Annotated in this window: 49 protein-coding genes, 1 tRNA gene and 1 pseudogene (1 of these 51 running past the window's edge); 14 read left to right on the top strand and 37 right to left on the bottom strand. The window is 62.9% G+C overall.

Going from position 1 to position 57,671, the window contains the following annotated elements; translation table 11 throughout:
• The 3 genes from QWY79_RS05965 to QWY79_RS05975 form a co-directional block, all read right to left on the bottom strand.
• Positions 1 to 1,702 (bottom strand): retention module-containing protein (locus QWY79_RS05965; RefSeq protein WP_290270867.1); only part of this gene is annotated, 1,702 nt, incomplete at its 3' end.
• Positions 1,703 to 2,499: 797 nt separating this feature from the next.
• Positions 2,500 to 3,360, bottom strand: a complete 861-nt coding sequence (locus QWY79_RS05970; RefSeq protein WP_290270868.1) for a glycine betaine ABC transporter substrate-binding protein — start codon at positions 3,358 to 3,360, stop codon at positions 2,500 to 2,502.
• A 163-nt stretch (positions 3,361 to 3,523) separates the two neighbouring features.
• Positions 3,524 to 5,158 (bottom strand): LTA synthase family protein, encoded by a 1,635-nt coding sequence (locus QWY79_RS05975; RefSeq protein WP_290270870.1) that lies wholly within the window; start codon positions 5,156 to 5,158, stop codon positions 3,524 to 3,526.
• An 80-nt stretch (positions 5,159 to 5,238) separates the two neighbouring features.
• On the opposite strand from QWY79_RS05975, the gene QWY79_RS05980 reads away from it, so the two are divergent.
• Entirely contained in the window at positions 5,239 to 6,039 is an 801-nt protein-coding gene (locus QWY79_RS05980) for a creatininase family protein (RefSeq protein ID WP_290270872.1), read from the top strand.
• Here QWY79_RS05980 and ribA read toward each other — a convergent pair.
• Positions 6,021 to 7,103, bottom strand: coding sequence for a GTP cyclohydrolase II RibA (ribA, locus tag QWY79_RS05985; protein ID WP_290270874.1), 1,083 nt, complete (start codon positions 7,101 to 7,103; stop codon positions 6,021 to 6,023). The genes QWY79_RS05980 and ribA overlap by 19 nt on opposite strands.
• A 103-nt stretch (positions 7,104 to 7,206) precedes the next feature.
• On the opposite strand from ribA, the gene QWY79_RS15800 reads away from it, so the two are divergent.
• Positions 7,207 to 8,061, top strand: a complete 855-nt coding sequence (locus tag QWY79_RS15800; RefSeq protein WP_353960363.1) for a RibD family protein — start codon at positions 7,207 to 7,209, stop codon at positions 8,059 to 8,061.
• An 81-nt stretch (positions 8,062 to 8,142) separates the two neighbouring features.
• Here the strand turns inward: QWY79_RS15800 and QWY79_RS15805 are convergent.
• From QWY79_RS15805 to QWY79_RS06010, 5 genes and pseudogenes are all read right to left on the bottom strand, one after another.
• Positions 8,143 to 9,054: pseudogene (locus QWY79_RS15805) on the bottom strand (lysylphosphatidylglycerol synthase transmembrane domain-containing protein); the annotation flags it as partial.
• On the bottom strand, positions 9,047 to 9,946 hold the full coding sequence (locus QWY79_RS05995) for a class I SAM-dependent methyltransferase (RefSeq protein WP_290270878.1): 900 nt from the start codon (positions 9,944 to 9,946) through the stop codon (positions 9,047 to 9,049). The pseudogene QWY79_RS15805 and the gene QWY79_RS05995, both read right to left, overlap by 8 nt.
• Complete coding sequence (locus QWY79_RS06000; RefSeq protein WP_290270880.1) at positions 9,939 to 11,033, bottom strand: glycosyltransferase family 4 protein; 1,095 nt, start codon at positions 11,031 to 11,033, stop codon at positions 9,939 to 9,941. Before QWY79_RS06000 ends, QWY79_RS05995 begins: the two co-directional genes overlap by 8 nt.
• A complete protein-coding gene (locus QWY79_RS06005) occupies positions 11,030 to 11,440 on the bottom strand; it encodes a 6-pyruvoyl trahydropterin synthase family protein (protein WP_290270881.1) in 411 nt (136 codons plus the stop codon). The genes QWY79_RS06000 and QWY79_RS06005 overlap by 4 nt, the downstream gene beginning before the upstream one ends.
• A complete protein-coding gene (locus tag QWY79_RS06010; protein WP_290270884.1) occupies positions 11,428 to 12,450 on the bottom strand; it encodes a zinc-dependent alcohol dehydrogenase in 1,023 nt (340 codons plus the stop codon). Before QWY79_RS06010 ends, QWY79_RS06005 begins: the two co-directional genes overlap by 13 nt.
• Positions 12,451 to 12,721: 271 nt before the next feature.
• Between QWY79_RS06010 and QWY79_RS06015 the strand changes: the two genes are divergently transcribed.
• Positions 12,722 to 13,447 (top strand): CDP-alcohol phosphatidyltransferase family protein, encoded by a 726-nt coding sequence (locus QWY79_RS06015; RefSeq protein ID WP_290270886.1) that lies wholly within the window; start codon positions 12,722 to 12,724, stop codon positions 13,445 to 13,447.
• A 41-nt stretch (positions 13,448 to 13,488) separates the two neighbouring features.
• Positions 13,489 to 14,127 (top strand): YceI family protein, encoded by a 639-nt coding sequence (locus tag QWY79_RS06020; RefSeq protein WP_290270888.1) that lies wholly within the window; start codon positions 13,489 to 13,491, stop codon positions 14,125 to 14,127.
• An 81-nt stretch (positions 14,128 to 14,208) separates the two neighbouring features.
• Here QWY79_RS06020 and gabT read toward each other — a convergent pair whose 3' ends face one another.
• Together gabT and QWY79_RS06030 are read right to left on the bottom strand one after the other, a co-directional pair.
• Complete coding sequence (gene gabT / locus QWY79_RS06025; protein ID WP_290270890.1) at positions 14,209 to 15,480, bottom strand: 4-aminobutyrate--2-oxoglutarate transaminase; 1,272 nt, start codon at positions 15,478 to 15,480, stop codon at positions 14,209 to 14,211.
• A gap of 106 nt (positions 15,481 to 15,586) precedes the next feature.
• Complete coding sequence (locus tag QWY79_RS06030) at positions 15,587 to 17,059, bottom strand: NAD-dependent succinate-semialdehyde dehydrogenase (protein ID WP_435389771.1); 1,473 nt, start codon at positions 17,057 to 17,059, stop codon at positions 15,587 to 15,589.
• 603 nt (positions 17,060 to 17,662) lie between these two features.
• Between QWY79_RS06030 and QWY79_RS06035 the strand changes: the two genes are divergently transcribed.
• The 3 genes from QWY79_RS06035 to QWY79_RS06045 all read left to right on the top strand — a co-directional run bounded on the left by QWY79_RS06035 (position 17,663) and on the right by QWY79_RS06045 (position 22,455).
• Positions 17,663 to 19,114, top strand: a complete 1,452-nt coding sequence (locus QWY79_RS06035; protein ID WP_290270895.1) for an aminotransferase-like domain-containing protein — start codon at positions 17,663 to 17,665, stop codon at positions 19,112 to 19,114.
• A gap of 66 nt (positions 19,115 to 19,180) precedes the next feature.
• Complete coding sequence (locus QWY79_RS06040) at positions 19,181 to 20,638, top strand: mannose-1-phosphate guanylyltransferase/mannose-6-phosphate isomerase (protein ID WP_290270896.1); 1,458 nt, start codon at positions 19,181 to 19,183, stop codon at positions 20,636 to 20,638.
• Positions 20,639 to 20,766: 128 nt separating this feature from the next.
• A complete protein-coding gene (locus tag QWY79_RS06045) occupies positions 20,767 to 22,455 on the top strand; it encodes a mechanosensitive ion channel family protein (protein ID WP_290270899.1) in 1,689 nt (562 codons plus the stop codon).
• Positions 22,456 to 22,536: 81 nt separating this feature from the next.
• On the opposite strand, the gene QWY79_RS06050 is transcribed toward QWY79_RS06045, so the two are convergent.
• Positions 22,537 to 23,490, bottom strand: a complete 954-nt coding sequence (locus QWY79_RS06050; RefSeq protein WP_290270902.1) for a pirin family protein — start codon at positions 23,488 to 23,490, stop codon at positions 22,537 to 22,539.
• 62 nt (positions 23,491 to 23,552) lie between these two features.
• Complete coding sequence (locus QWY79_RS06055; protein WP_290270904.1) at positions 23,553 to 24,599, bottom strand: pirin family protein; 1,047 nt, start codon at positions 24,597 to 24,599, stop codon at positions 23,553 to 23,555.
• 119 nt (positions 24,600 to 24,718) lie between these two features.
• Here QWY79_RS06055 and QWY79_RS06060 point away from each other — a divergent pair, with 119 nt between their 5' ends.
• Complete coding sequence (locus QWY79_RS06060) at positions 24,719 to 25,642, top strand: LysR substrate-binding domain-containing protein (RefSeq protein WP_290270906.1); 924 nt, start codon at positions 24,719 to 24,721, stop codon at positions 25,640 to 25,642.
• A gap of 270 nt (positions 25,643 to 25,912) precedes the next feature.
• Here the strand turns inward: QWY79_RS06060 and QWY79_RS06065 are convergent, their stop codons facing one another.
• From QWY79_RS06065 to QWY79_RS06075, 3 genes are all read right to left on the bottom strand, one after another.
• Positions 25,913 to 27,142 carry a type II toxin-antitoxin system HipA family toxin gene (locus tag QWY79_RS06065; protein WP_290270907.1) on the bottom strand — a complete coding sequence of 410 codons (1,230 nt, stop codon included), beginning with the start codon at positions 27,140 to 27,142 and terminating at the stop codon, positions 25,913 to 25,915.
• The gene (locus tag QWY79_RS06070) at positions 27,135 to 27,719 is read right to left on the bottom strand and encodes a helix-turn-helix domain-containing protein (protein WP_290270910.1); all 585 of its coding nucleotides are present in this window, start codon (positions 27,717 to 27,719) and stop codon (positions 27,135 to 27,137) included. The genes QWY79_RS06065 and QWY79_RS06070 overlap by 8 nt, the downstream gene beginning before the upstream one ends.
• A gap of 218 nt (positions 27,720 to 27,937) precedes the next feature.
• A tRNA-Arg gene (locus QWY79_RS06075) sits at positions 27,938 to 28,014 on the bottom strand.
• A 693-nt stretch (positions 28,015 to 28,707) separates the two neighbouring features.
• On the opposite strand from QWY79_RS06075, the gene QWY79_RS06080 reads away from it, so the two are divergent.
• Together QWY79_RS06080 and QWY79_RS06085 are read left to right on the top strand one after the other, a co-directional pair.
• Complete coding sequence (locus QWY79_RS06080; RefSeq protein WP_290270912.1) at positions 28,708 to 29,859, top strand: baeRF3 domain-containing protein; 1,152 nt, start codon at positions 28,708 to 28,710, stop codon at positions 29,857 to 29,859.
• A gap of 201 nt (positions 29,860 to 30,060) precedes the next feature.
• On the top strand, positions 30,061 to 30,498 hold the full coding sequence (locus QWY79_RS06085) for a c-type cytochrome (protein ID WP_290270913.1): 438 nt from the start codon (positions 30,061 to 30,063) through the stop codon (positions 30,496 to 30,498).
• Between the two features lie 31 nt (positions 30,499 to 30,529).
• On the opposite strand, the gene rep is transcribed toward QWY79_RS06085, so the two are convergent.
• Genes rep through pyrE form a run of 3 tightly spaced genes read right to left on the bottom strand, consistent with a single transcriptional unit; the run spans position 30,530 to position 33,806 of the window.
• Positions 30,530 to 32,587 (bottom strand): DNA helicase Rep, encoded by a 2,058-nt coding sequence (rep, locus tag QWY79_RS06090; protein WP_290270915.1) that lies wholly within the window; start codon positions 32,585 to 32,587, stop codon positions 30,530 to 30,532.
• Positions 32,587 to 33,069, bottom strand: coding sequence for a tRNA (uridine(34)/cytosine(34)/5-carboxymethylaminomethyluridine(34)-2'-O)-methyltransferase TrmL (gene trmL / locus QWY79_RS06095; RefSeq protein WP_290270917.1), 483 nt, complete (start codon positions 33,067 to 33,069; stop codon positions 32,587 to 32,589). Before trmL ends, rep begins: the two co-directional genes overlap by 1 nt.
• 44 nt (positions 33,070 to 33,113) lie before the next feature.
• Entirely contained in the window at positions 33,114 to 33,806 is a 693-nt protein-coding gene (gene pyrE, locus QWY79_RS06100) for an orotate phosphoribosyltransferase (protein ID WP_290270919.1), read from the bottom strand.
• A gap of 91 nt (positions 33,807 to 33,897) precedes the next feature.
• Here pyrE and QWY79_RS06105 point away from each other — a divergent pair, with 91 nt between their 5' ends.
• Positions 33,898 to 34,665, top strand: coding sequence for an exodeoxyribonuclease III (locus QWY79_RS06105; RefSeq protein ID WP_290270921.1), 768 nt, complete (start codon positions 33,898 to 33,900; stop codon positions 34,663 to 34,665).
• A 74-nt stretch (positions 34,666 to 34,739) separates the two neighbouring features.
• On the opposite strand, the gene rph is transcribed toward QWY79_RS06105, so the two are convergent.
• Positions 34,740 to 35,477, bottom strand: coding sequence for a ribonuclease PH (gene rph / locus QWY79_RS06110; protein ID WP_290270923.1), 738 nt, complete (start codon positions 35,475 to 35,477; stop codon positions 34,740 to 34,742).
• Positions 35,478 to 35,666: 189 nt separating this feature from the next.
• On the opposite strand from rph, the gene QWY79_RS06115 reads away from it, so the two are divergent.
• The 3 genes from QWY79_RS06115 to QWY79_RS06125 all read left to right on the top strand — a co-directional run bounded on the left by QWY79_RS06115 (position 35,667) and on the right by QWY79_RS06125 (position 38,650).
• Positions 35,667 to 36,530: a YicC/YloC family endoribonuclease gene (locus QWY79_RS06115; protein WP_290270925.1), complete on the top strand. Its 864-nt coding sequence runs from the start codon at positions 35,667 to 35,669 to the stop codon at positions 36,528 to 36,530.
• Between the two features lie 119 nt (positions 36,531 to 36,649).
• Complete coding sequence (locus tag QWY79_RS06120) at positions 36,650 to 37,600, top strand: bile acid:sodium symporter family protein (protein ID WP_290270927.1); 951 nt, start codon at positions 36,650 to 36,652, stop codon at positions 37,598 to 37,600.
• A gap of 204 nt (positions 37,601 to 37,804) precedes the next feature.
• Complete coding sequence (locus QWY79_RS06125; protein WP_290270929.1) at positions 37,805 to 38,650, top strand: protein NO VEIN domain-containing protein; 846 nt, start codon at positions 37,805 to 37,807, stop codon at positions 38,648 to 38,650.
• A gap of 191 nt (positions 38,651 to 38,841) precedes the next feature.
• Here QWY79_RS06125 and QWY79_RS06130 read toward each other — a convergent pair whose 3' ends face one another.
• The 17 genes from QWY79_RS06130 to flhD form a co-directional block, all read right to left on the bottom strand.
• On the bottom strand, positions 38,842 to 39,549 hold the full coding sequence (locus QWY79_RS06130) for an RNA polymerase sigma factor FliA (protein ID WP_290271429.1): 708 nt from the start codon (positions 39,547 to 39,549) through the stop codon (positions 38,842 to 38,844).
• Between the two features lie 25 nt (positions 39,550 to 39,574).
• Positions 39,575 to 39,916 carry a flagellar protein FlhE gene (locus QWY79_RS06135; protein WP_290270931.1) on the bottom strand — a complete coding sequence of 114 codons (342 nt, stop codon included), beginning with the start codon at positions 39,914 to 39,916 and terminating at the stop codon, positions 39,575 to 39,577.
• A 54-nt stretch (positions 39,917 to 39,970) separates the two neighbouring features.
• Positions 39,971 to 42,052 (bottom strand): flagellar biosynthesis protein FlhA, encoded by a 2,082-nt coding sequence (gene flhA, locus QWY79_RS06140; protein WP_290270932.1) that lies wholly within the window; start codon positions 42,050 to 42,052, stop codon positions 39,971 to 39,973.
• On the bottom strand, positions 42,049 to 43,215 hold the full coding sequence (flhB, locus tag QWY79_RS06145; protein ID WP_290270934.1) for a flagellar biosynthesis protein FlhB: 1,167 nt from the start codon (positions 43,213 to 43,215) through the stop codon (positions 42,049 to 42,051). Before flhB ends, flhA begins: the two co-directional genes overlap by 4 nt.
• Before the next feature lie 168 nt (positions 43,216 to 43,383).
• Complete coding sequence (cheZ, locus tag QWY79_RS06150) at positions 43,384 to 44,067, bottom strand: protein phosphatase CheZ (RefSeq protein WP_290271432.1); 684 nt, start codon at positions 44,065 to 44,067, stop codon at positions 43,384 to 43,386.
• Positions 44,068 to 44,109: 42 nt separating this feature from the next.
• A complete protein-coding gene (cheY, locus tag QWY79_RS06155; RefSeq protein ID WP_290270936.1) occupies positions 44,110 to 44,499 on the bottom strand; it encodes a chemotaxis response regulator CheY in 390 nt (129 codons plus the stop codon).
• Between the two features lie 77 nt (positions 44,500 to 44,576).
• Positions 44,577 to 45,638, bottom strand: coding sequence for a protein-glutamate methylesterase/protein-glutamine glutaminase (locus tag QWY79_RS06160; protein WP_141320056.1), 1,062 nt, complete (start codon positions 45,636 to 45,638; stop codon positions 44,577 to 44,579).
• Positions 45,639 to 45,732: 94 nt separating this feature from the next.
• Complete coding sequence (locus QWY79_RS06165; RefSeq protein ID WP_141320054.1) at positions 45,733 to 46,602, bottom strand: CheR family methyltransferase; 870 nt, start codon at positions 46,600 to 46,602, stop codon at positions 45,733 to 45,735.
• A complete protein-coding gene (locus QWY79_RS06170; RefSeq protein ID WP_290270942.1) occupies positions 46,599 to 48,770 on the bottom strand; it encodes a methyl-accepting chemotaxis protein in 2,172 nt (723 codons plus the stop codon). Before QWY79_RS06170 ends, QWY79_RS06165 begins: the two co-directional genes overlap by 4 nt.
• 85 nt (positions 48,771 to 48,855) lie before the next feature.
• On the bottom strand, positions 48,856 to 50,598 hold the full coding sequence (locus tag QWY79_RS06175) for a methyl-accepting chemotaxis protein (protein ID WP_290270944.1): 1,743 nt from the start codon (positions 50,596 to 50,598) through the stop codon (positions 48,856 to 48,858).
• A 73-nt stretch (positions 50,599 to 50,671) separates the two neighbouring features.
• Entirely contained in the window at positions 50,672 to 52,285 is a 1,614-nt protein-coding gene (locus QWY79_RS06180) for a methyl-accepting chemotaxis protein (protein WP_290270946.1), read from the bottom strand.
• A 38-nt stretch (positions 52,286 to 52,323) separates the two neighbouring features.
• Positions 52,324 to 52,821: a chemotaxis protein CheW gene (gene cheW / locus QWY79_RS06185; protein ID WP_290270947.1), complete on the bottom strand. Its 498-nt coding sequence runs from the start codon at positions 52,819 to 52,821 to the stop codon at positions 52,324 to 52,326.
• Positions 52,818 to 55,034 carry a chemotaxis protein CheA gene (cheA, locus tag QWY79_RS06190; RefSeq protein WP_290270949.1) on the bottom strand — a complete coding sequence of 739 codons (2,217 nt, stop codon included), beginning with the start codon at positions 55,032 to 55,034 and terminating at the stop codon, positions 52,818 to 52,820. Before cheA ends, cheW begins: the two co-directional genes overlap by 4 nt.
• Positions 55,035 to 55,067: 33 nt before the next feature.
• A complete protein-coding gene (gene motB, locus QWY79_RS06195; protein WP_290270951.1) occupies positions 55,068 to 56,021 on the bottom strand; it encodes a flagellar motor protein MotB in 954 nt (317 codons plus the stop codon).
• Positions 56,018 to 56,890, bottom strand: a complete 873-nt coding sequence (gene motA / locus QWY79_RS06200; RefSeq protein ID WP_141320039.1) for a flagellar motor stator protein MotA — start codon at positions 56,888 to 56,890, stop codon at positions 56,018 to 56,020. The genes motB and motA overlap by 4 nt, the downstream gene beginning before the upstream one ends.
• Positions 56,891 to 57,014: 124 nt before the next feature.
• Positions 57,015 to 57,593, bottom strand: coding sequence for a flagellar transcriptional regulator FlhC (flhC, locus tag QWY79_RS06205; RefSeq protein ID WP_290270953.1), 579 nt, complete (start codon positions 57,591 to 57,593; stop codon positions 57,015 to 57,017).
• On the bottom strand, positions 57,583 to 57,671 hold the 3' portion of the coding sequence (flhD, locus tag QWY79_RS06210; RefSeq protein ID WP_290270954.1) for a flagellar transcriptional regulator FlhD. The gene runs 247 nt beyond the window's last position; the window shows 89 of its 336 coding nt (coding positions 248-336); the start codon falls outside the window, past its right edge; it ends in the stop codon at positions 57,583 to 57,585. The genes flhC and flhD overlap by 11 nt, the downstream gene beginning before the upstream one ends.

Below are 57,671 nucleotides of genomic sequence, written 5' to 3' on the forward strand. Positions count from 1 at the left end.
CCAGACCATCGCCGCCTGTCGTGATATCCAGGGTGCCGCTGACCGTCTCGCTGTCGGCGGCAGCGTCACTGCCGCCCGGCAGGCCAGCTTCATCGACGGCATAGAGGGCATCGCCGGACGCCGGATCGTCATCCAGGTCCGGGTCATTCGGGTCGATGGGCTCACTGGGTTCGCTCGGGTCCGAGGGGTCCGTCGGCACTTCCACCGTCGGCTCGGAGTCCGGTTCCATGGTAATGGTCAGGGTGGCGTCACTGGTGTCACCATCACCATCGGTAATGGTGTAGTTGACCACCACGTCACCTTCCACGCCTTCATTCGGTGTGAAGGTCACTTCACCGTCCGGGCCGAAGTCGATATCCCCCTGGCTGGTATCGGCCAGAGAGGCAGAGGTCAGGGTCGAACCGTCGGCACCCTCATCGTCATTGCCCATGACGTTGTACACCACCGCCTCATCTTCTTCGGAGGTCGTGGTGTCATCCACGGCATTGGGCTCGGTGTCCTCGATGCGGACATTCAGGCTGCTCGACGTTGTCTCGCCGGCATTGTCCTCGACATTCAGGGTGAACTGATCCTGCACCGGGCCATCGCTGTGGTCTTCGGCATCGCCGTCTTCGGTGTATTCATAGGTGATATCGCCCGTCGAGGCGTCATAGCCCGTCACGGTCAGCACACCCTCTTCGCCTGGGATGGTGACCGGATTGTTGGAGGCATCGGTGATACTGACACCGCCAATCGTGATATCGGCAACACCTGCCTCGGCAGACACGCTAGCGGTGCCTGACACGGAATCGCCGGTCGCCTCGACGACACTGAGATCCGCGTTGGCCAGGTCAGGCGCATTATCCTCGATGACGATTTCCGGGGACGCGTCATTCGAGCCGTTGACGGTCAGATTGACTTCAGCCGTGTCAGTACGACCTTCGGTGTCGGTCAACTCATAGGTGAGCGTGCCAGTGGCGGAGCCACCCTCATCCAGGGACTGGAAGGTCGTGCCCGGGTCGAAGCTGATACTGCCGTCTTCAGCAACCGAGACGGATACCTGGACTTCACTGCCGTCAGGAAGCGTAAAGGTGACATTGCGCGGCCCCGGATCGCCCACCGAGAGGGCGGAGCCATCGACGCCGGTGTCATTGGGCAGCACATTGGCGCCAGCCAGGGGGGCATCTTCACCAGTGGCGAAGGTGTCATCCGCCGCAGCGATTTCTTCCTCGGCATCCGCGGCCAGGCCACCCTGTTCAATATCGACATCGGAGCTGGAGAAGGTGCCGAATTCGAAGGAAAGGGGGCTGACACTTTCCGAAACACGCTCCAGGCGGACGAAGGAGTGACCGCCGCCACCCTCGCCGCCGCCGGAACCACCGGAGCCACCGGCAGCCGGGTCTTCCAGAAGCTGCAGGAGGTCGCCCTCGCCCTCTTCGATGGCTGACAGGATGGCTTCAGCGTCCGCATTCTCCAGGTCGGACTCAGCGAAAGGCGCAGGCGTGCTGGCTTCAGGATCGGCCCCAATTTCCACTACCTGCCCGCCACCCACGGACTCCGGGCCGGCCATGCCCGCCCATTCGAGCTGTACAGTGGCATTCGGACCGGTAACCAGGGTCTCGCCTTCCTGCAGAATATCACCCTCACTCAGCTCGCGAAGATTACCCTGGCTATCCCTAGCCCATGCTTGTCCCGAAATGGATACCACAGTTGCCGTGCTCATGAGACCACCCTTCGATGCCTGCGCCACGCGGAGCCTTGTCAGGCTCTGACTACGAAATATCAGGCGTCAGGGTTTCAGCAGAACCGGACACCTGCTCAAAATTCATTAAAAATCAATTCTTAGCTGGCAATTAATTATTTTAGGAAAAGCAGCTAGTGAGGGAATGCCTATATAATACGGCCAAAGAAACTGACTCAACCTTACCCTAGCCCTAGCACCATCTGAGCACAAAATAACAAATGTAAATTAGCTCTTCGGTAATGAAAGGGCTAGTCTTACAAGCACTATCGCGCGCCCAAAGAGTGAGAAAAATCATTCTCAACGGGTCGCGCTCCTCCATCTACGGACACCTTGCCTGATGCAGCAAGACATGGCGGCTCGAAAAAGCCGTGAGAATACCCGTTTGCCCCGGGAGGCTCAAGATGCACACTCATGATTATGTGACTAGGCGGGGAGCACAGCATTCGAGTTTTAAGACTTGCGGGCCATCTCATTCGAAGAGTGCGCCAAGTTTTGCATCACTGTGCCGAAATGGTTGAACCCGGGGAGACGCTTGAATCGTCTTGCTGCAACAAAGCAGGCTTACAAAGTCAGCTTCCGAGCTCATAGGTATGACATACAAAAAGATATGGTCAACAAATCGCTCGAGGGCACGCCAGAGGAATGGTGATCAGCAGGCCCATTTGCTAGGGCATCAGAAACCGTACTGGGGCTGATAAATGACAAAGGGGGAGGCGCCGCAGCGCTCTCCCCCTTCAATCGTCATGCGCCCTTTTCAACAGGGCCTGACGCTGGCATCACGACTCGGGCAGCCACTCCTGCACGAGATCCTGATTGTCCTCGACCCATTTCTTCGCGTTCTCGTACGGATCGGAACCTTCTTCCTGGTTCATCAGCATGACTTCGCCCATGTCTTCGGCGGTCCACTCGAAGTTGTCCAGGATGGCGTATGCGCCGGGCATCTCTTCCTCGAGCCCCTGACGAGTGATGGTGTGGATCTGTTCGGCACCACCATAGACGTTCTTGGGATCATCAAGATACTTGAGGTCCCAGCGGGCAAACATCCAGTGCGGCGTCCAGCCGGTCACGGCGATGTCTTCCTCGTTGGCGATGGCGCTCTTGAGAGCCGCGGTCATGGTCGCACCGCTGCCACTCTGCAGGTCCAGATCAAGATCGTATTCCTCAACGACCTTGTTGGTCAGGCGCATGATTCCAGCACCCGGGTCGATGCCGGTCAGCTTGCCAGCGAAGTCATCGGCATGCTCGTTGAGATCCTCAATCGAGTCGGCTTCACTGTAGGCCGGAACCACCAGACCAAGCTTGGTGCCGTCCAGGTTGACACCCGTATCGACCAATTGGTCCTTGAGCTTAGCGTAGTAGTCCTCATGCGTCGTCGGCAGCCAACCCGCCAGGAAGGCATCGGTATCGCCAGTGGCGACGGACTGCCACATGGCGGCAGCGGACAGCGACGACGTTTCAACTTCATAACCAGCTTGTTCGAGCACGGCTTGCATCACGTTTGTCGAGGCAACCGTGGAAGACCATTCGACGTAGGATAGATGAACGGTACCCTGATCCTGCGCCTGCGCTGAGCCGGCTGCCAAGGTTGCACCTGCCACCAGGGCCAGACCGGTGAGACGCATCGATTGCTTGATCATCTGAAGTGCCTTTGTTGGAACTGAAACTTCAGAATTGCAGAGAGTCGCCCTCACATGCAAATCGATAGCTGCCAACGCAGTTTGCCGGCAATGACGCCCCCGGATGCCTGAAAGGGCTGACAGCGTTGCCATCATTGGCCCGCAATAGCGCATGCCAGGGCCCTCATGGCGGCGCTTTCACGTCACACTCACCCTGCCGACGGCTCGCATCGCCAAACTGCCGCTGCAGCCAGTGCCGCCAGCAAGCCATGGCTGCCTCGGCCGCTTGTGCAGGCGGTACCAGGCCGTCCTGCAAACCATGAGCCCGGAAGGCGTCGACCAGCCGCTTGTCACGACTGAACACATGCACCGGCACGTCCGGGCTCGCCTCGGCACCGGTCACCACCGGCGCGGCGGGATGGTCGCCCATTACCATGACCAGCATATCGTCGTCGAGATAGCGTTCGACCCACTCCAGCGTTACCGTCAGCGAATAGCGTACCGAGTCGGCGTAGTGGCGACGCACCGCGTCCATGTCCTGCCACAGCTGCTCGGGGGGCGGGCCCGCCTGTGCCCAACGCTGAAAGCCACTGCCGTCACCGATATCCGACCAGTCACGCACCGGCAGAATCGGCGTCCAGGGGGCATGGCTGCTGATCAGCGCCACCTGAGCGAAGACAGGCGCCGACGGCTCATCCAACCAGTGCTTCGCCAGGGCCTCGAGCGTGAACTGATCGGGCATGGTGACCCAATGCAAGGCGGGACCGGCATAGCCCATGGCCTCGGCGTTGACCAGGGTGTCGAAGCCATAGGCCCGGCCTTCCGGCCAGGGCTGAGTAATCGCCGGCATCAGCGTCATGGTGTGGTGCCCGGTGGCGGCGAAGTCCTGCACCAGAGTGCTGGGCGAGTCTTCGAGCAACAGCCGGTAATCCAGGCCATTGTCGATGCTCAGGCCACCCAGCACGCTGGCGTGCGCCAGCCAGGACTGCCCGCCGCGCACCGGCGAGCGCAGGCGGCCCGAGACCGTCGCCACCCCCTGTGCGGCCAGCGAATCGCGCGTCCGCGTCAGCAGGGTCGGCATATCGGCCGCCCCACGCTCCAGCAGCGACATGCCATAGGACTCGATGAAGATCAGCACCACGTCCCGACCCGCCAGACCGGGCAGTGCCGTCGTCTCCGGCTGCTGGGCCTGCTGGCGTGCTCGAAAGCGCTCACGTGCCGCCAGCGTGACGGGCAGTTGTTCGGCCTGCTCGACCACCACGGATACCAGCGGCGCATCGCCCCCCAGGCGCGGCCAGTCACGCCAATGCTCCAGGCCCCAGACCAGCACGACCAGCCCCGCCAACACGCCGGACCAGCCAGCACGCCAGGCCGCGGAACGCGCCGCATTCTGCCGGCAGGCCGCGATCAGCAGTCGAAACAGCCCCCAGCTCAGCCCGGCCAGCCCCAGCACGACGGCAGCCACGAGCATCCATGCGGCCAGCTCGCCCAGGTTGGATGACAACAGCTGATACCCTGCCGACAGCAGCGCGGCATCCAGCCACACATTCAGCTCGCGCCCGAATATCGCCAACAATGCGCCCGACGCCAGGCTCATCACTACCGCCACCATCAGGAGCAGCGCGATGCTGCCCAGCAGCACGCGCCAGGGCGGCAGCCACAGCAACAGCAGGGCCAGCAGCACGGCATCCAGGGGCATCCACCACAGCCAGTCGGCGCCCCAGGCTCCCGAACTTCCGGCAGCGGTGACGGCCAACATCAAGAGGCCGCCCAGACGCGCCAGCCCCCATAGTGCCACCAGCGTCAGACACCACTTCATGCCGCCGGCACCTCGTCAAAGCCACCTTTCAACACGTACAGTCGAACCTCTCGTCCATTGCCAGGAGAACCATCACCCTCATGGCCATTCATCACTGGGAAACCCTGCATGCCCCCGATATCCCGGGCCTGATCGACGACAGCAGCGTCGCCGTCATGGTGCTGGGCGCCATCGAGCAGCATGGCGCGCATCTGCCGCTGTCGACGGACCGGGATATCGGCGAAGGGTTGCTCGCCGCCATGCTTGAGCAGACCGCCGCCGAACGCTCGGTCTTCGTTCTGCCCTCGCTGAACGTGGGCGCCAGCGAGGAACACCGGGCCTTTCCCGGCACTCTCTCGCTGCCCGCTCCCGTTGCCCAGGCCACCATCGAGGCCATCGGCGACAGCCTGGCCCGCAGCGGCATTCGACGCCTGATGCTGATCAACAGCCATGGCGGCAATCAGGCGATCATGCAGCAGGCGGCGCTGAGCCTGCGGCGGCGCCACGGCATGCTGGTGGTCAAGGCACCCTACATGAAGATCGCCCTGCCCGACGGCTGGCTGCCACCCGACGAGCTGGCTCACGGGCTGCACGGCGGCGCCCTGGAAACCGCCATGATGTACCACCTGCACCCGCAGCGGGTGAACACCGCGGCGCTCGGCCATCCGCCCTCCAGCGGTGAGCGACTGGCCAGCGAGCAGGCACGCCTGGGGCCGGAAGGCAGCGCCGCCTTCGCCTGGCTGGCCCAGGACCTGCATCCCGGCGGCGTGGTCGGCGACGCGACCCTGGCCAGTGCGGCGCTGGGCAAAAGACTCGTCGATCACTATGCCCAGGCACTGGCCGAGACGCTGGCGGACACGGCCATATTCGACATCAGCGACTTTCACGCCGAATCGTCCTGATCCAGCAGGGACTCCAGCCAATGGCCGGAGCGCCCGGCCTTGGTCGTCAGATAGGCGCGATTGTGCTCATTCACGCGCCCATAGACGGCCTGGCGTTTCGTCACTTCGATGCCGGCCTCGGTCAAGGCCGCCAGCTTGCGCGGGTTGTTGGTCAGCAATTGCACCCGCTGGATGCCGAGCTGATGCAGCATGGCCACCGCCGATGCATAGCCGCGTTCATCGTGGCCGAAGCCCAGGCAGGCATCGGCGTCCAGGGTATCCAGCCCCGCCTCCTGCAGACCGATGGCACGCAGCTTGTTGGCCATGCCGATACCCCGGCCTTCCTGGTCCAGATACAGCAACACGCCGCCGCCCAGGGCATGAATATCGCGCACCGCATTGCGCAGTTGCTCACCACAGTCACACAGCAGACTGGCGAACAGGTCGCCGGTCAGGCAAGCCGAGTGCAGGCGGATCGGCACCGGCTCGGGCCAGGCCTGCGGTTCGCCGATGACCACCGCCAGGTGCTCGCGCATGCCATCCCCCTCCCTGAACAGGATGAAGCGTGTCACCTCGGCATCCGCAAGCGGCACCCGGGCCTCGCTGACGCGCGTCAGCTCGCGCCCCAGATTGGCCAGCGCGACTTCCGCCTCGCGGGCATCCAGCGCCAGCAGGGTGCCGTCGGCCACCAGCCTCTCGACTTCACCACCGGCACGGGGCGTCGCCGCCAGGGCCACGGGCACCAGTTGGCCCCGCCGCAGCATGCCCAGCGCCACTCGCTCCGCCGGCGTCGCCGGCAACCTGGCCTCGTGGGACGGGATTTCGCCCTCGGCCAGTGCCTCGGGCAGCCCCTCGTCGCCAAGCGCCAGCGCAACCTCCTCGCTGGGCGCGTGAAACCCGGCAGCCGCCAGGCGATGCCGTGTCACCACCAGCCTGGGCGCCTGGCCACAACGCTCGAGCAGCGTCGCCAACTCGCCCGCGTGATGCCCTTCCAACGGACGCACCAGACGATCGCCCTCGGCATCGGTGATCAACACCGGCACCCCGCGACGCAGATCGAAGATGGCTCTTTCCAGTTGATACATGACGCTGTCCTCGTGTCGGTGATGCCTGCCCTGCAGTGTCTTGCGCTTGTCTCCGGCGCATGAGCGCCGCATGATGATTCGGCCAAACGCCCGGGAGCCCGCCATGTCGTCACCCGCACCGCCTCACGCCACTACCTGCTGGCAGGCCCTGCTGCAGGCACGCGATCATGACTGGTCAACGGTGCCGCTGCGCGTTGCCCTCGACCCGGGACGGCTGACGATCCAGGCCGACGGCCGCTGGCAGGCCGAGCCGTCGCTGAACAGCCCCGACGCCGAGTTGCTCGATGCCCTGTTGCCGGTGCTCTGCGCCCCGGAAGGCTGTGTCATCGGCCAGTTGGGGCAGAGCCTGGATGGCCGCATCGCCACGCCCAGCGGGCACTCGCATTACATCAATGGCCTCGAAGCGCGGGCCCATCTGCATCGGCTGCGCGCCCTGGTCGATGCCGTGGTCGTCGGTGCCGGCACCGTCGCCGCCGATGATCCGGCGCTGACGGTGCGCCATGTCGAGGGCCCCAACCCGCTGCGCGTGGTCATCGACCCCAGAGGGCGGCTCGCCGGCCACCATCGCCTGTTTACCGATGGCCAGGCGCCGACCCGGCAGTTGATCGGCACCACGCTGTCCCCGGAGGCTTGCATGGCCGGCGGCGTCCACGAACGGCATGCGGTCCTGCCCGACGTGGGCGGCAGCGGCTTGCCCGGGGCGGTCGTCGCGCACCTGCGCGAGGCCGGCTATCGCCGCATCCTCATCGAGGGCGGGAGTACTACCCTGTCGCACTTCCTCGAGGCCGGCGTCCTCGATCGCCTGCATCTGCTCGTCGCCCCCTTGCTGATCGGCTCCGGCAAGGCCGGGCTCAGCCTGACTCCCATCGAGACCCTGGAGAGTGCGCGGCGTCCGCCGTGTCGGCGTTTCTCGCTGGGCGGTGACACCCTCTTCGACCTTGACTTGGGAACCACCTGATGCCCCCTGGTGGCCCACCCCGCCAGCGCGGGGCGCCAGCAACGCCGCCAGCAACACCAGCACGCCGGGCAGGCTCGACACCAGCACCAGCAGGCCATAGGCCAGTGACACCGCCACGCCATCCGCCGCCGACAGGCCGATCAGCGGCCACACCAGGGCCGCGGCGCCCTCGCGCCAGCCCCAGCCCGCCAGGCTCAATGGCATGACCATGGCCAGCAGCAACAGCGGCGCCAGCGCCAGCAGCGTGGCCGCCGAAGTCTCGATGCCGATGGCACGCGCGGCACACAGCATCACCAGGGCGTAGCTGAACACCGTGGCCAACGAGACCAATAGATGCAGTCCCAGCCGACGCGGCATCAGCAGGCTGTGCCGCACGTCCTGCCAGCCACCCGCCAGCACGGCCGGCATCGTCCGACGTCGCACTTGGCTCACGCCCCAGGCAACCAGCGCGCCGCTCCCGATCAGCGCGAGTGGCAGCACGACCAGGCTGGCACCCTGATCGGCCATGAATCGGCCCAGCTGGTGTCGTAACGGCTGCCAGATCGGCAGCAGCGCCAGACTCAGCGCCACCAGCAAGGCCAGCGCCAGCTGTCCCGAAACCCGCTCGATGACCACCGCGCGCAGCGCCTGCTGACGGCGACGGTCGCGCCAGGCCTCGCCCGTCTGGCGAGCGTGCCGCCAGGCACGACTGACGTCCCCGGCCACGCCGCCCGGCAATACCTGATTGAGGAAGGTCGCCAGATAATATTCCTGGAAGGCTTGCCAGGGCGCCATCGACAGGCCCAGGCACCGCTGGGTGTACCACCAGCGCCAGGCCGACATGGCCACCTGCGGCACCGAGACCAGCAGCCCGGCGATGACCCAGCCGACCTGGAGCTCCGAGAAGCGCGCCGCGACCCGGCTGCCACCGACCAAGTAACAGACCAGTGCCACCGCCGACAGCGCCAGGGCCCAGCGCGCCATCAGCCAGACGTGCCGACGGCGACTAACCATGGTCGTGTCCCTCGCTATCCGGCAGGGCCAGCAGGTCACGGTGGCCGACCCGGATGATCAGCTCGCCGCGCTGCCAGCTGGCCAGCCGCGCCGCATGCCAGCGCTCGACCTCGACGACGGCATCCGGCACCTGCTCGCTTACGGCCTCCCGCCAGCCCTCGAGCAGGGCCTCGCCCAGGGCGCGATCTGCCGGGGCCTGCAGCACCCAGGGGCTATCCGCCATCTGCAGTCGATAACCGTGCGCCTGCAATGCCGATGCCATGGCCTCGGGCGCCGCACCGCCCAGAGCCGCACCGGCGCCCTTGTCGGTGGCCTGATGGGCACGATAGTGGCGACGCATCCACTGATCCTCATGCGCCCGCTGCGATGCGGCGTCGTGGTCGGGGTCCGCCGCATCCAACTGCCAATCGCCGTCCACGCTCAGGGCAATCAAGACGGCGGCCTGCCGGCGTGATACTGCCGCGGCCAGCGCCTCGACCCAGGGTTGCGATACCAGGTCGAGGAGCGCCGAGGCCGTGACCAGTTCCACGCCGTCCAGCCAGGCGTCCAGTACCTCCGGCGCCTCACACCAGCCCCGCATGTCGGCGCACCGGGTCGACACCTCGAGGCTGTCGGGGAGCGAGGGCAGCTGACGGGTGGCCTGCGCCAGCAGACCGGCATCCTGATCGAGCAGTGTCCACTGCTGGGCCAGTCCCAGCCGCGGCGCCAGATAACGCAGGTTGCTGCCGCTGCCGGCGCCCAGGTCGAGCACCGATACTGCCCGACCATGGGGCGCCGCCCGTGTTGCCAGCCAGGCCGCAACGGCGTGGTCCAGAGACCCGGCTCGCGAGCGCGCATCGACCGGCTCGCGCAGCGCCAGCCAGGCAGCGGCGAAGTGACTGCCGTCACTCATGACACTCTCCCGGCATGCACGACACGGGGCGCAAGGAACCGGCAAAGCGAGTGATGGCAGCGTCCCAGCCCATCAGCGACGCCCGGGCTCGCACCGCGGCCTGCCGCTTGGCGTCTCGCGCCTCGGCTGACCACCATTGTTCGATAGCCACGGCAAAGGCGGCACTGTCACCCGGCTCGACCCGCCAGCTCGCCGCCGCCGGCACGGTATCGCGCAGGGCACCGCCCAGGGTCGAGACCAGCGGCAGCCCGCGCGCCAGTGCCTCGGTCACGACCATGCCGTAGCCCTCGTAGAGAGATGACACCAGTATCAGATCCGCCCGGTGATATTCTTCCGCAAGCTCGGCCTCGTCGAGGCTTCCGCGCAGCGTCACGCGCTGTTCGAGCCTCAATGCCAGTATCCGCTGCCGAATGGCTTCGGCATGTTCCGGATCACGCTGCTCATCGCCCACGCACACCAGTTGCCAGTCACGATGTTGCAGGGTGGCCAGGGCATCGAGCATGAGCAGGTGGCCCTTGCGCGGCGTCAGCGTCGCCACGCACAGCAGGCGGGGCGTCACGGAGGCTGCGGCGGGCCAGGCAGTCTCTGCCGGCGCCGCCGCCTCGACACCGGGCTCGACCACCGTGATCGGCGTAGCCGCGACGCCCAACTCGACGAGGCGCCGCGCCGTGAAGGGGCTGGTGACAACGATGCGCGCAATACGGTTGAGGATGGCGGCCTCCCGCGCCAGCAGACGCCGGCTGGTCGCTGCGTCAAGGCCGGCCTCATCGCCCAGCGGATGGTGGACCAGCGCGGTGATGTCCAGGCGCTTGGTATGCGCCTGTGCCACCTCGCCCAGATTGCCCAGCGCCAGCCCATCGATGACCAGCGGCGTGGCATCCGGCAGTGCGACCAGCGCCTCGCCGAGGGACCGGCGTGCCTGGTCGTCCCCCTCGGGGAAGCGCCCCGCCAGCTCATGCACCTCGACCCGCCAGCCACGCTCACGCAATCCATCGACCAGGCGCGCATCATAACGATAGCCGCCCGTGGCCTGGCGCAGGGCGCCCGGCACCATGAAAGCCAGGGAAGGCGCCGTGGCGCGATTCACGCCGCCTCCTCGAGCGACGCCTCATAGCTGGCCCAGGCGATATGCGACTCATGCAGGGTGACCTTCATGGCGCTCAGGGCCCTGGCGCCCTCGCCCAGTCGCCCCGCGCGGATGGCCTCCGCCATGCGCTGGAAGACCGCCTGAGCCATGAATTCGGTGGTGGTATTGCGTCCCTCGAAGGCGGCATGCTCATCCAGATTGGTCAGGGTAAAGGCCTTGAGCACGTCACCGAGGGTCTCGCTGGCCAGCCCGATATCCACCACCAGGTCGTTGTCGTCGAGGGCCGGGCGATAAAAGCTGACATCCACCACATAGGTGGCACCGTGCAGCTTCTGCGCCGGCCCGAACACCTCGCTGTTGAAACTGTGGGCGATCATCATGTGATCGCGAACGGTCAGACTGAACATCCGTCGCTCCTTTGAGAGGGCTGGTCATCCTCGGCACAAGGGCCGTAACGGACGACCTGACACAGAATATCGCTGGCGGGCGATGCCACCTCGGGCATGCGCCGCGGCAGGTCCTCGAAGGCACAGTCGGGCTCCAGCAGGGCCTCGAAACGTGGGTCACCGAGCAGATCGAGGGCCAACGCAAGGCGCCGGGAACCGCCCCAGCGAACGGCACGATCGCCGCGCAGATGGCCGACCTGAGACGCCTGCAGGGTCAGGCGTCGTGAGTGGAACGCCTGACCCAGCGGTACGCTCACCTGCTCGGTGCCGTACCAGCTCATCTCGACCACCCGCGCCTCATTGCCGGCCAGCGTCAGGGCCTGGCGCAAGCCTGCGGGGCTGCCGCTGACATGGAAGACCAGATCACACTCGGCCGGGGCGTTATCGGGCTCACGAAAGGTCACCCCCAGTGCCTCGGCCAGCGACGCGCGTTGCGGATTGGTATCGACCAGGCAGACCTCGGTGCCGGGGATATCCGACGCCAGCACCGCCACCAGGGCGCCGACCACACCGGCGCCGATCACGCAGATGCGATCGCCGATCAGCGGCGCCGCATCCCACAGGGCGTTGACCGCGGTTTCCATATTGGCGCCCAGCACCGCGCGACGGGGCGAAAGCCCATCGGGCAGGGGCACCACCGCCGACTCGGGCACCACATAGCGATCCTGATGCGGGAACAGGCAGAACACATTGCGCCCCTGCAGCGCCGGGGGGCCCTCGAGGACGCAGCCGACACTGGCATAGCCGTACTTGAGCTCGGCGTTGAACTCGCCCTGCTGAAAGGGCGCACGCATGCGCTGATACTCGGACACCGGTATCCGGCCATGAAACACCTGTGACTCGGTGCCCCGGCTGATCGCACTGAAGCGGGTCTCGACCAGCACCTCACCGGCGCCCGGTGCGCTCAGCGATTCTGCGCGCAGTTCGCCACTCGGGCCCGGGACTCGCCAGAAAGCCGTCGCCTGCATCATTGGCCTGTTCCCCTTTCACCAGGGTGAGTGTACGAGATTCGCCATGCGTCACCATCTAAAACTATACAGATCATGTACAAGATAACTAGACAGGCATAGCGCATCAGGCGTTTCGTTGCCACACTGACACTATATTCATCGTCATGGCGCGGTGTCACGGTCTGTGTACAAGGAGTCTCCCCGAGCAAGGGCCCACTATCTTGTACAATCCAGAGACGAGACCGCGCACCGAGCCGGCGTACAAGATCAGTGAAAGGAGCACCAGGGCGTCATGTATCACACCGGGAAGGCGGCCCAGGGGCCGATATGGCCGGACCTGACGCTGGGGTTGGCCCTGGCGGCCGCCATCAGCCTGGGGCTCTGGCCACACCACCAGGCGCTGGAAGTGCTGGGAGCCGCGCTGTTGGCACACCTGGTGCTCAGTGCCCTCGTGCTGGCCGGCTGGCGGGGCGAGCTGCCGAACTTCGGCTGGGCCAATCGCGTCACTCTGCTACGCGGCGCCATGATCACGGCGCTGGCCGGCATGGCCCTGGCGCCGCTGTTTCGTCAGGCGAGCCTGGGCGAGACGCTGTGGCCACTGAGCCTGCTGGCCCTCATCGCCCTGCTGCTCGACGGAGTGGATGGTTGGATAGCGCGCCGTACGCGCAGTCTGACGCGCTTCGGCGCCCGCTTCGACATGGAGCTGGATGCCTTTCTGATGCTGCTGCTGTGCATCGCCCTGATCACCCATGACAAGGCCGGTGCCTGGGTGCTGGCACTCGGCGGCATGCGCTATGCTTTTCTCATGGCAGGCAAACGCTGGACCTGGCTCCAGGCCCCGTTGCCGGACAGCCTGCGTCGCAAGACCATCTGCGTGGTTCAGGTCGGCGCGCTGATTCTCAGCTGTACGCCCCTCACGCCGCCGACGCTGGCAACACCGCTGCTGGCCGTCGCCCTGATCCTGCTGAGCGGCTCCTTCCTGCGCGACATCCACTGGCTCTACCGACAGGCCAGGTAGCCGCCCCTGAACCGGCGCCACACGGCGTCCCGGGAGGTTCCATGCATCACCCACAATGGTTACACCCGCAGCGTACCCACGGCTTGCAGGGCATGCTGGCGGCCTGCTCGCTGGCCATCCTGCTGGCCATTCCCACGACCAGCGCCGCCGAGCCCCGCACCTACCGGATCGACCCCGACCACTTCGCGGTGAGCTTCAGCGTGGCACACGCCGGCTACGCCGACGTGATCGGCCAGTTCCTCGAGGCCAGCGGCGAATTTGTCTATGACGAAGCCAGCCAGCAGCTGATGTCCGGCTCGGCCACCATCCAGGCCGCCAGTGTCTTCACCAACCATGAGCGCCGCGATGAGCACGTCAGGAATAGCGACTTCCTCGACACCGAGCGTTTCCCCAGCATCGAGTTCGTTGCCGACACGCTGACGGATATCGAAGGCCAGCGCGGCAGGCTGAGCGGCGACTTGACGCTGCTCGGAGAGACTCACCCGGTCACGCTCGAGGTGACACTCAACAAGGCCGCGCGCTACCCCTTCGGTCATGAACAGCACACTCTGGGCATCTCGGCGACCACCACCCTCGGACGCAGCCAGTGGGGCATGGACTACGCCGTCGACAACGGTCTGGTCGGCGATGAAGTCGACATCCGCCTCGAGTTCGAGGCCATTCGCCAGCCGCCAGAGTGACGCAACGGGCCGCAACGACAGTGGCCACCCGAAGGTGGCCACGCACTGGAATACAGCGTAACGGCGCCATGCCGGGAGGCATCAGGCGATGGTGTGCAACGCTTGTTCGATGATATCCAGACCTTCGTTCAGCACTTCCTGCTCCACCGTCAGCGGCACCAGTATCCGGATGGTGTTGGCATAGAAGCCGCAGGACAGCAGGATGAGCCCGCGCTTCCTGGCCTCGGCACACACGGCAGCCGTGGCAGCGGGGTCGGGCCTGCCCTCGGCGTCCACCAGCTCGAAGGCCGCCATGGCGCCCAGGTGGCGGGCATGTGCGACTTGGGAGAACCGGTTCTCCCAGGCCTGGAAGCGCTCGGCCAGTGCCTCGCCCAGGGCGATGCTGCGCGCCAGGATGGCGTCTTCCTCGATCACATCGATAACGGCGAGTGCCGCCGCACAGGACAGCGGATTGCCGCTGTAGGTGCCGCCCAGCGAGCCGGCGCCCGAGCTGTCCATGACCGCGGCATTACCGACCACGGCCGACAGCGGCATGCCATTGGCCAGGCTCTTGGCCATGGTGATGATATCCGCCTCGACACCACTGTGCTCCATGGCAAACAGCTTGCCGGTGCGCGCGAAGCCGGACTGCACCTCATCGGCAATCAGCAGGATGCCGTGCTCGTCGCATAGCTCGCGCAGCGCTCGCAGGAAGCTCGGCGAGGCGATATAGAAGCCGCCCTCGCCCTGCACCGGCTCGATGACCATGGCCGCCGTCTGACTGGCCGGGATATCGGTCTTGAACAGGGTACGGATGGCGTCCAGCGATTGTTCTTCGCTGATGCCATGCAGCGGGTTCGGATAGGGCGCGCGGAAGACATTGCCCGGCATCGGGCCGAAGTCGCCTTTGTAGGGCATGACCTTGCCGGTCATCGCCAGCGTCATCATGGTACGCCCGTGGAAGGCACCATCGAAGGTGATCACGGCATGCCGCCCGGTCGCAGCCCGGGCGATCTTGACGGCATTCTCGACCGCCTCGGCGCCCGAGTTGACCAGCATCGCCTTGCGCTCGGGGCCCCGCACCGGCGTCAGCTCGCACAGCCTTTCGCTGAGCTGGACATAGGGCGCGTACGACATCACCCCCGCCGCCGTGTGCATGACCTTGTCGAGCTGCGCCTTCACTGCCTCGACGATCTTCGGGTGACGGTGCCCCAGATTCAGCACCCCGATACCACCGGCAAAGTCGATCCAGCGCTCGCCATTGGCATCCCAGATTTCGGCGTTCAACGCCGTGTCGGCAAACTGCGGGGTAGCCGTCGCGGCGCCATCGGCCACATAGCGCGTCTTGAGCGCTTCGAGCTGTTCGTTGTTCATCTTGCTCTCCGTCAGGATCATGTCGCGCGCAACCGCGACCGGTTATGAGTGCTTGAAGCACGGCCCAGGAAGCGGCGCCCCGGCCCCTGCCGCCGTGCCGGCGGGATCAAAGGCCGCCGATACAGGCGTACTTGAGTTCGGTAAATTCCTCGAGACCGTGATGGGAGCCTTCCCGGCCCAGGCCCGACTCCTTGATGCCACCGAAGGGCGCCAGCTCGGTGGAAATCAGGCCTTCATTGACGCCGACCATGCCGTACTCCAGGGCCTCCAGGGTGTGCCAGATACGCCGGTAGTCGCAGGTATAGAAATAGGCCGCCAGGCCGAAAGGCGTGTCATTGGCCATGGCGATGGCCTCGGCGTCGTCCGTGAAGCGAAAGACCGGCGCCAGCGGGCCGAAGGTTTCCTCGACGGCCACCGCCATCTCGGTGGTCACGCCACTCAATACCGTCGGCTCGAAGAAGCCGTGCCCCAGCGCATGGGGCTGGCCGCCGCACACCAGGGTCGCGCCCTTGTCCAAGGCATCCGCGACGTGACGCTGGACCTTGGCGACTGCCGCCGCATTGATCAGCGGGCCGATCTGGTGGCCCTCTTCCAGCCCATTGCCGACGGACAGCTCGGCGACCCGCGCCGCCAGGCGCTCGACAAAGGCATCGTGAATGCCGTCCTGCACCAGGAAGCGATTGGTGCACACGCAGGTCTGGCCGGCGTTGCGAAACTTGGAGGCGATGGCGCCCTCAACGGCGGCATCCAGGTCGGCATCATCGAAGACGATGAAGGGTGCGTTGCCGCCCAGCTCCATGGCGGTCTTCTTGACCGTGGACGCGCACTGAGCCATCAGGCGCTTGCCCACCGGCGTCGAGCCGGTGAAGGAAACCTTGCGCACACGCGGATCGGTGGTCAGCACCTCGCCGATGGCCGCCGGCGTCTCGGCGGTGACCACACTGATCAACCCCTCCGGCAAGCCGGCCTCCAGCGCCAGCTGGACCAGCGCCAGGGCCGTGAGTGGTGTAGCTTCCGCCGGCTTGATGACCACCGGGCAACCGGCGGCGAGGGCCGGTGCACACTTGCGCGTGATCATCGCCAGAGGGAAGTTCCAGGGCGTGATGGCCGCCACGATGCCGATCGGCTCACGCAGTACCATCAAGCGCTTGTCGGCACCGTGCGAGGGCAGGGTCTCGCCGGCCACGCGCTTGGCCTCTTCGGCGAAGAACTCGATGAAGGAAGCGCCATACGCCACCTCGCCGCGCGTCTCGGCCAGCGGCTTTCCCTGCTCCAGCGTCATCAGTTGCGCCAGGTCTTCCTGATGGGCCATGACCCGGTCGAACCAGCGCCGCAGCAGGGCGGCCCGCTGCTTGGCCGGCACACTCTTCCAGTCCTTGCCGGCCAGCTCGGCCGCGGCAATGGCATCCCGGGTATCCTCGGCACCCACCTCGGCGACCCGCGCCAGGCACTCGCCGGTAGCCGGATTGGTAACGGCGAAGGACGCGCCCGTTGCACGCCACTCCCGGCCAATGCGAGCCGGCACCAGCCGTTCGGGACCCACGAAACGCTCGAGGAAATCTGACATCTGGACATGCATACGCGACATGTGACGCTCCTGATTTGCAATCAAAGCCTTCTGGCAGCTTTTTTAGTGACAGCGGTGCCAAGACACCTGACGAGAGGTATCGGCGAGTCAACACAAGGGACTTCCCGGTGCCCGGCACCGGGAACCGGTCGGAGGACGACTTACTGTTCGGTGAACGTCAGCGCTCTGACGCGGTTCTCTTGAGGGGGAGCAGTGTTGTTCATGGGAGTCCATCCGAGATCGTCTTGAAAGTTGTCATGATCTTGCAGGCATTGGCGGAGACTCGCGTCAGACGAGATCGCCGAATGGCCGAGCCGATCGGTGACAAGCTATCAGCATCGGACTTCCGGCAGGTATGGACCATTTCTGGCCTTGACTAGACCACTGGACAGGAAAGACGGATAATCAAGCCTCTATGCCCGACAATACGGTCATGCCAGCCCGCAAGGGAAATGCTGAATAAATCGCCGAGCATAGTGAAGCGCAAGGCGCACGGAGCACAGAAAGCGAGACATAACTGATAGTTAGGCGAGCTTTCGAGCACCGCGCAACGAAGCGATTTGCATGCGCAGGCATTTAAGCAGCGATTCCCAAGGTCTCGTCCGGTGATTCGCCATGGAACAAGCCCCCCTCCCACCACTGATCGAACGCTACGCTCGTCAGCCGGAGAGCCTCGGCAAGCAGATCCGCCTGGAGCTGGCTTTGCGCGAGGTGGTGCGCCATGACTGGCCGCTGGGCGCCAGACTGCCGGGGCACCGCACCATCTGTGAGGCGCTCGGGGTGGCCAGAAACACCCTGGCCAGGGCCATGAAGTCGTTGATATCCGATGGTTATCTGCATACCGGTCATGGCCAGGGTACCTGGACGCGTCGCCCTCACCCGGACGGCCCAGCACGCGATGAGGTAGCACCGGAGCACTCGGTGACGCTATCCGCACGTGCTCAGGCCGTGCTGGACGAAAAAGGCGCCGGCCTGATCCAGAGCGGCGCCTTCGTCCCCGGCATCCCCGACATCGCCCGCTTCCCCATGCGCAAGTGGCGCCAGCTGTATACCAGCGTGACCGTGCCACAGAACGCGCTGCTACTGTCCTACTCGAGTGGCGGCTATGGCCCCCTGAAACGCGAGATTCGCGACCTGCTGCGCCGCTGGCGGCATATCGACTGTGATACCCAACAGATCATCATCACCGAGGGAACCCACCACGGCCTTGAGCTATGCACCATTGCCCTGGCCGATGCCGGGCAACGCGTGCTGATGGAATCGCCCTGCTACTGGGGCGCCCGCAACGTCTTCACCGCCATGGGCATGCTGCCCGAACGAGTCCGCTGGTACCCAGGGCATGGGCATACGCTGGAGGACTTGACCGACCACCCTATCCAACTCGCCTACTTCACCGGCACTCATCACTACCCCCTGAGCACACCGACCTGCCGGGATCACAAGCTGGCGTTATGCCAGTCAGCTCAACCTGCCTACATCATCGAGGACGACTACGAATTCAGCGGCCATGAAGATGCCCAATTGTTGTTCGACCCCACCTCGAGTCATCACCTGTTGGTCGGCTCGTTTTCCAAGCTGATGTTTCCGGGACTGAGGCTGGGCTATCTGGTGGTACCCAAGGCACTGGCGGGTGTCATGAACCGGCTGCGCAGCGAGGTTTTTCGCGAAGGACGCATGCTCGACCAGGCCGTTCTGGCGCAATTCATTGCCGATGGCGACCTGGATGCCATTTATCACCGCATGCAGCGTGATTACCTGGGACGCCAGCAGGTCGTGCACGATCAACTGGCCTCGGTCGAAGGCGTCATCGATATATCGCCGCCCTCACGGGGCATCAGTCTGTGTGTTCAGCTCGACCCGCAGTTCGACGATGAGCGCGTTGCTCGGCACCTGTTGCAGGAGCACCTCATCGTTCGCCCACTGAGCCCCTTCTGCAGCCCCCGGGACAAGCGTCGCGGGCTGGTGCTGGGGGTCGGCATGCTGGCAGGCGAGAGCCTCGCCAATGAAGTTGCACGACTCAGGCGCATCCTCGAATCCGTACTGCAGCTCAAGGACATTCGCCTGTAAGCTGTCGGGAAGCGCACCACCCAGGCCATCATCCTGGGCTGTCCATCCCTTAGCGGAGGCCACCACATGCATGTCGTCATCATCGCGGGCGGTTCCGGGTCCCGACTGTGGCCAATCTCACAAAAAGCGCACCCCAAGCCCTTCCTGCGGCTGGATGGCGCAACCTCCCTGCTGCAACAGACCTATCAACGTGGCCAGTTCGCCTGTGGTGAAGATGGCATGGAGAGTGTCACGACGGTCACGCATCGCGAGCTGTTTTTTCGTACCGAGGATGAATACCAGGCCCTGGCGCCTCAGCAACCGCTGCACTACCTGCTGGAGCCCTGCGGACGCAACACTGCCCCCGCCATCTGCGCCGCCGCGCTGGAGCTCAAGCAACGCTATGGCGAAGACGCCATGCTGCTGGTGCTGCCCGCCGATCACCGGGTCAGCGATGAGCCCGCCTTTGCCGAGGCGGTGAAGCATGCTGCCGTGGCGGCGGCCGATGATCAGTTGGTGACCTTCGGTATCACACCGACTCGCGCCGAGACCGGCTTCGGATATATCGAGATCCGTGAAGCCGTCCACCAGGCAGGATCGCCCATCCAGCCGGCACTGGGCTTCACCGAAAAGCCGGACCCGGCCACGGCCGAACACTACCTGGCCAGTGGGCGACACTTCTGGAACTCGGGTATGTTCTGCTTTACCGCCGCAACGCTACTGGCAGAGCTGGCACAGCATGCCCCTGCCCTGCTGGAACATACTCAGGCGGCCCTGGATGCTGCCCGCTACAGTGAGGGGGAAAAACACAGCGTGGCACAACTCGACCCTGAGCACTTTGCCGCACTGGCCGGCGACTCCATTGATTGCGCTCTCATGGAGCACTCTTCGAAGCTAGCGGTCGTACCCTGTGATATAGGCTGGAGCGATATCGGATCCTGGCAGGCCATGGCGGATCTCACGCCTGCCGATGCGCAAGGCAACCGTGTCCAGGGTGACGTGGAAATGGAAGACACGCAGGACTGTTACATCCATAGCCACCATGCACTGACCGCGACACTCGGCGTACAAGACCTGGTGATCGTGGATACGCCTGGCGCCCTGCTGGTGGCTCACCGGGATCGCAGCCAGGACGTCAAGCAACTTGCCGAACGCCTGGCGTCCCATGACAGCCAACACCAGTGGCACCAAGGCAAGGTACACCGACCCTGGGGCACCTACACGGTCCTCGAGGAAGGCCACCGTTTCAAGATCAAGCGCATCGAAGTCAAGCCCGGGGCCTCGCTCTCGTTGCAGATGCATCATCATCGCAGTGAGCACTGGGTAGTCGTCAGCGGCACGGCCAGAGTCACCAATGAAGACAGTGACTTCCTCCTGCGAACCAATGAGTCCACCTATATCCCTGTCGGTTACCGCCATCGCCTGGAAAACCCGGGCCTGATGCCATTGGTGGTCATCGAGGTGCAAAGTGGTGACTACCTGGGGGAAGATGATATCCATCGTTTTGATGATGGAACGGGCTCAGGCCTGCCTCGCTTCACGTGAAACATATCCGAATCGATACTGGGGGCAGACCCTCGCGAGTCGCTGGACGCGCCACCGGGCGGCTGGGATGATTCGTGGCACTAGCGGACGAATTCTCGGAACAGGCCGGTGAAACAGAGATGAAGCACATGGTTCGATGGCAGAAGTGGTTGATGCTGGTCGTGTTCCTGCTGGCCAGTACCAGCATCGCCGTGGCCCAGGACGGTGCCAGTGAACAGGGCTGGTATAGCGTCAACGCCCTCAATAGCGGGCTGGGCCAGGCTCCCGAGCTGGTCGACCGACGCACGCCGCGTGAGGCCATGCGCACCTTTCGCAACCTCACCGAGCAGGGCGAGTTCGAGGCCGCGGCGCATGTGTTGAACCTCAATGACCTGTCCCTGCCACAACAGCGCAAACGCGGAGCCCAGCTCGCCGAGCGCCTGGCGACGATCCTGCAGCGCGGCAAGTGGTTGCAGATTTCCGAACTGCCCAGCCGCCAGGATGGCAGTGTCAGTGGCAGCGCGAGTCAGGGTTCGCAGGCCCGGCCTGCCGGACGCACCATCGAGCTGGCATCCCTGGATACGCCGGACCACATGTACGACATTCGCCTGGGCCGCTACAAGGCCGGTGATGCGAGCCCGGTATGGCTGGTCACGCCGGAAAGCGTGGCGGGTATTACGGCACTCTACGAAACCTACGGCCCACGCGAGTTCGAGAAGTACATACCCGAGCGCCTGAAAGCCTCGCTGGGCTTGCTAAAGATCTGGGAGTGGATTGCTCTGCCTCTGGTACTGCTGGCGATTGCCATGATCGGCAAGGGTGTGCACGCACTGCTCGGCACCATCAAGCCGCTGATACCCTCGGGGTCGCGCAGCATCTTCGTCGAAAAGATTCGCGTGCCCATGGCGCTGATCGTGATGTCGCTCGTCACCCAGGCCATGCTCAATTACATCGTATCCTTCTCGGCGGTGGCCACGACCACCCTGAGGGTGCTGCTGTTCGCCGTGCTGGCCTGGGGCGCCGGTGCCATGGCACTGCGCCTGGTCGATACCATCATGCTCAAGATGACACGACGCATGGTGGGCGATATCGATGACACCAAATCCCAGGACGACCGCAAGCTGCTGACCACCCTGTATGCCATCCGTCGGGTGGTCATTCTGGTCTCGGTCACCGTCGTGACCATCTATGTCCTGGGTCAGGTCCGGCTCTTCGAATCACTAGGACTCTCGATCCTGGCCTCGGCCAGTGTGCTGGCCGTGCTGGTAGGTATCGCCGGCCAGGCCGTGCTCGGCAATATCCTGTCGTCCTTCCAGCTTTCCCTGGCCAAGCCCGTGCGAGTGGGCGATCTGGTGTATTTCGAAGGCCAGTGGTGTCATGTCGAGGGCATCTTCTTCACCTTCATACGCTTGAAAATCTGGAACGAGCGCCGCCTGGTGGTACCGGTCATGTACTTCGCGTCCAAGCCGTTCGAGAACATGTCAGCCAAGGAAGCCAAGGAATACCGCTGTGTGGAGCTGACGCTGCATCTGAGCGCGGATATCGAGAAGATTCGCGAGAAGTTCGTCGAGTTCGCCAAGGCGGAAGAGGATGTCATCGAGCACCACAAGTTGTTCTGCTGCATCACCGCACAAAACACCCATACCCAGGTCATATCCTGTTATTTGATGGCCTCGGATCCGATCTCAAGCTGGATGGTCGAGGCCAGCGTCAGGGAAAAACTGCTGGCCTTCGTGCGTGATGACCACCCGGAATGGTGGCCGCGAGACGTGGTCGTGCTCAGCCGGCACGATATCGCCCAGGGGCATGGGGAAGAGAGTTCGGAAGCGTCGCCATAAGGGCCAGGCGTTCACGCTTTACGTACGTCATCTACTCCTGAAATGGGGACACTGCCACTTGGCGGATTCGTCATGATACGCCTATGGGTCTTGGCGGACTTTCCAGGGAAAAGGCGGCGGCATCAGGCGTTCATCGTCATAGCCCGGGATGCTACCAAAGCGGTCACTATTGCTCTCCCAGTCACGCTGGGCCTCAGCGATTTCGGAAACACTATGCCCAACGAAGTTCCACCAGATCCACACGTCTTGCTCAAGCGGTTCGCCTCCTATCAGGATGACCCGCCCACCAGCAGGCAGCGATAGTGTGACGGACGTTCGCCCACGCCCAATATAGGCCAGCTCATCGGGAGAAAATGCCTCACCTTCAATATCGAGTGTGCCTTCCAGAGGCAGGAAGCCATATTCGAAATCCTGGCGTAAGGAAAGTGTCACCTCCTTTTGTTGTGGACTGACCATGTCGAGACCCACCAACTCCGAAAAGGCCAGTGTCGGCGCTTGATAGCCGGCAAATTCCCCCGTGAGCAGGGTAAAATCAACGCCATTTTCCTCCCAGTCAGGCAACGTCGGGTAGTGGTCAAAGCGTGGCGGGGTTTGACGGTCTTTTTCCGGTAGCGCGATCCATAGCTGCGCCGCATGAAGATCTGTCTCACCGGCGACGGACTCCTCGGTATGGCTGATGCCTCGTCCCGCGGTCATCAGGTTGACCTGACCAGGCCTTATCACCTGTTCATGTCCCAGACTGTCCCGGTGCAACACCTCCCCCTTGAGCATCCAGGTGAAGGTCTGCAAGCCGATATGGGGATGAGGCCCAACTCGCAAGCCCCCGGCATCGCCCTTGAAGACAGCAGGCCCTGCATGGTCAAGGAAACACCATGCGCCAATCAGACGTCGCTGGCGTGTGGGCAGCACCCGGCTCACAGGGATTCCCCCGACATCAGCTGTGCGGGGGGTAAGGTGTTGAATCTGGCGCTTGCCATCGATGATGGGACAATCCATCGGCGCAGCGGACTCATTTTCAGCGAATCGCGTACTCATGTAGCATTCCCCTCTATCACAGCTCAAAGAACAGGCTCGGCCGGTAGGCCGATCCCGATAAATCAGGTGGTTGCCTGTTGAGAGTAGCTCTGCATCAGATTGGAGTAAGCAGGCAGATGACTGGCCAGCAGACCACCGAAGCCTTCGATGTCGTTACGCCAGTCACGATGCAGCTCCTCCTCGTTCGCAGAATACGGCAACCGACTGGTTGCCGACACTTGCCCTAGCGGCAATGCCGCTAGGGATGCAGGGCACCGAACCGGCCCCCCCTGAAGCTCTGAGAAGGCTTGCCGAATCTCCTCTTCGCTATTCATGACAAAGGGCCCATAGCCCACTACAGGCTCGTCAATGGGCTCGCCACTCAGCAATATCAATTTGGCGTTGTTGTTGGCCTCGAGGCTCACTTCTTCGCCCTTTCGCTCGAACGCCACGACACTCTCGTCGCGCACCAGGGTTTCACCGTTAACCAGCACTGTTCCCTCTAGAACCACCAGCAGTGTGGTATGCCCTTCCGGAACATGTAATCCCGCCTCCTTCCCCATGGAGAGCCGTATATCCCACATGTTGAGCGGCGTAAAAGTATGAGCCGGCCCCTTCTCTCCCAGATAGTCACCTGCTACCACACGAACCACACCGGCCTCATTCTCCAACGGCACACTGGGAATATCGGCCTGGTGCAGCGTTTGATAAGCCGGCGACACATTCTTGAACCGAGCGGGTAGGTTGACCCAAATCTGGGCCATTTCCATCCGACCTCCCTGAGCAGTCAAGGCTTCGGAGTGAAATTCCTCGTGGACAATCCCTGCACCCGCTGTCATCCACTGAACATCGCCTTCGGCGATACGTCCGCCACCCCCGGAGGAATCTCGGTGCTCGAGTTCCCCGGCATAGACGAGCGTGACGGTTTCGAACCCGCGATGCGGATGCTGTCCCACCCCCCTGGGCTGCGATGCTGGCTCGAAGGAATAGGGGCCAGCATGGTCCAGCAGCAGAAAAGGGCTGATATGCTGGGCCCCCATGCGGTCATAACTGAGCAGGGAACGAACGGGAAACCCGTTACCGACCCAGTGGCCCTGCGGTGCGCCATATACTTCCTGAATCTTCTTCATCACCAATCTCCCGAGTATTGGAGAGGCACTTGGCCCGATGACCAGAAGGCTATTACATGCACGATTATTCAGGTAGATGGGCAATTCGGCACAGACCGTATCAAAAACAGGACAGTGGCATGCAGGATCTCAACGATCTCTATTACTACGTGCAAGTGGTTGACCATGGAGGGTTTGCGCCGGCCGGAAGAGCACTGGGCATACCAAAATCGAAGTTGAGCCGCCATATCATCCAACTGGAGGAGCGCCTGGAGACGCGCCTGATCAACCGTTCGACGCGCCGCTTCTCAGTGACCGAGATTGGCCGGGCTTACTACCAGCACTGCGTGGCGATGCTGGTCGAAGCCGAGGCAGCGGAGGAGCTCATCGAACGTAACCGCGCAGAGCCACGCGGGACCGTGCGACTCAGCTGTTCTCCCAGTGTCCTGCACTACTTGATCACTCCACTCTTGGTGCGCTTCATGGCGCAGTGCCCCAAAGTCTCGATACAGGTCGAGGCCACCAGTCGAAGGGTCGATGTGATCAAGGAAGGCTTTGATCTGGCTATACGGGTACGCTTTCCACCCCTGGAAGATAGCGACCTGAACATGAAAGTACTGGCTCATAGCCCTCAGCGTCTGGTGGCTGCGCCAAGCCTTTTCGAGCATTACCCCAGGCCACGGGCCCCGGCAGACTTGGGACAGCTCCCGAGTCTGGATTTTGCCCAGTACGACCGCCAGCATACCTGGGACTTGGTGGGGCCAGAGGAGGCAACGGCTCAGATCCCCCACCAGCCCCGGTTGGTGACGGACAGTGCTGAAACCCTGCACGAGGCAGCCCTGGAGGGCCTTGGCGTTTCCAAAATGGCGCTACTGGTCGGGCACCGGGACCTGCACAACAAGGCGCTGATTGACGTTTTGCCTGGCTGGGAACCCCGTGGCGGAGTGTTACATGCCGTTTTCCCCTCACGACGCGGTTTACTGCCGGCTGTTCGAGCGTTTCTGGACTTTCTGGGCGACAACATCGCCGAGGAGGATTTCCGGACTTTCCAGGAGAGGGACTGAAGGGCTCGCGGCAGATCGCGTAGGAGGGGAAGTCACCTCACCCGTCCTCTCACACCACCGGGCATACGGTTCCGTACCACGGCGGTTCATGAAGAACGGCTAAACCCTCTTACCGCATCAAGTACCGAGACCAGGCCCTGCTGCACGAACCACTTCCTCGGCAGGACCTGATTCATGTGTGAGGCACCGGTGTCAGCTTCGGCCGTTTGTGCCGAGTCAGCGTGTAGCCCGGATATCCCCGATGCCAGGGCCGGTCCACCGCAAGCCCCCTTATCGCGCTATCGGGAGCTTCTTGATATGAGCCTCGATGGTCTCGCGGACTTGCTTTGTCATCGGGAGATTGTGCTTTTCCGCCTGCCAGTGCTGGTGGAAAAGTGCGACAGTCTCGCGCGCCGTATCCAGAACAAGTTTTTCGGGAATGGCGGCTTTAGCTGCCAAATGCTCAAGTTCGTCATTGGTCAGCTCGGCAAAGGCGCGGGTTCGGCTGATCTTGAGCCCCATATCATCGTTGGGGATATAGGGAATGGTCGAGACGAGATCATAGGCCGGAGCGAGAGCGGCGTTTCGCCGGTCGGGATAAATGAGCGACCAGTTCTTCATGTGCATGTCGCCATTTCCGGTTAGAACGCAGAACACCAGCCGCCGGATGAATTCGGCGATATCAGCGTCATTGGTCTCGGCGGCAAGCACCTGCGCGATATTGCGCAAGGTCGCTGTTTTGTATTTTTGTTCGGCATAGACATCAAAGACCTGCGCGAAATCCTCGACATGGACGGCGCTACCGTCAGACAGCCTGTCGAAACGTTCGATAATGAAGGCCCTTTGGCCGATCTTGTCGATTCCTTCGGGCAGATTTTTAATGCTGCCGACATCGACAAGATCAATCGGCGGGACGTCTATTCCGGTAAGGCGCGCGAGCGTCATCATCGAAAACTCGTTTTCGGGAACGCCTTCGAACTCGCGCGATGGAAGCTTAACGACCCATGAGCCACCAACGCCGGAGGCCGGGATCGTCAGGCCGCCCGTCGGTGCGAGAACCGCCGAGAATTTTAGCTGCACCCCTGCAAGCGAGAACCGCAAGGCGTTCCCGCGGCGATCACCCTCGGTGTCACCGGCATCGGGACTCTCGCCGCCAACTGGCGGCCATGCCTCGCCATCAGCGGGTTTGATCGTGACCGCGCCGGGCAGGTCATGACCAAGTGCCCAAAGCAGATGAAACTCGCGCTCGGGATTTACGCCCGCATTCTCCGCAAGGTATTGGCGCAGATACCCTTCGGGCAGAAGGTTCGAGAAAAAAGGCATGACGCGCTTCTGATAGGCGCGGAACTCGGTTAGCAGCGCGCCGAATTCGTCCTTGAAGGCCAGCCCCAGGGTCGGCCTGTCAGGGTTGTCGATATAGTCTTCGTTGAAGGCGAAAATCGTCCGGTCTCCACCGACATTGGTAAGAGTGCCGATAGGCTCCCCATAGAGCAGGACATCAAGGACAGAGACATCAGCCATCTTGATCCTCCTCCAGCCGATAGGCCGGTCTTGGCGGACGCGGCGTCTCATGGGACGCTGCGCGATGGGCGAGCTGATTGCGCAAAGAGCGGATGTTTTCGGCCGCCCGATTGACAGCCTCATTGCTGCACGAGGACTCGATAGACTCGATGATGCGCCTTACCTTTTGCAGAATTTCGGGATCAATCTGGCTCTGGATTTGGGTGATCTCGCGGATGCGGCGTTGAAGATTTTCGAAGTTCGCGCCGGATGCACGGGATGCGAGCGCATCGACCATCTCGCGGATGCGGGTGATTTCTCGCTGTGATTCGGCGTTGACAGCCGGCGCGCTGGCGACGCTGCGGGTGATTGACTGGACAGCCGGAAGCGCCTTACGGGGTACGAGCATCAGCTCCATGTCCAGAGCATGGGCGATGGAGGAAAGGCTTGAGACGCGCAGGTCAACGGCATTGTTCTCGATCTTCGAGATGTGCGACTGCGGCACACTGGCTAGCGCGCTCAGTTCCCGCTGGCTGAGCCCTTTGGCTTCTCGTGCGGCCTTGAGACGCGCGGCGAGCTCTTCCGTTACATAGCTCATTTGATCTATTTTTCTGCATCATATGGTAAGTTTGATCTACTAAGTCATATCACACTATGCAGTAAAGCCCAAGAACCATTGATCTGTAATAACACATCAAAATGCGATTTTGATCTATCTAAATAGATCACCCATCACCTGTTGATGCTGGCCTTGAGGTACAAATGGCGGGGCAGTAATAGAAAAGGGCCTGCGATTGCTCGCAGGCCCTTGATGTCTGGCGCGCCCTGAAGGATTCGAACCTTCGACCTTCGCCTCCGGAGGGCGACGCTCTATCCAGCTGAGCTAAGGGCGCGTGTTTCCAAATTGTCGGAGCCTTGAAGGACTCCGCTCGCCGGCAGCGCTACGCGCTGCTGACGCTCCCCTCAGGCGAAGCCTTCGGGCCCGGCCGTCCGCCTTGCATGGCGGCCGGCGCTCCGCCGGGCAGAAGCGATGCTTCTGCTCTTCCGGCGTCGCCCAGCTGAGCTAAGAGCGCGTGTTTCCAAATTGTCGGAGCCTTGAAGGACTCCCTCGCCGGCAGCGCTACGCGCTGCTGACGCTCCCCTCAGGCGAAGCCTTCGGGTCCGGCCGTCCGCCTTGCATGGCGGCCGGCGCTCCGCCGGGCAGAAGCGATGCTTCTGCTCTTCCGGCGTCGCCCAGCTGAGCTAAGGGCGCGTGTTTCCAAATTGTCGGAGCATTGAAGGACTCCGCTCGCCGGCAGCGCTGCGCGCTGCTGACGCTCCCCTCAGGCGAAGCCTTCGGGTCTTGCCAATCCAATCATGGCAAAGCGGGCGACATCCTACCTTGCCGCTTTTCAGCTGTCCAGCCGCCGACAACGCTATGTCGGGTTAGCCGCCCACTCCTGCATCTCCATTAAGGCGGGTCTTGTGGTGCACGGTGCGTCGCCCAAATGTGCAATCGGCGCTCATTATCTTGAAAGCCACGCGGGGCGTCAGCACGTCAGGAGGTGAACACCAAAGAAACTTGCTATTCAGGGAGTCATATTTCCATGGCTACAGCAGCAGAGAAATCGAACGAGACCCAAGCCCCCATTCTCCAATGGCACGATGTCAATATGCTCTTGAAGGCCGATGAGTCGCCTTGCGTGAGCATCTACGTACCGACATCGCCCGTTTCCAACTATCGCGAAGAAAACCGCATTCTCTACAAGGACCAGGTCAAGAAGGTCGTTGAAGAGCTTGAGCAGTGGGATATAGATAAGTCTCAGCGCACCAAACTGATCGAGCAGCTGGAATCGATCGGCACCACCGACGAATTCTGGACCCATCAACAGAATGGGTTGGCAGTCTTCGTTTCTCCTCATCGCTTTCAAGCCCGGAAGATGATGACCCGTCCCGACAGCTCACTGGCTATCGTGGGTGATGCTTTCCACATTCGCCCGGCACTGCGAGAAGCTTCCAACTGGATGCAGTATCAGGTGCTGTGTATCAGCTTGCACGATGTGACTCTGTACAACGGCAACCAGGAGGAGTTGACCGAAGTCGAGCTGCACAGTGATGTCCCGCGCGGTATGGGCGAGGCCCTCGGCAAGACCGAGGCATCAGCCAACCGCAAGGATGGTGACCGTAGCGGCGACGATAGCACGGATCTGAAGCAATACTTCCAGGCTATCGACAAGGCTATCCGAGATCACCACAGCGGCCGCAAACAGCGTCCGCTTGTGCTGGCCATGGTCTCCGAACATCAAGGCCTGTTCCGTGAAGTTAGCGAACACCCGAATCTGCTGGAGACCGGTATAGAGCAAGAACCTTTTGAGGCGATTCGCCAACACAAGCTGGGTGAGCTCTCCTGGGAGGTGGCCTACAAGGCTACGCGTACCGACCTTGATCAGTTGATCGAGCAGTATCAGGAAAGGGCTTCCCACGGCGAAGGCGAGAGTGACCTCGAGCAGGTAGCCTATTCGGCCACCATTGGTCAGGTGGGGACGCTATTGGTCGACGAGAGTGTCCGTGTCGAAGGCACCGTCAAGGCCGAAGATGGCAAGGTCGACTATGACCATGCCGGCACGGAAGACGTGCTCGACTCGATCGCCAAATTCGTCATCAGCTTCGACGGTGAGGTTATCTTCGTACCAAGTGAGCTGATGCCTGCCAAGAGTGGTGTCGCGGCCATCCTGCGCTACACCATGGAGCCGATGTAGTCTTCCGCAGCAACCTACCTCCCTCTCCCGGGGTATCGCCAAGATGCCCTAGGCGAACACATCATGAGGTCAGCGTGAACTTCTTGTAGTGGCATATCGCTCCACTTGGCGCCATGCTGGTTATACTGATCAACATGGCATGGTTGGCCAACCCGATGATAAACCGCCGGGCTTGCCGACCCTTCATCAAGAGGTGCCGCAGTGAGTGCCAGCAAGTGGATCGTGGGAGGTTTGGCCTGTCTCGGCCTGACGGGCCTGACCTTCGCACAGGACGACATGAGTCACGAGGCCATCGCCAAGCGTCTGGCCCCGGAGGGCGAGTTGTGCCTGCAGGGTGAGGATTGCGGCACCCAGGCCGCATCGGCCAGCAGCGGCGGGCAGAGCGCTGGCGATAGTGCCATGGGAGGCGAGGCGGTCTACAACAACGCTTGCGTGGCCTGCCATGATGCCGGTGTGGCGGGAGCGCCGAAGATCGGCGACAGCCAGGCCTGGTCGACGCGCCTGGAGAAGGGCTCCGAGACGCTGTACAGCAACGCCATCAATGGCTTCAACGCCATGCCGGCCAGGGGCGGCAACCCCAACCTCTCGGACGCCGAGGTCGAGGCGGCCGTGGATTACCTGCTGGAGAACTCACAGTAGGCCACGCGCAGCGTGACGGGTTGCACCCTGCTCAGTCCAGCAGGGAACGCAGCCCGGCAATGGCACTCTGCCCGCGGGCCTGCTTCTTGTCCGGGTCTTCGCGGTCGGCGCGCCCCTCCCACTCCAGCGCATCCGGCGGCAGTTCGTCGAGGAAGCGGCTCGGCGTGCAGTCCATCATCTCGCCATAGGTCTTGCGTTGACGCGCCAGCGTCAGCGTCAGAGTGCGGCGTGCCCGGGTGATGCCCACATAGGCCAGGCGCCGCTCTTCTTCCACGCTTCCTGTCTCGATGGCGTTGCGGTGGGGCAGCAGTTCTTCCTCGAGCCCCATCAGATAGACATGCGGGAACTCCAGGCCCTTGGAGGCGTGCATGGTCAGTAGCTGAACCCGGTCGGAGTCGTCTTCCTCGGCCTGCTGCTCGAGGATGTCGCGCAGCACCAGCCGCGAAATGGCGGCTTCCACGTCATCGGTTTCGGTCTCGCTGCTGGGACTGTCTTCATCGGGGTCGGCCTGCATGGATTTCTCGAGCTGATCGACCAGCGTCCACACATTGGCCATGCGCCGCTCGGCGATGGTCGGCGCGCTGGCGTTCTGATACAGCCAGGCTTCGTAATCCATCTCGTGGAGCATGCCGCGGATCGCCGCGATGGCATCGCCCTTGTCCATGCGGGTACGCACGCCATCGATGAAGTGCGTGAAGCGTCCCAGGCGCTCCACGGCGCGTGCCGGTAGCTGCTCGGCCAGGCCCATTTCGTGGCAGGCGGCGAACAGCGAGGCGCTGCGCTCGGTGGCATAGTTGGCGAGTTTTTCCAGGGTGCCGGGGCCGATCTCGCGACGCGGCACATTGACGATACGCAGGAAGGCGTTGTCGTCGGCCGGATTGATCAGCAGCCGCAGGTAGGCCATGGCGTCCTTGATCTCGTTGCGCGAGAAGAAGGAGGTGCCACCGGAGAGCTTGTAGGGAATCTGGTAGTGCTGCAGCTTGAGCTCCAGCAAGCGGGCCTGGAAGTTGCCGCGATACAGCACGGCGAAGTCACGCCACTCGGCCCGCTCCTTGATGCGCCGCGTCAGAATCTCGCTGGCCACCCGCTCGGCCTCGGCTTCCTCGTGGCGGTTGACCACCACGCGGATCGACTCACCCTGGCCCATGTCGGACCACAGCGTCTTCTCGTAGACGTGGGGGTTGTTGGCGATCAGGGTATTGGCGGCGCGCAGGATGGTGCCGGTGGAACGGTAATTCTGCTCCAGCTTGATGACCTTAAGCCGCGGAAAGTCCTCACCCAGCGTCACCAGATTCTCGGGGCGTGCCCCGCGCCAGGCGTAGATCGACTGGTCATCATCGCCGACCACCGTGAAGGTCGCCCGCTCGCCCATCAGCATGCGCACCAGCTGATACTGGCTGACATTGGTGTCCTGATACTCGTCCACCAGCATGTAGTGGATCTTGCGCCGCCAGCGCGCCAACGCCTCGGGGTCATCGCGCAGCAGGGTCACCGGCAGCAGGATCAGGTCGTCGAAGTCGACCGCGTTGTAGGCCTTGAGGTGGCGCACATAGGCCTCGTAGACCCGCGCGGCGAACAGCTCGTCTTCATCGGCGGCATGCGACAGCGCCTGCCCCGGCAACACCAGGTCGTTCTTCCAGTTGGAGATCACCGACTGCACCCGGTTGATCTGGTCGGCATCGACCTGGGCGTCCTTGTTCATCAGATCGCGCAGCAGCGCCTTGGCATCCTCGGGATCGAACAGCGAGAAACCCGGCTTGTAGCCCAGCGCCTTGAGCTCGCCGCGGATGATATTCAGCCCCAGGGTGTGGAAGGTCGAAACGCGCAGCCCATGGGACTCCTTGCCCTTGAGCATCTGCCCCACCCGCTCCTTCATCTCGCGGGCCGCCTTGTTGGTGAAGGTCACCGCCGCAATGCGCCGTGCGCTCATGCCGCATTCCTGGACCAGATAGGCGATCTTGGTGGTGATCACGCTGGTCTTGCCGGAGCCGGCCCCGGCGAGCACCAGGCAGGGGCCGTCGATGGCCTTCACGGCCTCGCGCTGGCTGGGGTTGAGCTTGGCGATGCGGCTGGCGATGCTGGTACTCATCAGGGGCCTTCCGGCGGTGCCACGGCACCGGCGAAGTCGAGCTGGCGCCAGGCCTCGTAGACCAGGATGGCGCAAGCATTGGAAAGGTTCAGGCTGCGGCGCTCGGGCAGCATGGGGATGCGCAGTCGCTGCTCGGCGGGCAGGGCATCGAGCATCGCCTGAGGCAGGCCACGCGTCTCGGGACCGAAGACCAGGGCATCGCCCGGCGCATAGCTCGGCTCATGGTAGCCGGTGCGCCCCCGCGTCGAGACGGCGAACACCCGCTGCGGCTCCACCGCCGCCAGAAAGGCGTCCCAGTCAGCGTGCACCTGAACCCGTGCCCACTCGTGATAATCGAGCCCGGCACGCCGCAGGCGCTTGTCATCCAGTTCGAAGCTCAGCGGCTCGATCAGATGCAGCCGAAAGCCGGTGTTGGCGCACAGCCGGATCAGGTTGCCCGTATTGGGCGGAATCTCGGGCTGGAAAAGCACCACATCGAGCATAAAAGGCTACCTGGGGACATGAAAGCGGCGACGCGGACGCTCGCTCAACCGGCGCTCACGCCATAGCGATCGCGGTAATCCCGAATGGCCTCGGCATGGCCCTTGAGCGAGTCTCCGGCATGGACTTCGAGATACTCGAGCACCATGTCCAGATTGACGATACTGACCACCGGCATGCCATAGGTCGCCTCGACCTGCTGGATGGCGCTGCGCGGGTCGCTGTCGTCACCGCCACGCTCCTGGCGATCCAGCGCCACCACGACGCCGGCGGCCTCGGCGCCGGTCTCGGCGAACAGATCCATCACCTCGCGAACCGCGGTACCGGCGGTGATCACGTCATCGATGATCAGCACCCGGCCGGCCAGCTCGGCGCCGACGACATTGCCGCCCTCGCCATGCGCCTTGGCTTCCTTGCGATTGAACGCATAGGGCAGATCACGGTCATGATGGTCGGCCAGCGCCACCGCCGTGGTCGCCGCCAGGGGAATGCCCTTGTAGGCCGGGCCGAAGAGCACATCGATATCGATGTCACTGTCGGCAATGGCCTGGGCGTAGAAGCGACCCAGCTGGGCCAGTGCCGCCCCGGATTTGAACAGGCCAGCATTGAAGAAATACGGACTGACTCGGCCGGACTTCAGGGTGAACTCGCCGAAGCGCAGCACCCCCTGGGCGATGGCGAACTCGATGAACGCCAGCTGGTAGGGTTGCAGGGACGATGTGACTCGCTGATCCGCCACGGGGCCTCCTATCACGCTCATGGACCGATGCCATTTACCCAAACGTCGAAACGTCGGGTATCATACACGCGCGACGCAAAAGGGACCATGTATGAAAATTGCCACCATCAATGTCAACGGCATCCGCGAGGCTGTCGGCCGAGGCTTTCTCGACTGGCTGGCCAACCAGGATGCCGACGTCGTCTGCGTGCAGAACCTCAAGGCCAAGAGTTTCGAGCTAGACGACAGCATCCTCTTTCCCGAGGGTTACGAGGGCTACTTCCTCGATGCCGAAGAAGACGGCTTCTCCGGGGTGGGCCTGTATTGCCGCAAGATTCCCAAGGCCATCATGTACGGCCTGGGCTTTCCCGAGTGCGACCATGAGGCCCGCTTCCTGCAGGCCGACTACGACCGCTTCAGCATCGCCTCCTTCCTGATGCCCGACGGCAGCGACCCGGCCGCCAAGCAGAACTTCATGACCCAGTATCAGGAATACCTGGGCAAGATGGCCCGCAAGCGCCGCGAATACATCATCTGCGGCACCTGGCACATCGCCCACAAGACCATCGACCTGGAGAACTGGGCCGATAACCAGACCACGCCCGGCTTCAAGCCCGAAGAGCGCGCCTGGATGGACCAGGTATTCGGCCCCACCGGCTTCATCGACACCTTCCGCGAGATCAACCGCGATGCCGGCGAGTACACCTGGTGGCCAGCCCTCGATCAGGATCAGCCGCGCGAGCGCCAGGAAGGCTGGCGCATCGACTACCAGATCGTCGGGCCCAACTTCCGTCGCCACGTGGTGGACGCCTGGATCGACTACGACGCCACCTTCTCCGAATACGCCCCGCTGATCGTCGAATACGACCTGACGCTGTAACGGGTCCCCCGTCGCCCTCGCGCCTGGCACGCCGGCCTCAGCGCCGGCGTGTTGCGCAAAGTACGGATACTCCCTCAGCCGCGAATGCCCAGCGCCTCACGCTGATGGCCGAACAGCTCGCCGCCGGCCTTCTCGGCGAGATCGAGCATGGCGTTGAGCTCGGCGCGACTGTAGGTGCCCGATTCTGCCGTGCCCTGCACCTCGATCAGCTCGCCGTTTTCCGCCATCACCACGTTCATGTCGGTACCCGCGCGACTGTCTTCCGGGTAATCCAGGTCGACCACCGGTGTGCCCTGGTAGATGCCGACCGAGATCGAGCTGATCAGCTGATGGAGGGGGTCACCCTTGATCAGCTTCTCGCGCTGCAGGTAACGCACCGCATCCACCAGCGCCACACAGCCACCGGTGATGGCAGCCGTGCGCGTGCCGCCATCGGCCTGGATGACATCGCAGTCCACGGTAATGGTGTACTCGCCCAGCTTCTTGAGATTGATCGAGGCGCGCAGAGAGCGGCCGATCAGACGCTGGATCTCCACCGTGCGGCCACCCTGCTTGCCGCGGCTGGCCTCACGCCCGCCACGAGTGTGGGTAGCCCGTGGCAGCATGCCGTACTCGGCGGTCACCCAGCCCTGCTTCTTGCCGCGCAGCCAGCGCGGCACACCGGCCTCGACACTGGCATTGCACAGCACCCGGGTATCACCGAACTCGACCAGCACCGAGCCCTCGGCATGGCGGGTATAGTCACGGGTCAGGCGAATCTCGCGGGTCTGATCGGTCGCGCGACCACTGGGACGTCGAATATCCGAAGACATGACACCTCTCTTGCTGTTGGCTGATAAAAGTATCGCGCCATTCTACACGCTCCAGGCCCAGCGCGTGGCGCTCACCGACAATACCGGCCGGTGCCGAGGACGAGCAGGCACAGCCGCGAGGGATGATTTACACTCCGGACTTCAGCCAAGTGCTACTTTTGCCAACCGTTTCGTCGACCGGAGCCTGACATGGTCCACAGCATGACGGCCTTTTCCCGGCAGGACCTGGATGCCGACTGGGGCTACCTGCAACTGGAGCTGCGCTCGGTCAATCAGCGCTACCTCGAGCCGCACTTCCGGCTCCCCGAAGCGCTGCGCGACCTCGAGCCCGACTTCCGCGACACCCTGCGGGGCCGCCTGGCCCGCGGCAAGGTGGAATGCCAGCTACGTTTCACGCCCGCCGACGCCAACAGCCCGCTCAGCGTCAATCGCGCGCGGCTCGACGCCCTGGCCGACGCCCTGAACAACGTTCGCGCAAGCGTGCCCCAGGCCGCCATGCCCGACTCCCTGGCGCTACTCGACCACCCCGGCGTGCTGGAAGTCCCCGGCCCCGACCTGGACAACATCAAGGCCGAAGCACGCGCTCTGTTCCGGCGCGCTCTGGACGACCTGGAAGCCGGCCGCGCCCGCGAGGGCGAAAAGCTGGCCGCCCTGATCGAGCAACGCCTGGATGGCATTGGTGAGCAGGTCAGCGAGGTCCGCCGGCTGCTGCCGGAGATCCTCATCCGCCAGCGCGAACAACTGCAGGAGCGCCTGGAAAGCGCCCGCGCGGAGCTCGATCCCCAGCGCCTGGAGGCGGAAATGGTGCTCGTCGCCCAGAAGGCCGACGTCGCCGAAGAGCTCGACCGGCTGGAGACCCATGTCGCCGAAGTCCGCCGCCAGCTCAGGGCCGCAGGCCCCATCGGCCGCCGCCTCGACTTCCTGATGCAGGAACTCAACCGCGAAGCCAACACCCTGTCATCCAAGTCCGTCGTCACCGACACCACCCAATGCGCCGTCGAGCTCAAGGTGCTGATCGAGCAGATGCGAGAGCAGATCCAGAATATCGAGTGAGGGCGATGCCAGGACGTCGGCAGCGCGCTGCGATGCACAGAAGGTCGACTTTCGAGCCTCGGGACATTGCGGCATCATATGCCTGCTCACAATCACTCCTGCAAACGCCTGGAATCCCCATGTCAATCTTCGAACGCATCAACCGCCTGTTTCCCGTCTGGGCCATCCTGCTGGCGGTCATCGCGGCCCTTGTGCCAGAGTTTTTCACCGGACTGGCCGGCTATATCAAGACGCTGCTGGTGATCATCATGTTCGCCATGGGACTGACGCTCACCAAAGACGACTTCGTGCGGGTGGTGAAGTCGCCCAAGCCCATCGCCGTGGGCGTTGTCCTGCAGTTTCTGGTGATGCCGCTGGCGGCGCTGCTGGTTTCAAAACTCCTGGGGCTTTCCACCGAACTGACCATTGGCATGGTGCTGTTGGGTGCCACGGCAGGCGGCACGTCCTCCAACGTGATGACCTGGCTGGCCGGCGGCCATGTGGCACTGTCGGTGTCGATGACCATGGTATCCACCCTGATCTCGGTCATCGCCACGCCGTTGATCACGTTGTTGCTGCTGGGTCAGAGCATCGATGTCCCGGTGCTGGGCATGCTGATGAGCATCACGCAACTGGTGGTCGCCCCCATCGTGCTGGGTGTGGTGATTCATCACCTGCTGGGCTCGCATATCCAGCGTGTGGAACCGGCTCTGGCGACCCTGGCCATGGCCGCCATTGTCCTGATCATCGCCATCGTGGTGGCACTCAATGCCGGACGACTGAGTACGCTGGGGCCGATCGTCGCGCTGGCGGTCATCGCACATAATGCCATCGGTCTCGCGGCGGGGTATGGCATCGCACGTGCACTGCGCTTCGATACGCCCACATCACGCACCATCGCCTTCGAGGTCGGCCTGCAGAACTCCGGGCTGGCGGTCACCCTGGCCAACCAGTTCTTCAGCGCTGGCGCGGCATTGCCCGGGGCACTGTTCTCGGTGTGGCACAACGTGTCCGGCTCCCTGTTGGCCGGTTACTGGAAACGCCAGTCCGCGGCGACCGAAGCGTCTACGACTGCCTCCTCTCGCGGCTGACGCCTGGAGGCCGAACACTGCAATCATTGCCGGCATAGTCGCCTGCGCTCACTAGTCAGCCGAAGACGGTGGGCGCAGGTACGGAGCACCTTGGTGCTAGGCAACGATGGGGCTGGCCAACAAAACCGTCGTTGTCGATACCCTGCAATGCGCCGTCGAACTCTAGGTACTGACCCAACAGATCCAGAATATTGAGTAACTGCCATGCCCCGTGAAGATGCCTGGTCGGCCGAGGAAATCGCAGCCATCGTCGACACCTATCATCAAATGTTGGTCGCCGAGCTGGGGCAGCAACGCTATAACAAGACGGCGCTCAATCGTCAGCTCGCAGAACGTTTGCCCAAACGAAGCCGTAGCTCCATTGAGTTCAAGCACTGCAACATTAGCGCCATACTCCGCGATGCGGACTGCCCCTATGTGGCAGGCTATAAGCCAAGAAGTAACTATCAGGCCAGCTTGGTGGACTGCGTCGAACAGCGTCTTTTACGAAGTGATCAGTTTAATCGCGCGGCTCAGCAAGCGGCAGACCTCCCTGCCATCGAAAGCTCACCAGAAACCTTCAACAACATTATTGTAGAGCCGCCTAACACATCGCCCCAGGTTCAAGAGAGTCCGGGTAGCTACATCGCAAAGCGAGATTACCTGGCGCGCGAGGCACGCAATCGCGATCTAGGGCATGCCGGCGAATGCTTCGTCATGGCCTACGAGCGCCAGCGCCTGATGGCACTGGGTGAGAACAAGCTGGCCGGGGCCGTTGAGCACGTCGCCGCGACCCAGGGCGATGGCGCAGGCTTCGATATTCGCTCCTTCTCCGACGATGGCAGCGAACGCTGGATCGAGGTAAAGACCACGGCCTTCGCCATGGAATCAGCCTTCTTTATCTCGCCCAACGAGCTCAGGTGTTCCCGGGAGCATGCGGCCCAATACCACCTCTATCGGCTCTTCAATTTTCGCAAACAGCCCCACATGTTCTGCCTAACGGGCGATCTGAACAAAAAGCTATGGCTCGAGCCCGATAGCTACCGGGCGGGGGTGAAATACATAGTGTAATGTGAAGGAATACACACCACCTGATCTTAATACTGGACCCAAAAGTCAGATATTTTCTGCTATAAAGTGAGAGTATTATCGCTAATCTCAGGCATGCATTATTTAAAAAATCAAATACATAAATTCCAAAGCATTCGCCAAAAAACTCCACTAGCCTTAACGACCTGCATAACACAAATGCAGCTCTACGGTTATGCGGTTTCCAGAAGGCGGCTACGTAACCGGCTTACGGCCTGGCTATGCAGCTGGCAGACCCTCGACTCGGTGACGCCCAGGACGGCCCCGATTTCCTTGAGGTTGAGCTCTTCCTGATAGTAGAGCGTCATCAGCAGCTTCTCGCGCTCAGGCAAGGCTTCGATGGCTTCTACCAGGCGGCCACGACGGTCCTCATCAACCAGTAGTGAAAATGGTGTATCGCGCGTTTCGTTGTCCCGCAGGCGACTCTCGCCCCCCTCGGCCATTAGTTCCTCGAAAGGCAATAGCTGGCCACTGTTGGTGTCACTTAGCAAGCGTCGGTAAGCAACGAGGTCCATGCCCAGCGACTCGGCGATCTCGGCCTCTTCCGGGGGGCGTCCCAGAAACTGCTCGAGACGCCGCGCTGCCTCGTCGGCGGCGCGCGCACTCCGGCGCACACTTCGCGGCAGCCAATCGCGGCTACGCAGCTCGTCCAGCATCGCACCGCGAATACGCTGGCTGGCAAAGGTCGCGAAGCTGGCTCCCTGAGCGGCATCGAAGCGTCCGAGGGCCTCGAGCAAGCCTTCGGTTCCGGCCTGGATCAGGTCGTCGAGTTCGATGCTTGCCGGCAACCTGACCTGCAATGCCAATGCCTGGCGGCGCACCAGGGGCAAGTACTCTTCCAGCAGGTCGCGTTGTTCGATCTTGCCTTGTGCTGTGTACATCTTCATGCCTCGCGGCTCGTCGACCTTACCGATAGTTCACGATCACCTGCAGCCCCTCCACGGTCAGGGGCGTTTGCCCCGCCTTCGGCGCAAAGCGGAACCGCAATGGGACATCGGCCGCCAATCCTGCCAATGCCCCTGTCATGCCACGCTGACCGGACACGGATACGCACCTCTCGGGATGACAGAGGCGCACCCCTATGGCGCGGCCCGGCGGTAAACGGAACCGCCAGCGCACATCGGCGATGGAGCCTCCGACCACTGCCTGACCGCCGGATGTCAGAGGAGCACTGACAGTTTCCCGATCGGACAGGCTGACATGCAGGCGTGACTCCCGATCCACCCAGCTGCCAGCGGCCAACGTCATGCCGCTCACCAGAAGCAGCAAAGGTGACCATATCAACCATTGGCCCCCCATCACTTACTGCCCGCCCACCAGGGTCGCAACCCTCAAGGTTCGATCGTCCGGAATTTCGGCCTGCGACATCACCACCAGATGTCGCAGACGCCGACGCAGAAAGCGTGCCAGCACGGCACGCAGGCCGTGCTGAACGACCAGGACTGGCGGCTCGCCACTTGCCTCGTGCCGCGCCAGTGCCTGTTCTGCCTGCTCCATGAGTGTTTCGGCCAGGCCCGGCTCCAGAGCGCCACTGCCGTTCATCGCCTGGGTCAGCACCTGTTCGAGCTGGCCGTCCAGACCGATGACGTTGAGAGTTTCGTGCCCGGCGAACCATTGTTGGGTGATGGCTCGCCCCAGAGCCAGCCGCACCGCGGCCGTCAGCTCCCCCGCATCCTGCTGCTGAGGGGCATGCTCCGCCAGGGTGTCGAGGATGGTACGCAGATCGCGAATCGAGACGTCTTCGTCCAGCAGGTTCTGCAGAATGCGCTGCAGAACGGTCAGCGAGATGGCCTTGGGTACCACCTCTTCCACCAGCCCCTTTTGATCCTCACCGAGCTTGTCGAGAAGTTTCTGGACTTCCTGACGACCCAGCATCTCGGCGGCATGGCGATGCAGCAGGTGATTGAGATGCGTCGCCACCACGGTGCTGGCATCGACTACCGTATAGCCGTACACCTGAGCATGCTCACGCTGTTCGGTATCAATCCAGACTGCTGGCAGACCGAAAGCCGGGTCCTTGGTCGAGGTGCCTTCCAGCTCGCCCGACACCTGGCCCGGATCGATGGCCAGCCAGCGCCCGGGATAGGCCTCGGCACGACCGATCTCAGCGTCCTTGAGCGTCAGCCGATAGGCGTTGGGCGACAGCTCCAGGTTGTCACGGATGTGCACCACCGGAGGCAGAAAGCCGACCTCCTGGGCGAACTTCTTGCGCACGCTCTTGATACGTCCGAGCAGCTCGCCCTGCTGCTGTGCGTCCACCAGGGGGATCAGGCGGTGGCCCACTTCCAGCCCCAGGGTGTCGACCAGTTGGACATCGTCCCAGCTGGCCTCGGGGGCCTCCGGCGTCGGCGGCGGCGCCTCCTGGCTCTGCTCCTCGACCAGACGACGCTCCTTCTCGCGCATCATCCACCAAGCGAGCCCGCCTAACAGGGCGGTGAAGATCAAAAACACCAGGTTTGGCATGCCCGGCACCAAACCGAGCAGCCCCAGGACGACGGCGGCCAGGACCATCACCTGGGGATTGACGAACAGCTGACCAATCATCTGCTGGCCGACGTCCTGGTCGGTGGTGACCCGGGACACGGTAACGCCGGCGGCAGTAGAGATCACCAGCGCCGGGATCTGGGCTACCAGACCATCGCCGATGGTCAGCAGTACATAGGTCCGTCCGGCGCTGCCGAAGTCCATGTCATGCTGCAGCATGCCGATCATCAAGCCGCCGATGATATTGACCACCATGATCACCAGGCCGGCCATGGCATCGCCGCGCACGAACTTGCTGGCACCATCCATCGAGCCATAGAAGTCCGCTTCCTGTGAAATCTCGGTGCGGCGTTGGCGTGCGTCGTCCTCACCGATCAGACCAGCATTGAGATCGGCATCGATGGCCATCTGCTTGCCCGGCATGGCATCGAGCATGAAGCGGGCGCCCACCTCGGCGATACGCCCCGCCCCCTTGGTGATGACCATGAAATTGATGATCACCAGGATGGCGAAAACCACCAGACCGACGGCGAAGTTACCACCCACCAGGAACTGGCCGAAGGCTTCGATGACCTTGCCCGCCGCATCGCCACCCTGGTGACCCTCCATCAGCACCACTCGAGTTGATGCCACGTTGAGCGACAGCCGCAACAGGGTGGTGAACAGCAGCACGGCCGGGAAGGCGGCGAAATCCAGCGGTTTCTGAGTGAACATGCTGACCAGCAGAACCATCACGGCCAGGGCAATATTGAAGGTGAACAACAGATCCAGCACGAAGGGCGGCAGCGGCAGAATCATCATCGCCAGGATCATGAGGATCAGCAGCGGGCCGGCCAGAACCTTCATGGGCACATCGGCCATCCAGTTGCGTCGCGGCAGGTATTGGCTCCAGGCCTTCATCCTCGTGCCTCGTTCGTTGTGTCGCGATCCGGCGCTTCCATGGCGGCCGGCACCGACAGATTATCGGGAGTCGGAGGCACATCACCGCCTTGGGCAGCAGCCCGTTTCAGACCAAAGGCCCAGGCCAGCACCTCCGCCACCGCGGTGTAGAGGTCGGCAGGGATTTCCGCCTCGAGATCGACATGATGATAGAGAGATCGAGCCAGAGGAGCCGCCTGCAGCAGTGGCACGCCCGCTTCCTCGCCCACCTCTCGAATACGTGCCGCGATGGCATCGGCTCCCTTGGCCACCACCTTGGGCGCGGTCATACCGGCCTCTTCGTAGGCCAGGGCCACGGCATAGTGCGTGGGATTGGTGACGATCACATCGGCCTCGGGGACCTGACTCATCATCCGACCACGCGCCATGGCCTGTTGCTGCTGTCGTATACGGCCCTTGACCTGAGGATCGCCCTCCGACTCCTTGTGTTCGCGCTTGACCTCGTCTTTGGTCATGCGCAGCTGCTTGGCATGACTCCATAGCTGGTAAGGCACATCGATCAGGATCACCACCAGCAGAGTCAACACCATCAGACCACAAGCTTCAGCCGCCATGCCCATGGCCCGGGACAGTGCCTGCTGGAGCGGTTGGCTCATCAGTGACATGAACTCGCCACGATGTAGATACAGATAGGCTCCACCCACACTGCCAACGAGAACCGACTTGGCAATCGCCTTGACGAGCTCTACAAGCGCCTGAACGCCGAAAATCCGCTTGAGACCCTTGAGCGGATTGAGCTTGGAGGCCTGGGGTTTGAGTGACTTGGCAGAAATCAGCCAACCGCCCAACAAAGCAGGGGCTACCAGGGCCACTACCGTGAGCAGCAGAAAAAGCGGCAACAGGCTGATCAGGGTCCGGCGTCCCAGCATCAAGGCCTCGGCCAGCATTGGCGCGGTTTCCATAGCCTGGCGGCGATCGAACAGAAAGGCCTGTTCCATCACGCCACCCACCTGGCCGTAGAGGGTATTTCCCATGGTAGCCAGCCCGAGGACGCCAGCCAGCAACAACATGAAAGTCGCCAGCTCGCGAGAACGAGCCACCTGGCCTTCCTCGCGTGCCTTCTCCATTCGTCGCGGTGTCGCGTCTTCGGTTTTTTCGTCGTCGCTACTGCTATCGTCAGCCATGGCCAGTTACCGGGCACTCCTGCGCACTCTGGCCATTATCAGGGGATCGGGGAAGCAACGGTCACGCGAAAAGGGCCGATTTTCGTGGGCTTATCCACGCATATCGGCCATGCATATGTCTTGTCGTCCGTTGACAGGCGGTTATAACGGTACTGTCAAGGCATAGCGTCAGAAGCCCAGCTGATCCAGGAGGTCATCCACCTGATCCTGATCGGCCACGATATCCTCGCCCTCAGCCTTGACTTGCGGGCCATTGAGAAGCTCTTCCTGGCGACGTGTATCGCTCCCGCGCCGGTCGTCGGCAAGGCGCTGCATATCGTCTCTGGCTTCCCCCCGGGGCACGCTGTCGATCAGGACCTGAACCAGCTGGTGTTCGATCTCGCGGATCACGTCCATCATCTTCTTGATCACCTGGCCAGTCAGGTCCTGGAAGTCCTGCGCCATCATGATCTCGAGCAGTTCCTTGCCGGTAGCCTGTGTCATGTCAGGCACTTCGCCCAGGTAGGACCGGGTGTCGCGGACCAGCTCGCGCGCCTCATCGAGCTCCTTGGGCTCGGCAAACCACTCGGCCCAGCGCGCATCGAGCTGCCGGGCCTGGTCGCTCAACCGATCCTGCATCGGCTGGGCGCGATCGATGGCATTGAGGGCACGTTCCGCCGCCTGTTCGGTCATGTCCGCCACGTAACTCAGCCGATCGCGGGCATCAGGAATCGCCTCTGCCGCGCGCTCGATCTCCTTGTCCAGCCCCAGTTCCCGCATGCTGTCACGCAACATACGGGTCAAGTGGCCAATCCGCAGCACCAGTTCGTCACCATTGGCCTGAGGGTTTTCGGATTGATTCTCCGTGCTCATCATCGCCTCTCCTGGTAGTCGGGGCCGGAGCCCGACGCGGTGTCACATGCCCAACTTTTCAAAAATCTTGTTGAGCTTTTCTTCCAGGGTCGCCGCGGTGAAGGGTTTGACCACATAGCCGCTGGCACCAGCCTGGGCCGCCGCGATGATGTTCTCCTTCTTTGCTTCAGCCGTGACCATCAGCACCGGAAGCTCCTTGAGCGATTCTTCCTCGCGAATCTGCTTGAGCATCTCCAGACCGTCGAGGTTGGGCATGTTCCAGTCAGAGACCACGAACTCGAAGTTACCCGTTCGAAGCTTGTTCAGGGCATCCTGACCGTCTTCGGCCTCCTCCACGTTGGTGAAGTCGAGTTCCTTGAGCAGGCTGCGCACGATGCGCCGCATGGTCGGAAAATCATCCACCACCAGGATGCTCATGTTCTTGTCCGCCATCGGGGGTCCTCTATCTCAGTAGGTATCATGGCAAGTGGCCGGCCATACCGACCCTTCCAGCATTATCCGAACAGTGACTACACTCTCTGGCTCCGGCCAGAAGCAGCGACCCGCTTGAGCAACCGAGCGGCCATGTCGTCGAGGCCGACCACTTCCTCGGCAGCATCGAGGGCAATGGCCTCGCGCGGCATGCCGAAAACCACGCAGCTGGCTTCGTCCTGGGCCAGAGTGGCGGCTCCCGCCCTGCGCATTTCCAGCAACCCGGCGGCTCCATCCTTCCCCATGCCCGTGAGTAAAACGCCGATGGCGTTGCGTCCCGCCTGGTCCGCCGCCGAGCAAAACAGCACATCCACCGAGGGTCGATGACGATTGACCGGCGGTCCGCCATCCAGGCGCACCACATAGTTGGCGCCATTGCGCACCAGCTTCAGGTGGGCATCGCCGGGCGCGACATAGGCATGTCCCGGCAGGATGCGCTCGCCATCTCGCGCCTCCTTGACCGCGATCCGACAGATGCGGTCCAGCCGCTCGGCAAAGGACCGCGTGAAACCACCTGGCATGTGCTGAGTGATCAAGATCGCCGGCCCATTGGCCGGCATGGGCTCCAGCACACTGCGTATGGCCTCGGTTCCTCCGGTAGAGGCGCCAATGATGACCAGCTTCTCGCTCGACACCATGGGCGCTTCCAGCGCCCGGGGCACCGGGGTATCTCGCTTGCGCGCGCGCTTCGGCCGAGAACGTGCTGCCGCACGCAACTTCTCGGTGATCTCCTCGGCATAGGCCTTCATGCCGCTGCGAATACCGAGCGAAGGCTTGGCCACGAAGTCCAGGGCGCCCAGCTCCAGCGCCCGCAGGGTGACTTCCGAGCCGGCCTGGGTCAGCGAGGAGACCATCAGCACCGGCATGGGGCGCAGACGCATCAACCGCTCGAGGAAGTCCAGGCCGTCCATGCGCGGCATCTCGACGTCCAGGGTCAACACATCGGGGTTGTATTGCTTGATCAAATCCCGTGCCACCAGAGGGTCGGGAGCCGTGGCCACCACCTCCATATCGGGTTGCTCGTTGATGATCTCGCTCAGCAGGTCGCGTATCAGCGCCGAATCATCGACGCACAGCACCTTGATCCGGGGTGCATTCAAGAGTCTCTCCTTCACTGGGTGACCGACGCGTCCCTGTCGACGCCACCAGTCATACCCGAGATATCGGCCAGCATCCGTCTGACTTTAGGACCCATCATGAGCGCGGGCGGCGGACATAGACGGTCTGGCCACGTAGCCGGAAAGTCTCGGTGATATAGGAAAAGTTTTCCGAGTGTCCGGCGAACAGCAGGCCGTCTGGCTTGAGCAGGGGCGCGAAACGCTCGAGGATCCGAGCCTGGGTCGGCTTGTCGAAGTAGATCATCACGTTGCGACAGAAGATCGCATCAAAAGACCCCTCGACGGGCCAGGAAGGCGCCAGCAGATTGAGCGGTAGAAAACGCACCATCGCCCTCAACTCCGGCCGGATCCTCGCCAGTCCCTCATGTTGCCCACGTCCTCGCTGGAAATAACGCTTGACCCGTGCATCATCGAGCTTGCGAACCTGGTCCAGGGCATAGACGCCGGCATCGGCACGCCTTAAGGCTTCGGTGTCGATATCGGAAGCCAGCACCTCGACGTTCCGGGTGCGTCCGTCGAGAGCCTCGTCCAGCGCCATGGCTATCGAGTAGGGTTCTTCGCCGGTGGAGGCTGCTGCGCTCCAGACGCGCAGTGTCCCGCCTTGCTTCTGCGCATGTTGTGCCAACAACGGGAAATGATGGGCTTCGCGAAAGAAAGCGGTGAGGTTGGTGGTCAAGGCATTAGTGAAAGCCTCCCACTCGGAAGAATCCGCCTGCCGCTCGAGGCGTGACAGGTAATCGGCAAATCGTATCAGACCGTGCTGACGCAACCGCTTGGCCAGGCGACTGTAGACCATTTCCCGCTTATGCTCGGCCAGCACGATACCGGCACGCTGATAGATCAGGTGCCGAATCCGTGAGAAATCCGCATCGGTCAGCTCGAGGTCACGCTCGACTCCCGCCCACTCCCCGAAGTCGGGGGTGGACGCTTCACGGGACAGGGTCAAAACGATTCCCACTCCTCGGTCGTCGCGGGTGACGCCTGGCGCTCATGGCGTGGCGTTTCCTTCTGCTCACCCGAGGGTGCCGAGGGGGTCTCGGTGGCGGACGGCGCCTGGGACTGGGTGCGCGACGGAATCGTCTCCATGCCCGCACCGCGCAGCCGAAAAGCCGAAGCGGCATGCGTCAGGCTCTTGGCCTGACGGTCAAGCTCGGCGGATGCCTGGGCCGAGGCCTGCACCCGAGCAGCATTGCGCTGGGTCACCTGGTCCATCTCCACGACGGCCTGATTGATCTGGCCGATACCGTTCTTCTGTTCCTCGGACGCGGCAGTGATTTCCCCCATGATGTCGTTGACCCGGGTCGAGGCTTCCATTACCTCGCCCAGCGAGGCTTCGGCCCGTTTCACCAATTCCGCGCCCCCTTCCACTTGCTGGGCGGAACCATCGATCAGCGCCTTGATCTCCTGAGCCGCCGAGGCAGAGCGGCCAGCCAGGTTCCGCACTTCGCCGGCGACCACCGCAAAACCGCGCCCTTGCTCGCCGGCACGCGCTGCCTCGACGGAGGCATTGAGTGCCAGGATATTGGTCTGGAAGGCAATGCTGTCGATGACATCGATGATCTCGGTCATCTTGCGCGATCCATCGGTGATCTCGCCCATGGTCGTCACCAGCTGTTGCATCAGTTCGCCGGACTCGCGCGTACGCGAGGCATTATCCGCAGCCAGGCCACTGGCCTGGCCAGCATTGTCGGCGTTGTGGCCCACCGTGGTGGTCATCTCTTCCATGCTGGAGGCAGTCTGCTGCAGCGAAGCAGCCTGCTGCTCGGTGCGCGCCGACAGCTCCTCGTTGCCGGTGGCGATGTCGCGAGCGGCGGGGGCGACCCGCTCGATCCCGGCATTTACATCAGCGACGATGCTACCCAAGCTCTTGCGCATCAGGCCCAGCGCGTCCAGCAGGCGACCGAGTTCATCGCGCTGACGCTTCGGTGACTCCGCGGCCAGATTCCCCGAGGCGACCTGCAGGGTGAAAGCTTCGGCATCACGCAACGGCCGCAGCAGGGAACGCAGGATCAATCCACCCAGTACGCAGAGCAGCAACAGGCCGACCGCCAGGGTTCCCGCCAGGACCATCAACATGCGCTGCTGGGCCTGCCGCGCCTGGGCGGCCAGGGTGGCGGCGGCCTCGCGCTTGCCTTCGATCAAGGTGTTGATCTGGCCTGACATCTCTCGTCCCCAGTCGCGCATCTTCTCGGCGTGGGACGGCAGGTCAGCGAAGACCTGGAAATTCTCCTCACTGCCCAGCAGCCCCAGGGCGAAATCCATCCCGTCAGTGATGTAGGCACTCAGGTCTTCACCGAAGGCGTCGGACTGCTCGCCCTGATTGAGGTCGCGATCACGATAGGTCGACCAAAGCGAATTCAGCGAGGATTCAATGTCCTCGAGCCGCTCGATCAGCGAATCACGATTCTCGAGCAGTTCCACCGGGGCTCTGCTGGTCAGCATCTGATGGCTGCGGGTTACCAACTGGTCGATCTGCTGCAGACGTGCCACGTCCTGGAGACCATCTCGATCCAGCGCCTGCAGACGTGTATCGGCACGTTCCAGCCCCAGCATGCCGATCCCGCCGCTGGCCAGCAGCAGCAAACCGGCCACCAGGATCATCGCAATGACCTTGGCGCGCATGCTGCGCACATTGAGACGCCCCAGCCAACCGCTCAGCCCCCTGCGCTTGAGTTGGCCGTGATCGAGCGAATAGCGCGTCGCGCGTCCTTCGTTCATCCGCGCATAGACCGACTCGGCGCGCTCCACCTCGGCTTGGGAGGGTTTGGTACGCATCGACACGAAACCCACGACCTTGCCATCCTCGAGGATCGGCGAGACGCTGGAATTAACCCAATAGTGATCGCCGTCCTTGCGACGGTTCTTGATCACGCCGCGCCAGCGGCGACCGGCCTCCAGGGTGTGCCACAGATCCTCGAAGGCAGCCTGCGGCATGTCGGGATGACGCACCAGGTTGTGCGGCGAGCCGATCAGTTCATCGTGCTCGAAGCCACTCACCTCCACAAAGGCCGGATTGGCATAGGTGATGCGCCCCTTGAGATCGGTGCGGGAGATCAGGAAATGATCGTCCTGCAGGGCATACTCGCGTTGCGTAACGGGTTGGTTGTTGCGCATATGGTCTCCCCACGACGGCTCAAGGCCGCTAGCGATGGTATTGTTATCGATCGACGCCGGCGCGATGGCCGGCGCATCCTGCTATTCAGAAAGATTCCCAATCCTCGTCGCGGCCCGTATCCTGGGCCTGGTTCAAGGCGTCGGGCTTCTTGCCAGCCTGCTTGCGATCCGCTGGCATCAGGGCCGGCATCCATCGCGCCAGGTCGCTGGTATCATCACCGTCGGCCGACTGGGATTCCGTGCGTCCCGGTCCGGCGTCCTCCCTCAGACGAAAACGCTGGGTCGCCTCACGCAGGCGCCCACTCTCGGCCTCCAGTTGGGTCGCCCCGCTGGCTGCCTGCTGGACCAGCTCGGCATTCTGCTGGGTTACCTGATCCATCTGCGTCACAGCCTCGTTGACCTGCGAAATACCGTTGCTCTGCTCGGTGGAGGCAGCGGCGATCTCGTCCATGATGTCGCTGACTCGCTGGACGGACTGGACGACTTCGGCCATCGTCCGGCCGGCCTGGTCAGCATTGCCGGTACCGGCGTCCACCTGCTTGACAGAGGCTTCGATGAGTTCTCGAATCTCGCTGGCGGCGGAGGCCGAACGGCTGGCCAGGTTGCGCACCTCCTGGGCCACCACGGCGAAGCCACGGCCGTGCTCGCCGGCGCGGGCCGCTTCTACCGAGGCATTGAGCGCCAGGATATTGGTCTGGAAGGCGATGGAGTCGATGGTCCCGATGATCTCGGCGACGCGGTGGGAGCCACGACTGATCTCGTGCATGTTCGAGACGACCTCGCCCACCACCTGTCCGCCCTGCTCGGCGGTACGCGATGCCTCGGTGGCCAACTGGCTGGCCTGCTGGGCGTTCTCGGCGTTCTGCCCCACCGTGGAGGACAACTCTTCAATGCTCGAAGCCGTCTCTTCCAGGGAGGCGGCCTGCTGCTCGGTGCGCGACGAGAGGTCGTTGTTACCGCTGGCGATGCTCTGGGTGCCCTGGTGGATCGACTCGCTGCTGGCCCGCACCGTGCCTACCGTCCGAGCCAGGCCGGCCTGCATCTGAGCGAGCGAGCTGTACAGACGACCGATCTCGTTGTTGCCTCGCGTCGGAATGTCCTGGGACAGGTCGCCTTGCTCCATCCGCTCGAAGTAGCCAACCAGTCGGCCGAGCGGACGCACGACATTGGCGGTCACGCCCCACAACACCAGGATGATGGTCAGCACGGCGATCACCAGCACAGCCACCATAGCGACTTCCAGCAGCTGTACCAGGTCAAAGAAGTTGCTGTAGAGGGCGGCGCCCTTCTTCTCGGCAGAGGAGAAGAAAACAACAGCGTCGTCATAGAATTGCCGTGTGAGCTGCTCGACATCAGGCAGCAGGTCCGTGAAGGCCTGGGCGCTACCATCTTCCAGAGCCTGTTGCTGGGGACGCAGCCCCTCACTCATCAGCGCCTCGAAGCTCTCCTTGATCGCCTCGATACGCGGCTGTTGACCCTCCTGGCGAGGCAGCGCCAGAAACTCCTGAAAGCTCGACTCGACCTCATCGAAAGTCTCGGTCAGCGCCGCGGCATCGGCCTGCACGGTTTCACGCTCCTCCGGCCAGACAGCTTGCGCCAGACGCGCCTGGAGGTTGCGCAGTTCCATCTGGGCGAACAACATCTGCGAGTTGGCACGGTTGAGTGTCGACTGTTGATCGACATTGACCTCATTGAGCGTTCGCAGCGAATCCTCGCTGTAACGCACGGTGTAGAGACCAAGCGCGCTCAACACCACCACCAGTGCAGCGAACACCGCCAACACCAGGCTCCAGCTGACCCGAACGCTCATGTTATCGAGAAGTTTCACGACTCTCTCCTGTCATCGGGCGATTCATCGCCGCCCGGTTGTTCCAAGGGCCTTGTGTCACCCGACCCACTCTTCAGCCAATCTCGGCTTTGCTGGTACGATTCGAGGCAATTTCAGCCTTCGCGGCATCGTTTACTTCCCGTTCGGCAGCGATCCGGAAGCGCGCCACTCTTTCGCGCAGGTGCTGGCTGCGCTCCACCAGCCGCCGTGACGCATCGGTATGCCCTTGCACCAGACCGGCGTTCTGCTGCGTCATCTGATCCATCTGAGTAACCGCTTCGCCGACCTGCTCGATGCCCTGACTCTGCTCCTGGGTGGCGGTCGAGATCTCGCCGACCAGGGCAGTGAGCTGCTGGATGTCGGCGGCGATGCCGGCGATGATCTCGTCGGCCTCCTTGACCCGCCGGGTACCCTCGATGACCTTGCCATCGGAGCGCTCGATCAATGTCTTGATCTCGCGGGTTGCCGATGCCGAGCGACTGGCGAGCTGGCGAACCTCCTCGGCCACCACGGCGAAGCCGCGCCCGTGTTCGCCAGCACGGGCCGCCTCCACCGAGGCGTTGAGCGCCAGAATGTTGGTCTGGAAGGCGATGGAATCGATGGTGTCGACAATGCCGTTCATCTGGGTGGCGCTGTCGTTGATCTCGTTGATCGCGGCCACCACCTCTTCCATCGCCGACCGACCATGCGCCGCGTTCGAGGCGGTCTCGCCGGACAACGTGCGGGCCTGCTCGGCATGCTCGGCGTTGTGGCGCACCGTGGTGGTCAGCTCTTCCATGCTCGAGGCCGTCTCGCTCAGCGCCGAGGCCTGCTGCTCGGTGCGGGTGGCAAGCTCGTCGTTGCCGGCATCAAGCTCGTCGACCACGCCACCGACGCCGTCGACATCCCGGCGGATGTCCCCGATGGTGCTGCCCAGGGCACGACGCATGCGCTCGATATCGAATAGCAGGCTGCCCTGATCGCCCTTGCGCAACCGTACCTCTCGGGAGAGGTCGCCATCGGCGATGGAACGAGCCACATCCACGGCGTAACGGGGATCGCCCCCCAATCCTCGCGTGATGCCACGGATCACCAGCACCATCGCCAGGCTGACCGGCACACCGATGACCAGCAACGCCAGTAAACTGCGGCTCAGTGAGGCAATGAAGGCGGCATTGATGTCGTCGATGTAGACCCCAGTGCCGATGGTCCAGCCCCAGTCATCGAAGCGCGCGTGGTAGGAAGATTTCGGCGCCGGCTCGCTGCCCTCCTCATGGACCCAGAGATAGTCGACGAAACCATCGCCCTCGGCGACATCCTCGAGGAACTCCCGGAACAGGTATCGCTCCTCGACGTTCTGGAAGTCGGCGACGGAAGTTCCCTCCGGCAGGCGCGGGTGACTGAGTAGTGCCAGATCATCGTTGAAGACATAGAAATAGCCGCGTCCCTCGTCGTAGCTCATGTCCTTGATGATCTCGGCAGCACGCTGTTTGGCCAGCTCGGTGTTGATATCGCCAGTTTCGGCCCGCGCGGCCTGCTCTTCGACCACCGCCATGGCCAGGTCGATGTAGACCTCCAGACTCGCCCGACGCTCATCGAGCCTGGTCTCTCGGTTCTCCCAGGCACCCCAGCCCACCATCAGCAGCATGGCCAGCCAGATGAGTCCCAGGCAGGCCCACAGTTTTTGTGTCGTTGTCAGTCGGCGCATAGCTCCCCCACGCAAATCTTGTCGTTATCGGCCGGCGATCACTCGCCGACGGAGTCCACCAGTGCCATCTCATCGCTGGTCAGCAACTTGTCGATATCGACCAGCACCAGCATGCGGTCTTCCAGGCTGCCGAGACCGCTCAGGAAATCGGACGAGAGGGTGACGCCGAACTCTGGTGCCGGCTTGATCTGCTCGGGGGAGAGGGTCATGACATCGGAGACACCGTCGACCACGATGCCGACGATCCGGTCACCGACATTGAGCACGATGACCACGGTCTGACCACCGTATTCCACCTTCTCCAGACGAAACTTGATGCGCAGATCGACGATCGGAACGATCACGCCGCGCAGGTTGGTCACGCCCTTGATGAAATCGGGTGCATTGGCGATGCGGGTGACATTCTCGTAGCCACGGATTTCCTGCACCTTGAGGATATCGATGCCGTACTCTTCGTCGCCCAGCGAGAAGACCAGAAACTCTCGGTTCTGCTCCTCGGTGGCGGCCAGGGCAGCATTGGTGTTCGGGGTACTCATGACGGCTCTACCTCCTTGGGATGGGCAGTCGGCACGTCGCCGGGATGCTGGCCGCGACGCGCCTCCTTCTTGGTGCGGTTGAGACGGTGCAGATCGGCGATGTCGAGGATCAGGGCCACACTGCCATCACCGAGGATGGTGGCCGCCGACACGCCTGGCACCTTGCGGTAGTTGGTCTCCAGGTTCTTCACCACCACCTGCTGCTGGCCGATCAGGTCATCGACCAGCAGGGCGTAGCGACGACCCTCGCCCTGGACGATCACGGCGATGGTCTCGTCGAGCTCGGTACGCGCACCGGCCACATCGAAGGCGTCGTGGACAGGCACCACCGGCAGGTATTCGTCGCGCACCTTGAGCACCACGTCGTCGCCGGCCATGGCATAGAGATCGCGCTTATCAGGCTGCAGCGACTCGAGCACCGCCGACAGCGGCAGGATGAAAACCTCGTCACCGACCTTGATCGACATGCCGTCGAGGATGGCCAGGGTCAGTGGCAGCACGATACGGGTGGTAGTACCTTCACCGGTCACCGACGCGATCTCGACGTGGCCGCCCATGTTCTGGATGTTGCGCTTGACCACATCCATGCCGACGCCACGTCCGGATACATCGCTGACTTCCTGGGCTGTGGAAAAGCCGGGGGCGAAGATCAGTTGCCAGACCTCGTCGTCGCTCATGCTGTCGCTGACCGGCAGATCATTGTTGCGTGCCTTGGCCAGGATCCTGTCCCGATCCAGGCCGGCACCGTCGTCGATCACTTCGATCAGGATGTTCCCACCCTGGTGCTGGGCCGACAGGGTCAGTCGACCGGTACGCGACTTGCCGGCTGCCTCGCGTGCTTCCGGTGACTCGAGGCCGTGATCCAGGCTGTTGCGTACCAGGTGGGTAAGCGGGTCGATGATGCGCTCGGTCAGGCTCTTGTCGAGTTCGGTGGACTCACCCTCGGTAACGAGCTCCACGTCCTTGTCCAGCTTGCCGGCCAGATCGCGCACCAGGCGCGGATAGCGACTGAAGACATAGTCCATCGGCACCATGCGCACCGACATCACCGCTTCCTGCAGATCCCGGGCATTGCGCCGCAGCAGGTTGAGGCCATTGTTAAGCCCGGTGTGATTGAGGTCTTCCAGCTCGCTGACGGTCTGGTCGAGCATGGACTGAGTGATGATCAGCTCGCCGACCAGGTTGATGATCTGATCGACCTTGTCCACGGACACGCGTATCGAGGAAGTCTCCCCGCCACTCTTGGCGGTTTTTTTCTGCGGCTTGCTCGATGGTCTGGACGTGCCGGACCCTCCAGGCGCCCCGGAGGCTTCGGACTGGTTGGCGGTGTCGAGCGAAGACGGCGCTGCCTCGTTGGCGTTCGACTCACCGGATGCGGATTCCGGCTTTGCGGCGACCGATCCTTCGGCCACCTTCGCTTCCGTCAACTTCTCATCCGCCGCCTTCTCTTCTGTCGTGGCGGCCTCGTCCGCCGAGGGCGCGGAAGCCGCTTCGACACGAAGCTGTTCGGGTTCGACGATGAAACACATCACCGCCTCGATGTCCTCGCGCCCCACTCCGGTCTCGAGGGTCACCCGGTAGCAGTCCGTATCGCCCTCCCGGGCCTGAATTTCGCCCAGCTGCTCGAGTTCCTCCACCAGCAGATCGCGATCCTTGTCGCCGACCCCGAGCAGGGAGACCACCAGCCAACCATCGTCCGACGCCTGCTCCGGTTCCGCTACAGAGTCAGACGCCGATGATGGTCCATCCGCGGTCGCTGTCTCGGTCTCCGGCACCGGGGGTTCGGGATCGGACGACATGCCGTCGGCATCATCGAGTGCCTGACCGATCTCTTCCATCGCCAGTTGTTGCAGGGTCCGGCAAATGCGCTCGAAAGCGGCTCGGTCGGGCACGTCATCGCCACGGTAGGCGTCCAGCTGGTCGTGGAGCATGTCCTTGGTTTCCAGAAAGGTATCGACGATGTCCCGGCGCAGCATCAGCTCGCCGCGCCGGGCATGATCCAGCAGGTTTTCGAACAGATGCGTGGTCTGTTGCAGCACATCGAAACCGAAGGTACCGGCACCACCCTTGATCGAGTGTGCCGCCCGGAAGATGGCGTCGAGCTGCTCGACATCCGGGTCGTCGACATCGATTGCCAGCAGGTGGCGCTCCATGTCGGCCAGCAGTTCTTCGGCTTCCTCGAAGAAGGTGTCGTAGAAGTCGGTGATATCCATGCGCGTCTCTCCAGCCTGGATGTTGACGGTCCGTCATGATTCGGGCGGTTTGCCGAACGTCTCACGCAGGCTCTCGTTGAGACCCTCCAGCGGTGTCGACGCACCCGAGGAGTCTTTACGGATGGGCGAGGGTACACCCAGGCCATCCAGCTGCCCCGGCGCGCGGATGCGCTCGGCCACCTCCTCGAACAGGATCAGCAGCTCAATGCGTCGGTTGATCGGATCGCTCGGCTCGGTATCCGGCATCACCACCTGATCGGCGAAACCGGCGACCCGCAGTAGCTTGGCCGGATCCAGCCCCCCGGCGACCAGCTCGCGCCGTGACGCATTGGCACGCGCCGAGGAAAGCTCCCAGTTGCCGTAACCCTGATACCCGTTCAGGTAGGCCAGGCTGTCGGTGTGGCCGCTGATGCTGAGGTCGTTGGGCAACTCGTTGAGCATGGGCGCCATCAGGCGCAGCAGGTCGCGCATATAGGTCGCGACCTGATCACTGCCGAGCTCGAACATGGGACGCTGTTCGGAATCCACCAGCTGGATGCGCAGCCCTTCCGGCGTCATGTCGAAACGCAACTGGTCGCGGAGCTGCCTGAGATCCGGGTCGGCCTCGATGGCCCTCTCGATGCGCCGTTGCAGATCGCGGAAGGCCCGACGCTGCTGCTCGCTGGGACGCGAACGCTGGCGCATGTCGATCCGTGCGCGCTCGCCCTCGGTATAGACGGGATCTGGCCCGCCGCCGGGAATGACGTTTTCGCTCATCGAGGCGCTGTCGCCGCCGGCGATGGCGGTGACCAGGGGCGTACTGAAATACTCGGCCACGCCCTCGCGCTCCTGGCGGCTGGCCGTCGACAGGATCCACATGACCAGGAACAGGGCCATCAACGCCGTCATGAAGTCCGCCAGGGCAATCTTCCAACTACCGCCATGATGGCGATGAACGACTCGCTTGCGCCGAATGATGATCGGTCGTCTGTTGTCGCCCTGACTCATGCACTCCCCGCCACCGGCTTGGCTTGTCGCACATACTCTTCCATCTCTGTGAAGCTCGGGCGCTCAGCTGTATGCAGCGCCTTGCGACCGAACTCCACGGCCAACTGCGGGGCATAACCATGCAGGCTCGCCAGCAGGGTGACCCGAATGCACTGCAGCATCTTCTCGGCTTCCTTGGCCTGGCGCTCGATACGACTCGCCAGGGGCATGATGAAGCCGTAGCCGAGGAGTATTCCGAGGAAGGTGCCGACCAGAGCGTGGGCGATCATCTGGCCCATCTGTTCGGGGCCAGCGGCCGCAGTACTGAGAGCCTTCACCACCCCCATCACCGCTGCGACGATGCCGAAAGCCGGCATGGCATCGCCGATGCGTCCGATGGCATCGATCGGGATATGGACTTCCTGCTCGAAGGCCTCGATCTCGTGAAGCATCAGTTCATCGAGCTCCATGGGGTCCATGCTGCCGCTGACCATCAGACGCAGATAGTCGGTCAGAAAGGTCATGATCATGGGGTCGGCCAGGACCTTGGGATGATCGTTGAACAGTGCGCTTTCCTGAGGGTCGTCGATATCACGCTCGATGCCGAGCATGCCGTCGCGGCGTACCTTGGTCAGGATCTTGTACTGCAGCGTCATCAGCTCCAGGTACATCGCCTTGTCGTACTTCTTGGAACGACGCAGCCGGGGAATGATGCGGAACGTGGCCTTGAGAGCCTTGCCGTTGTTGGCAGCCACGAAAGCCCCTACCCCCGCACCGCCGATCATCAGAAGCTCCGTGGGCTGGAACAGTGGCCCGAGACTGCCACCGGCCAGTACAAAGCCGCCGAAAACGGAGAGCAGGACGATCAAATAACCTATGGGGATCAGCACGGCCGACATCCTTAGCAGGAACGTGAATGACGTAACTGTCTTGGTTATCGGCGTCGGCGTGGCAAAACTTGAGGGTGTGGCACAAAAAACTGCGGCGCCCCTCGGCAGGGGCGCCGCCCGGCATTCAAGCCTGGCTCGTGGCGTCCAGGCCTGGCTGCATGCGCCGTTCCGCGTTGGCCTGCTCGCGTCGCTTGCGTGTCTTGCCGGCCCGTGAGGGAGGCTGACAGATACCGCAGAGGTAGTCGTGACTCGGACTGTGGGCATGGGCCACGAAACGTCCATGGCAGCGCGTGCAACCGGAAAGCTGCAATTGCTCGCTTTCGAAGAAGCGCACCAGAGTCCAGGCCCGGGTCAACCCCAGCACGGCATCGGCGTCATCGATCGCCACCTGTTCCAGATAAAGGCGGTAGGCCTTGATGAAGCCCTCCATGCGCGAACAGCCATGATCCTCGCGCAACCGCAGATAGATGTTGTAGAACAATGAAGCGTGGATGTTGGGCATCCAGGTGATGAACCAGTCCGTGGAAAAGGGCAGCATACCCTTGGGAGGGGACATCCCGCGCACTTCCTTGAAAAGCCGAATGAGCCGGGCGCGGCTGAGGTCGGTTTCGGTTTCGAGCACCTGCAATCGGGCCCCCAGTTCGATCAGGTCAATAGCAAGGCGGACCTGTCGCCATTCATCCAGAAGGCTCTTATTCGACACGGCTGTCCCCCTCCTCTGTCGACAGAGGCCGGGACGCCATCAACAATGAAGAATGAAAGTGGGATAACCCCTGCTCTC

The sequence above is a fragment of the Halomonas sabkhae genome, from assembly GCF_030409265.1.
Classification (GTDB): Bacteria; Pseudomonadota; Gammaproteobacteria; order Pseudomonadales; family Halomonadaceae; genus Halomonas; species Halomonas halmophila.

What these genes read in the sequence shown, in the direction of transcription:
- trmL (WP_290270917.1), bottom strand. Translation starts at nt 33,069, where the DNA reads ATGCTCGATGTGGTGCTTTTCCAGCCCGAGATTCCGCCCAATACGGGC.
- gabT (WP_290270890.1), bottom strand. Translation starts at nt 15,480, where the DNA reads ATGAACAACGAACAGCTCGAAGCGCTCAAGACGCGCTATGTGGCCGAT.
- QWY79_RS06010 (WP_290270884.1), bottom strand. Translation starts at nt 12,450, where the DNA reads ATGATGCAGGCGACGGCTTTCTGGCGAGTCCCGGGCCCGAGTGGCGAA.
- QWY79_RS05975 (WP_290270870.1), bottom strand. Translation starts at nt 5,158, where the DNA reads ATGAAGTGGTGTCTGACGCTGGTGGCACTATGGGGGCTGGCGCGTCTG.
- QWY79_RS06125 (WP_290270929.1), top strand. Translation starts at nt 37,805, where the DNA reads ATGCCCCGTGAAGATGCCTGGTCGGCCGAGGAAATCGCAGCCATCGTC.
- QWY79_RS06105 (WP_290270921.1), top strand. Translation starts at nt 33,898, where the DNA reads ATGAAAATTGCCACCATCAATGTCAACGGCATCCGCGAGGCTGTCGGC.
- QWY79_RS06005 (WP_290270881.1), bottom strand. Translation starts at nt 11,440, where the DNA reads ATGTTCAGTCTGACCGTTCGCGATCACATGATGATCGCCCACAGTTTC.
- cheW (WP_290270947.1), bottom strand. Translation starts at nt 52,821, where the DNA reads ATGAGTACCCCGAACACCAATGCTGCCCTGGCCGCCACCGAGGAGCAG.
- motB (WP_290270951.1), bottom strand. Translation starts at nt 56,021, where the DNA reads ATGAGTCAGGGCGACAACAGACGACCGATCATCATTCGGCGCAAGCGA.
- cheZ (WP_290271432.1), bottom strand. Translation starts at nt 44,067, where the DNA reads ATGAGCACGGAGAATCAATCCGAAAACCCTCAGGCCAATGGTGACGAA.
- QWY79_RS05995 (WP_290270878.1), bottom strand. Translation starts at nt 9,946, where the DNA reads ATGAGTGACGGCAGTCACTTCGCCGCTGCCTGGCTGGCGCTGCGCGAG.
- QWY79_RS06035 (WP_290270895.1), top strand. Translation starts at nt 17,663, where the DNA reads ATGGAACAAGCCCCCCTCCCACCACTGATCGAACGCTACGCTCGTCAG.
- flhA (WP_290270932.1), bottom strand. Translation starts at nt 42,052, where the DNA reads ATGAAGGCCTGGAGCCAATACCTGCCGCGACGCAACTGGATGGCCGAT.
- QWY79_RS15800 (WP_353960363.1), top strand. Translation starts at nt 7,207, where the DNA reads ATGTCGTCACCCGCACCGCCTCACGCCACTACCTGCTGGCAGGCCCTG.
- cheA (WP_290270949.1), bottom strand. Translation starts at nt 55,034, where the DNA reads ATGGATATCACCGACTTCTACGACACCTTCTTCGAGGAAGCCGAAGAA.
- QWY79_RS06015 (WP_290270886.1), top strand. Translation starts at nt 12,722, where the DNA reads ATGTATCACACCGGGAAGGCGGCCCAGGGGCCGATATGGCCGGACCTG.
- QWY79_RS06135 (WP_290270931.1), bottom strand. Translation starts at nt 39,916, where the DNA reads ATGACGTTGGCCGCTGGCAGCTGGGTGGATCGGGAGTCACGCCTGCAT.
- QWY79_RS06060 (WP_290270906.1), top strand. Translation starts at nt 24,719, where the DNA reads ATGCAGGATCTCAACGATCTCTATTACTACGTGCAAGTGGTTGACCAT.
- QWY79_RS06040 (WP_290270896.1), top strand. Translation starts at nt 19,181, where the DNA reads ATGCATGTCGTCATCATCGCGGGCGGTTCCGGGTCCCGACTGTGGCCA.
- QWY79_RS06115 (WP_290270925.1), top strand. Translation starts at nt 35,667, where the DNA reads ATGGTCCACAGCATGACGGCCTTTTCCCGGCAGGACCTGGATGCCGAC.
- QWY79_RS06120 (WP_290270927.1), top strand. Translation starts at nt 36,650, where the DNA reads ATGTCAATCTTCGAACGCATCAACCGCCTGTTTCCCGTCTGGGCCATC.
- rph (WP_290270923.1), bottom strand. Translation starts at nt 35,477, where the DNA reads ATGTCTTCGGATATTCGACGTCCCAGTGGTCGCGCGACCGATCAGACC.
- ribA (WP_290270874.1), bottom strand. Translation starts at nt 7,103, where the DNA reads ATGTATCAACTGGAAAGAGCCATCTTCGATCTGCGTCGCGGGGTGCCG.
- QWY79_RS06180 (WP_290270946.1), bottom strand. Translation starts at nt 52,285, where the DNA reads ATGCGCCGACTGACAACGACACAAAAACTGTGGGCCTGCCTGGGACTC.
- QWY79_RS06170 (WP_290270942.1), bottom strand. Translation starts at nt 48,770, where the DNA reads ATGCGCAACAACCAACCCGTTACGCAACGCGAGTATGCCCTGCAGGAC.
- QWY79_RS05970 (WP_290270868.1), bottom strand. Translation starts at nt 3,360, where the DNA reads ATGATCAAGCAATCGATGCGTCTCACCGGTCTGGCCCTGGTGGCAGGT.
- flhB (WP_290270934.1), bottom strand. Translation starts at nt 43,215, where the DNA reads ATGGCTGACGATAGCAGTAGCGACGACGAAAAAACCGAAGACGCGACA.
- QWY79_RS06065 (WP_290270907.1), bottom strand. Translation starts at nt 27,142, where the DNA reads ATGGCTGATGTCTCTGTCCTTGATGTCCTGCTCTATGGGGAGCCTATC.
- QWY79_RS05980 (WP_290270872.1), top strand. Translation starts at nt 5,239, where the DNA reads ATGGCCATTCATCACTGGGAAACCCTGCATGCCCCCGATATCCCGGGC.
- QWY79_RS06070 (WP_290270910.1), bottom strand. Translation starts at nt 27,719, where the DNA reads ATGAGCTATGTAACGGAAGAGCTCGCCGCGCGTCTCAAGGCCGCACGA.
- rep (WP_290270915.1), bottom strand. Translation starts at nt 32,587, where the DNA reads ATGAGTACCAGCATCGCCAGCCGCATCGCCAAGCTCAACCCCAGCCAG.
- QWY79_RS06020 (WP_290270888.1), top strand. Translation starts at nt 13,489, where the DNA reads ATGCATCACCCACAATGGTTACACCCGCAGCGTACCCACGGCTTGCAG.
- cheY (WP_290270936.1), bottom strand. Translation starts at nt 44,499, where the DNA reads ATGGCGGACAAGAACATGAGCATCCTGGTGGTGGATGATTTTCCGACC.
- QWY79_RS06080 (WP_290270912.1), top strand. Translation starts at nt 28,708, where the DNA reads ATGGCTACAGCAGCAGAGAAATCGAACGAGACCCAAGCCCCCATTCTC.
- QWY79_RS06045 (WP_290270899.1), top strand. Translation starts at nt 20,767, where the DNA reads ATGGTTCGATGGCAGAAGTGGTTGATGCTGGTCGTGTTCCTGCTGGCC.
- QWY79_RS06050 (WP_290270902.1), bottom strand. Translation starts at nt 23,490, where the DNA reads ATGAGTACGCGATTCGCTGAAAATGAGTCCGCTGCGCCGATGGATTGT.
- QWY79_RS06030 (WP_435389771.1), bottom strand. Translation starts at nt 17,059, where the DNA reads ATGCATGTCCAGATGTCAGATTTCCTCGAGCGTTTCGTGGGTCCCGAA.
- QWY79_RS06055 (WP_290270904.1), bottom strand. Translation starts at nt 24,599, where the DNA reads ATGAAGAAGATTCAGGAAGTATATGGCGCACCGCAGGGCCACTGGGTC.
- QWY79_RS06130 (WP_290271429.1), bottom strand. Translation starts at nt 39,549, where the DNA reads ATGTACACAGCACAAGGCAAGATCGAACAACGCGACCTGCTGGAAGAG.